The sequence below is a fragment of the Herbaspirillum sp. VT-16-41 genome, assembly GCF_001994935.1.
Lineage (GTDB): Bacteria > Pseudomonadota > Gammaproteobacteria > Burkholderiales > Burkholderiaceae_D > Herbaspirillum > Herbaspirillum frisingense.
In genome coordinates, this window is record NZ_MUXB01000101.1 from 56779 (window position 1) to 114449 (window position 57671).

Genomic DNA, 57671 nt, shown 5'->3' on the forward strand with positions numbered 1-57671 from the left:
CCTGCTGGGCGCCAAGGTGGTGCCGGTGGAATCCGGCTCCAAGACCCTGAAGGATGCCCTCAACGAAGCCATGCGTGACTGGGTCACCAATGTCGAGACCACCTTCTACATCATCGGCACCGTGGCCGGCCCGCATCCCTACCCGATGATGGTGCGCGACTTCCAGTCGGTGATCGGCAACGAGTGCATCCAGCAGATGCCCGAGATCGCCTCGCGCCAGCCGGACTACGTGGTGGCGGCCGTCGGTGGCGGCTCCAATGCCATGGGTATTTTCTATCCCTACATCGACTATGCCGATGTGAAGCTGGTCGGGGTGGAAGCCGCCGGCGACGGGCTTGATACCGGTCGCCATTCGGCCTCGCTGACCCTGGGCTCGCCCGGTGTGCTGCACGGCAACCGCACCTACCTGCTGCAGGATGCCAATGGCCAGATCATCGAGACCCACTCGGTCTCGGCCGGCCTGGATTATCCGGGCGTGGGGCCGGAACACGCATGGCTCAAGGACAGCGGTCGCGCCAGCTATGCCTGCATCACTGACGAAGAGGCGCTGCAGGCCTTCAACACCTGCTGCCGCATCGAAGGCATCATCCCGGCGCTGGAGTCCAGCCATGCCCTGGCCCATGCGGCCAAGCTGGCGGCGACCCTGCCCCGGGACCAGATCGTGCTGGTCAACCTGTCCGGCCGTGGGGACAAGGACATGCATACCGTGCAACAGCGCCAGGGCTGATCGCCGCCCCTGCCTGACGCGTGCCGGCTGCCCGACGGGTGGCCGGCTGGTTCGACAAAATACTTCACCATCATGTCCAGAATCCAGACTACCTTTTCCCAACTGGCCGAGCAGAAGCGCAAGGCCCTGATCACCTTCATCACCGCCGGCGACCCGGCCCCGGAGCTGACCGTGCCGCTGCTGCACGCGCTGGTGGCCGGCGGCGTCGACATCCTCGAACTGGGTGTGCCGTTCTCCGACCCCATGGCCGAAGGCCCGGTGATCCAGCGCGCCTGCGAGCGGGCCTTGAAGTTCGGCATCAGCACCCATGATGTGCTGGGCTATGTGCGCGAATTCCGCAAGACCAATACCCATACCCCCATCGTATTGATGGGTTATGCCAACCCCATCGAACGCTTCGGTGTGGATGCCTTCATCGCCGCTGCCAGCGAGGCCGGCGTGGACGGCACCATCGTGGTGGACTATCCGCCCGAGGAATGTGAAGAATTCGCCCAGAAGATGCAGGCCAACGGCATGGACCCGATCTTCCTGCTGGCCCCGACCTCGTCGGAAGAGCGCATCCGCCAGGTGGCGGCCGTGAGCAGCGGCTTCTGCTATTACGTCTCGCTCAAGGGCGTGACCGGTGCCGGCCATATCGACACCGCCGAAGTGGCCGAACGTATCGCCGCCATCCGCCAGCACGTCAAGCTGCCCATCGCGGTGGGCTTCGGCATCCGCGACGGTGCCACCGCCCGCACCGTGGGCAGCGTGGCCGACGCGGTCGTGATCGGCAGCCGCATCATCGCCGAGCTGGAAAATACCCCGCGGGAGAAGGCCTGCGAGGCGGTGCAGACCTTCGTCACCGGCATTCGCCAGGCGCTCGATGCCTGAGCCTGGCCGGCAGGAGTAATCGGACAGAAGGCCTCCGGGTGCACCGAACTGCGCCCGGAGGCTTTGTTTTTTGATAAGGCGCAAGCCGCCTATCCTTCATTTCTTGCTGGATGGAAAGCATGACCGTGCTTTACGTCCCGCCCCGGTCGGCTCTGGTACAATGCGCGCCACCGGAAAAATCTATGAGGTATCTATGAGCTGGCTCGAGAAGTTACTGCCACCCCAGATTCAACGCGGCTCCACCAGCCGCAAGGCCATCCCGGAAGGTTTGTGGGTCAAATGCCCCTCCTGCGAGGCCGTGCTGTACCGTACCGACCTGGAGTCCAACCTCCACGTCTGCCCCAAATGCAGTCACCACATGCGCATCCGCGCCCGCGCTCGTCTCGATGCCCTGCTCGACGAAGGCGGCCGCTATGAGATCGGCCAGGAAGCCCTGCCGGTCGACACCCTGAAGTTCAAGGACAGCAAGAAGTACCCCGACCGTCTCAAGGACGCCATGGAATCCACCGGCGAAACCGATGCCATGGTGGTCATGGGCGGCGCCATCATGACCCTGCCGGTTGTCGTGGCCTGCTTCGAATTCGAATTCATGGGCGGTTCCATGGGCTCGGTGGTGGGTGAGCGCTTCGCCCGCGGCGCCCAGGCGGCGCTGGAACAGAAGGTCCCCTTCATCTGCATCACCGCCACCGGCGGCGCCCGCATGCAGGAAGGCCTGCTGTCGCTGATGCAGATGGCCAAGACCACCTCCATGCTGACCAAGCTGTCGGAAAAGAAGCTGCCCTTCATCAGCGTGCTGACCGACCCGACCATGGGCGGTGTCTCGGCATCCTTCGCCTTCATGGGCGATGTGGTGATGGCCGAACCCAAGGCCCTGATCGGCTTCGCCGGCCCCCGCGTGATCGAGAACACGGTGCGCGAGAAACTGCCGGAAGGCTTCCAGCGTGCCGAATTCCTGGTCACCAAGGGCGCCATCGACATGATCGTCGACCGCCGCAAGATGCGCGAGGAAATCGCCCGTCTGCTGGCCCTGCTGCAAAACCAGGCCGCCGAAACGGTTTCCTGATAAGCGGATATACTTCAGGCCCGGATTTGCAGAAGTGCAAATCCGGGCCTTGTTTTTTCATGCATGTTTCGAATGTCTGACTACCGTTCGGCCTGAGTAGGCCCGGTCAGGGCCGTATCGAAGGCGCTCCCGCGCTTGCCGAAGGATTAGGCCGGAGCGCCTTCGATACGCGGCAATGCCGCTACTCAGGACGAACGGACACTTGTGTCATCCTCATTCGGAACAGCTGTCCAGTAATCCGTATTTCGTTTTTGTGCTGTAGCTTCACCGACCGAGACGCGCCATGACTTCCCAAGCTTCCCCGAGCCCTGCCACCCCCGCCACCTTGAGCGAATGGCTGGCGCTGCTGGAACAACGCCACTTCAAGCAGATCGACATGGGCCTGGAGCGGGTCATGCAGGTCAAGCAGAAGCTGGACATCCGGTTCGACTGCCCGGTCATCATGGTGGCCGGTACCAACGGCAAGGGCTCCACCTGCGCCATGCTGGAATCGATCCTGCTGCGCGCCGGCTATCGCGTGGGCCTGTACATGAAGCCGCACTTCCTGCACTTCAACGAACGCGCCCGCATCAGCGGCGACATGGCCAGCGATGCGCAACTGATCGCGGCCTTCGAGGCGGTGGAGGCGCAGCGCGGTGACATCTCCCTGACCTATTTCGAATTCACCACCCTGGCCATCATGAAGCTGCTGGCCGATGCCGGGCAGGACGTGGTGATCCTGGAGGTCGGCCTGGGTGGCCGCCTGGATGCGGTCAACGTGATCGATGCCGATGTGTCCATCGTCACCAGCATCGACATCGACCATACCGAATACCTGGGCGAGACCCGCGAAGAAATCGGCTTCGAGAAAGCCGGCATCTTCCGTCCCGGCAAGGTCGCCGTGTGCGGCGACCCGCTGCCACCCAAGTCCCTGATCGCGCATGCCGAGAAGATCGGCGCCGACCTGTGGCTGATGGGCCGCGACTTCAACTACCAGGGCGACAAGCAGCAGTGGGCCTATGGCGGACGCGGCATGCGTCGCAATTCGCTGGCCTATCCCAGCCTGCGCGGCGCCAACCAGCTGTTGAACGCCTCGGCCGCCCTGGCCGCGCTGGAGGCCTTGCGCGAAGTCTTGCCCGTGGGTGCGCAGGAAGTACGCACCGGGCTGGCCACGGTGGAGCTGCCGGGACGATTCCAGGTCCTGCCGGGCCAGCCGCTGGTGATCCTGGACGTGGCGCACAACCCCCATGCGGCCGCCACACTGGCGCAGAACCTGGACAACATGGGCTTTCATCCCTACACCTATGCGGTGTTCGGCTCCATGCTGGACAAGGACATCGAAGGCGTCATCGGTCATCTGAAGGACAAGATCGACCACTGGTGCGTGACCGACCTGCCGCTGCCGCGCGCGGCCACTGCGCAACAGCTCAAGGACGCCCTGCTGGGTGCCGGCGTGGCGCCGGAATTCAGGCGGGACGCGGCGCGCAGCATCGAAACCTTCACTTCGCCGGCCGACGCCTATGCAAATGCATTAAGCAGAGCAGGGGAGAATGATAGAATTGTGGTTTTCGGGTCCTTCCTCACCGTGGCCGGCGTCATGCAGGCGCGCCGCCCCGGTCTGCACTGAACCCGTACCCGATTTCCGGAGCCGGCCGCCACGCCCGGCGGCGCCCCGACCTGATGGGTCGGGCAGGTTTTCCAAGATTTTCAGATCAATTCAAGACGACTCCGCATGGGCTTGTTCTCGTTTTTCCGCAAAAACAAGCAGGACTCTGCTTCCGACCAAGGTACTTTCCGTTCGCGTTCCGACGAGCAATCTTCCGTCATTCGCAGCCGCGGCAGCCGTAGCGCCGCCAATACCTCCGGCCGCGCCGCAGGGGGACGGGCCAAGGCCGGCAAGGATGCCGCCGCCGATCCCTTGTTGCCGGAAAAGAAACGTGCGCGCCGCCGCCTGATCGGTGCCGTCGCGCTGGCGCTGGCGGTGGTGATCGTGTTGCCGATGATCCTCGATTCCGAGCCCAAGCCGCTCAACGACGATATCGCCATCCAGATCCCATCCAAGGACCAGGCGGCCTCGGCCGGAACCTCGGCCCCGGTGCCAGCCTCTGCGGGCGATGCCAAGCAGGCCTCGCTGGACCAGAAGGAAGAGATCGTCGAGCCGGCCAGCATCGCGCCCGAACCCGCCACTGCCCCGGCCGCACAGCCGGCCAGCCCGCCGGTGGCGGCCGTGGCCCCCAAGGTGATCGACAAGCCCGCGCCCAAGGTCGAGGAAAAGAAGGCTATCGTGGTCGAGCACAAGGAAGAGCCGAAGAAGGAAGCCGCCAAGCCCAAGGCCCCGGCCCCAGCCTCCACCGCGCCGGCAGCAGCGCCCTCTGCCCATGACGATTCGGCCCGTGCGCTGGCGATCCTGGAAGGCAAGTCCGGTGCCGCTGCTGCGCCGGCAGAGAAGAAGCCGGCCGCCACCGGCGGCAAGTTCGTCATCCAGGTCGCCGCGCTGGCGACCCAGGACAAGGTCAATGAATTGCGCAACAAGCTCAACGCAGCAGGTATTCACTCCTACACGCAAAAGATCGCGACCCAGGCCGGCGAACGTACGCGCATCCGCGTCGGTCCCTTCGGCAGCCGCGATGAAGCCGAACGCATGGGAAGCCGAATCAAGAAGCTGGGCTTGAATGCTACTATTGTTCCTGCTTGAAATTGGCTGCAGATAGCCGCATATTGTTGTCATCGTGACGATATTTGACTACCTGGTGCTGCTGATCCTGGCGTGTTCCGTGATCATCGGCACCCTGCGCGGACTGGTGCGCGAGGTGTTGTCGCTGGCTGGCTGGATCGTGGCGCTGGTGGTGGCCAACATGTATGGCGAGGCGCTTTCGACGATGCTGCCGGACGTGGTGCCGGGCGAATTGACGCGACTCATCGTCGCCTTCGTGGCCTTGTTCATCGGGACGCGCCTGTTGATGGCGCTGGTGGCCAAGACATTGAGTGAGCTGGTCAAGGCCACGGGCCTGACCATGCTGGACAGGACATTGGGCAGTATTTTCGGCGTGGCGCGTGGCGTCCTGCTGGTGGTGGCGGTGGCATTGCTGTGCGGCACGACCTCGATTCCGCAACAGCCGTTCTGGAAAGAGGCCAGGTTCAGCCCCTGGGTTGAACAGGCTGCCCAGGCCGTACTGCCCTACCTGCCGGGAAAACTGGCCGAGCATGTGAATTTTTCACCCCCTGTCTGATGCCGCTGCCGCGGGCAGATCCCGTGGCAGGGTGCATTGGTCGTCGGTTGCAGTCGTGGTTCATTTTCGTTTTCGTTCTTCGTTAGGAGTCCACCATGTGTGGCATCGTCGGTATCGTCTCTCATAGCCCCGTCAACCAGATGCTGTATGACGCGCTGCTGCTGTTGCAGCACCGCGGCCAGGATGCAGCGGGCATCGCAACCAACCACAGCAACGGTTTCTCGATGCACAAGGCCAATGGCCTGGTGCGCGACGTGTTCCGTACCCGCAACATGCGCTCGCTGCCCGGCAACACCGGCATCGGCCAGGTGCGTTACCCGACCGCTGGCAGCTCTTCCTCGGAAGAAGAGGCGCAACCGTTCTACGTCAATGCCCCCTTCGGCATCATCCTGGCGCACAACGGCAACCTGACCAACGCGGAACAGTTGAAGATCGAGATGTTCAAGAACGATCGCCGCCACATCAACACCGATTCCGATACCGAAGTGCTCCTGAACGTGCTGGCCCACGAAATCCAGCAGGCCACCACCGGCTACTCGCTGGACCCGGCGGCGCTCTTCAAGGCCGTGGCCATGGTCCACAAGCGTGTGCGCGGCTCCTACGCCGTGGTGGCGCAGATCGCTGGTTATGGCCTCCTGGGCTTCCGCGATCCATACGGCATCCGTCCGATGTGCCTGGGCTTCAACGAAAGCGACAAGGGCATCGAATACATGATGGCCAGCGAATCGGTGGCCCTGGAAGGCATGGGCTTCCGCTTCCTGCGCGACGTCAACCCGGGTGAAGCGATCTTCATCGACAACGACGGCAAGCTGTACAACCAGCAATGTGCCGAGAACCCGTCGCTGAACCCCTGTGCCTTCGAATACGTCTACCTGGCCCGTCCGGACTCCATCATCGACGGCGCCTCGGTCTACGGCGCCCGCCTGAAGATGGGCGAGTTCCTGGCCGAGAAGATCCGCAAGCAGTTCAAGCACGGCGAGATCGACGTGGTCATGCCGATCCCCGATTCCTCGCGTCCGGCCGCCATGGAACTGGCACTGAAGCTGGGTATCGAGTACCGCGAAGGCTTCATCAAGAACCGCTACATCGGCCGTACCTTCATCATGCCGGGCCAGGCCCTGCGCAAGAAGTCGGTGCGCCAGAAGCTCAATGCCATCGGCAGCGAATTCAAGGGCAAGAACGTGCTGCTGGTGGATGACTCCATCGTGCGTGGCACCACCAGCCGCGAGATCGTGCAGATGGCGCGCGAGTCCGGCGCCAAGAACGTGATCTTCGCTTCGGCCGCGCCGCCGGTGAAGTTCCCCAACGTCTACGGTATCGACATGCCGACCCGCGATGAGCTGATCGCCTTCGGCCGCAGCGAAGAGGAAGTGTGCCGCGAGATCACCGCCGATGCCCTGGTCTACCAGGACGTGGAAGCCATGAAGCGCGCCATTGCCGATTCCAACCCGGCCCTGCGCAACTTCGAGGCATCCTGCTTCGACGGTCACTACATCACCGGCGACATCACCCAGGAATACCTGGACCGCATCGAATATGCCCGCAAGAATCCCAAGCCGGCACTGGAAGATGCAGTACGTTCGCAGCTGAACCTGAACCTGGCCCGCGTGGATTGATCCGCGCCTGACCAGAGGCTGGAACAGCACGCCGGTGGCCGCTTCTGCGGCGCCGGCGTTTTTCTTTCATGCGCAGCCGGTGGGAAACTGGCTTATCATTTTGCCTTTGGCCCGTGCTTGCCGCTGCCGGCCATCCTGCCCACCCTGCTCACCCTGCATTTCCGACTTCCGCGATGAACGATAAAAAGACCTACGGCTTCACCACCACCATCCTCCACAGCGACCGCCAGAAGGGTATCGAGCATGGCTCGCTGCACAAGCCCATCCACACTTCCGTGACCTTCGGCTATGAAGATGCGCGCCAGCTGGCCGAAGTCTTCCAGGGCAAGCAGCCGGGCTATCGCTACGGTCGCCAGGGCAACCCGACGGTGTCGGCGCTGGAAGAGAAGATCACCAAGATGGAAGACGGCAAGTCCACCATCTGCTTCGCCACCGGCATGGCCGCCATTGGCGCCATCGTCCAGGGTCTGCTGCGCGAGGGCGACCATGTGGTGTCCTCGGCTTTCCTGTTCGGCAATACCAATAGCCTGTGGATGACAGTCGGCGCGCAGGGCGCCATGGTATCCATGGTGGACGCCACCGATGTGAAGAATGTGGAAGCGGCCATCACGCCCAATACCCGCCTGGTGTTCGTCGAGACCATCGCCAATCCGCGCACCCAGGTGGCGGACCTGAAGCGCATCGGCGAGCTGTGCCGCGAGCGCGGCATCCTCTACGTGGTGGACAACACCATGACCTCGCCCTACCTGTTCCGTCCCAAGACGGTCGGCGCCGGCCTGGTGGTCAATTCGCTGACCAAGTCCATCGGTGGTCACGGCAATGCGCTGGGGGGAGCATTGACCGATACCGGCGAATACGACTGGACCCGCTATCCGCACATCGCCGACAACTACAAGAAGAACCCGGCGCCGCAATGGGGCATGGCGCAGATCCGTGCCAAGGCACTGCGCGACTTCGGCGCCACGCTGGGGCCGGAAGCGGCGCATCACATCGCCGTCGGCGCCGAGACCATGGCCCTGCGCCAGGAGCGCGAATGCAAGAACGCCCTGGCCGTGGCGCAGATGCTGGAAGCCGATGAGCGCGTGGCGGCCGTGTATTACCCGGGGCTGGAGTCCCATCCGCAGCATGCCTTGTCCAAGGCATTGTTCCGCTCCTTCGGCAGCCTGATGTCCTTCGAACTGAAGGACGGCATCGACTGCTTCGACTATCTCAACCGCATGCATCTGGCGGTGGCCGCCAGCAACCTGGGCGACACCCGCACCCTGGTGATCCCGGTGGCCCACACCATCTTCTACGAGATGGGCGCCGAGCGCCGTGCCAGCATGGGCATTGCCGAGTCGCTCATCCGCGTCTCGGTGGGCCTGGAAGATACCGAGGATCTGGTGGCCGACTTCCGTCAGGCACTGGAGGCCTGAGAGCCTAAAAGCCTGCTTAGGCCCCGATTTGGGCCAAAAGTGAAGAAATGAGAACGCCCGTCGCCTCGCAGGAGGGACGGGCGTTTTGCTTGCCGCAGGAATGTGAAGAAACGGAAATGAATCCTGCAAAACCTGCAGCCGCTCCAGGGCCGCAAGCGCGACCGGCCTTGGATTAAGGCACCAGATTGGCCACCGCTTCGCGATCGGCCCATTTGGTCTTGTAGGTCGGCTTGAAGCTCTGGAAGCGCTCGATCAGCGTGGCCGGATCGGCTTCATGCATCATCAGCCCGGACTGGTCGGAACTGACGAAACGCTGCGACACCAGATGGTCGACGAAGGCGATCAGGTTGTTGTAGAAGCCTTCCACGTTGTACAGGCAAATCGGCTTGTAGTGGAAGCCCAGCTGCGCCCAGGTCAGCACCTCGAACAGTTCTTCCAGCGTCCCCATGCCACCGGGCATGGCAACGAAACCGTCGGAAAGCTCGGCCATCATGGCCTTGCGCTCGTGCATGTCCTTGACGATGTGCAGACGGGTCAGGCCGTCGTGGCCCAGTTCCTTGTCCAGCAAGGCCTTGGGGATGACGCCGGTGGCTTCGCCCCCGAGTTTCATGACTTCGCTGGCGATGATGCCCATCAGGCCGACATTGCCGCCGCCATAGACCAGGGCGATGTTGTTCTTCACCATTTCCTGCGCCAGCTTGCGCGCCGCCTCGGCGTAGGCGGGCGATGCACCGGGGGAAGAGCCGCAATATACGCAAATCGATTTCATGTGTCCTCTGCAGTGTCCGTCGTGACGTCTTTACTTCGTTACAATGGCCGAGCTGTTTCCTGTGGGTGCCGGCATGTTGCTTTTGGTTGCCGATTTGTTTCCATCTGGCAGCCACTTTTCGGCAGCGCGGTATTCGTGTTATACCATGATAGTGCAGTGCAGCATAAGCTTATGTGGTGACCCGGGCATGACAGCCCGCTGGATGTGACCGAGGAAAAGGACATCATGTCGAACAAGATCGTCAGTCTGGCTCTGCAGGGTGGTGGCTCCCATGGCGCCTTTACCTGGGGCGTGCTGGACCGCCTGCTGGAAGACGGGCGGCTGGACATGGAAGGCATCAGTGGTGCCTCCGCCGGAGCCATGAATGCGGCGGTGCTGGCCCAGGGCTATGTGCAGGATGGCCGCGATGGCGCGCGGGCGGCGCTGGAGAGCTTCTGGACGGCGCTGTCCACCGGTGCGCCGCTGGACTACCTCAATGCCGAGGGCGCGCCGGTGGTGGCCAATCCCACGCCCATGCCGGGCATGCAGGCCTTGCTGGCGATGACCCGCTTCTTCTCGCCCACGCAACTCAATCCGCTGGACATCAACCCGCTGCGCGACATCCTGCTGGAGCAGGTGGACTTCGAGCGGCTGCGCCGGCAGCGCGAGTTGAAGCTCTTCATCGCCGCCACCCAGGTCAGCACCGGCATCCTGAAGATCTTCCGCAATGTCGACCTGTCGGTGGAGGTGCTGCTGGCCTCGGCCTGCCTGCCCTCGCTGCACCGGCCCATCGAGATCGATGGCGAGGCCTACTGGGATGGGGGTCTCACTGCCAATCCCCCGATCTTCCCCTTGCTGCATGCCTGCGCCGCGCGCGATGTGATGGTGGTGCTGCTGCACCCGAGCCGCCGCGCCGGGACGCCCACCAGCAGCCACGACATCGGCCAGCGTCTTTCGGAAATCAGCTTCAGCTCGGCCTTCTTCACCGAACTGAGCGGACTGGCCCTGGCCAAGCGCGAAGCCGAGAATTCCACCCTGGCCTTCGGTGCGCTGGAGCGGCGTCTGCGCCAGCTCAATATCCACATGATCGATGCCAACGAGCTGATGGAGCAATTGACCAACCTGTCCAAGCTCAATACCCAGGCCAGCTTCATCGGCAGCCTGTTCCAGCAGGGGCGGGAGCGCGCCTCCGAGTGGCTGGAGCAGAACTTTGCCGAGATCGGCCACCGTTCTACCTTCGACCTGGGGCGCTTCCTGCCCTGAACCGCCGGATCAAGGGCCTTCACGCACGATCGTTCACTTTTGTCTATACTTTGCTGCTTGATCTTTCGTAGTCCCGCCTTGCAGCACCGATAACAAAGAAAACGACATGCATCCGACCATCGCCAAGCACGCTTCACGTTCCGAATTCCTTACCGTACGCGGCCTGCGCTATCACATCCGTCACTGGGGCGACCCGCAGGCGCCCAAGATCTTCATGTTCCACGGCTGGATGGATATGTCGGCCTCGTTCCAGTTCATGGTCGACGCGCTGCAGCGCGAGTGGCACGTGATCGCGCCCGACTGGCGCGGCTTTGGCCTGAGCGAGCGCAGCCCGGCAGATTCCTACTGGTTCCCTGACTACCTGGCCGATCTGGAGGCCATCATCGACCACCATGCGCCGGGGGAAGCCATCAACCTGCTGGGCCACAGCATGGGCGGCAATGTGGTGACGCTCTATGCCGGCCTGCGCCCGGAGCGCATCGCCCGCCTGATCAATCTGGAAGGCCTGGGCCTGCCCACGGCCAAGCCCGAGCAGGCGCCGGGAAGGTTTGTGCAATGGCTGGACGAGATCAAGAACCCGCCACTGCTGCGCGGCTATGACACGCTGGAAGAAGTGGCCATGCGCCTGCAGAAGAACAATGCGCGCCTGTCCGACGAGCGTGCCGCTTTCCTGGCACAACACTGGGCGCAGCAGGATGGCAGCGGACTGTGGCAGATCCTGGGTGATCCGGCGCACAAGCAGGTCAGCCCCATCCTGTATCGGGTGGACGAGATGATGGCCTGCTGGCGCCGCATCACCGCGCCGGTGCTATGGATCGAAGCGACCGACAGCGACATCGGCCGCTTCTTCGGCCCGGCCTCGCTCAAGCGCGAGGAAATCGACCGTCGCATCGCCTGCATCCCGCGCATCCAGGTCGAGATGATCGACCAGGCCGGCCACATGCTGCACCACGACCAGCCCGAGCGGCTGGCGCAACTGATCGAGACCTTCCTGGCACGGCCGGCCTGAGCGGGGCAGGGAGGAAGGGCGTAGAATGAAGGTATTCCAATCACCCCGCATTCCCTGATCGGCGGCAGCCACAAGCGACCGGCCCGAGTCATCGCGCATTCCTATGTCTGAGCTCAAGTTCGACCTGCATTGCCACTCCAACGTCTCCGACGGCCTGTTGCCGCCGGAGGAGGTGGCCGCGCGTGCCAAGGCCAACGGCGTGGGCGTGTGGGCGCTGACCGATCACGACGAGGTCGGTGGCGTGGCGCGTGCCCGCGCGGCGGCGCAGGCCCTGGGCCTGCAACATGTGGGCGGGGTGGAAATTTCAGTCACCTGGGCCGGGCAGACTGTGCACATCGTCGGCCTGCGCATCGACGAGACCAACCGCGCGCTGGTCGAGGGACTGGCCGCCACCCGCAACGGCCGCGAGCGCCGCGCCCGCGAGATCGCCCAGGCGCTGGACCAGTACGGCATCTGCGGTGCCTATGAAGGCGCGCTCAAGCACGTGGGCAATCCCGACCTGATCTCGCGCACCCACTTCGCCCGCTATCTGGTCGAGTGCGGCCAGTGTGGCGATACCAAGGAAGTCTTCGCCAACTACCTCACCGAAGGCAAGCCGGGCTACGTGCCGCACCGCTGGGCCACGCTGGAAGAGGCGGTGCGCTGGATACGCGGGGCCGGCGGGGTGGCAGTGATCGCCCATCCGGGCCGCTACAAGTACAGCCAGACCCAGTTCGGCGCGCTGTTCGATGAATTCAAGCAGTTCGGCGGTGCCGCCATCGAGGTCAATACCGGCAGCCATACCCCCGAGCAGTATCAGGAATACGCCCAGGTGGCGCGCAGCTATGGCTTCCTGGCGTCGATGGGCTCGGACTTCCATGGCCCCGGCGAGTCGCGTGTGGACCTGGGCGGCCTGCCGGCCTTGCCGACGGGCGTCAAGCCGGTGTGGCACGACTGGGGACTGTAAGTCGGAGCTGCAAGCCGGGGCTGCAGGCCGGCGAAAACTGCTCCCATGGCCGAGCTTGCCCTTGATTTCCGGGGCCGGACTCCTATCTAATAACCACTTTCCCGATAGGAGTTTTCCCCATGAAACGCATCTTGTTGTTTATTGCGACCAATATCGCCGTGCTGGTCGTGATGAGCGTCATCTTGTCGCTGTTGGGCGTGGACCGCTTCCTGACCCGGTCCGGCCTGAACCTGCCGATGCTGCTGGTGTTCTCGCTGGTGGTCGGCTTCACGGGCTCCATCATTTCCTTGCTGATGAGCAAGAGCATGGCCAAGTGGTCCACCGGCGCCAGGGTGATCGAGACGCCCATGAACGGCACCGAGGCCTGGCTGCTGCAGACCGTCGGCAAGCTGGCCCAGCGCGCCGGGATCGGCATGCCGGAAGTGGCAGTCTATGACGGTGAGCCCAATGCCTTCGCCACCGGCGCGTTCAAGGACTCGGCCCTGGTGGCGGTGTCCACCGGGCTGCTGCAGGGCATGACGCAGGACGAGGTGGAAGCCGTGCTCGGCCACGAGGTGGCACACATCGCCAATGGCGACATGGTCACCATGACGCTGATCCAGGGTGTGGTGAATACCTTCGTAGTGTTCCTGTCGCGCGTGGTGGGTTACTTCGTCGATTCGGCCCTGCGCCGCAATAACGACGAATCCGGTCCCGGCATCGGCTATACCGTGACGGTGCTGGTCTGCCAGATCGTCTTTGGCATCGGTGCTTCGATGATCGTGGCCTGGTTTTCGCGCCACCGCGAGTTCCGTGCCGACGCCGGCGCGGCCCGACTGTTGGGTACGCCGCAGCCGATGATCAATGCGCTGGCGCGGCTGGGCGGTTTCTCGCCAGAAGGCCTGCCGCAGAACATGGCGGCCCTGGGCATCAGCGACAAGCCCGGCTTCATGGAACTGTTCTCGACGCACCCGCCGCTGGAACAGCGTATCGCCGCCCTGCGCGGCCAGCGTTAAGCCCGGCGGGCGGCGACAACGGCGGTGGCAACACCGCCGTTGTGCTTTTTACGAATTGAAATCGATTTGGTATTGGAAATGGAAACGGAAACCGCATCATGAGCCAGTTTTTCGAGATTCACCCCGACAACCCGCAGCTACGGCTGATCAAGCAGGCCGCGCAGATCATCCACAAGGGCGGCCTGGTGGCCCTGCCGACCGACTCCTGTTATGCACTGGTCTGCCAGCTCGACAACAAGGATGCGGTGGAGCGTGTACGTCGCATCCGCGGCGTGGACGACAAGCACCACCTGACCCTGCTGTGCCGCGACCTCTCCGAGATCGCCCAGTACGCCAAGGTCGACAACCGCCAGTACCGGCTGCTCAAGGCCGCCACGCCGGGTGCCTATACCTTCATCCTGGAAGCTACCAAGGAAGTGCCGCGCCGCCTGTCGCATCCCTCGCGCAAGACCATCGGCCTGCGCGTGCCGGAAAACCGCATCGCCCACATGCTGCTGGAAGAACTGGGCCAGCCGCTGCTGGGCACCACCCTGATCCTGCCGGACGAAGACCTGCCGCTGACCAGCGCCGACGATATCCGCAGCCATCTGGAAAAGCAGATCGACCTGGTCATCGACAGCGGCGCCTGCAGTCTGGAGCCGACCACCGTCATCGACCTCACCGACGATGAACAGCCGGTGCTGGTGCGCCAGGGCAGGGGAGATGCCGGCATCTTCGGTCTGCAAGCCGCCTGAGCCGGCGATTTCTTGCTTCAACAGCCCGCCGGGCTTGAATTCCCAAGCGCCATGTTGCCCCTCTGATAAAATCCCCGCCCATGAACGATCTCATCCAGACTGTCGCGGTCTACGCGCTGCCCGTGCTCTTCGCCATCACCCTGCACGAGGCGGCGCATGCCTATGCCGCCAAGTTCTTCGGCGACAATACCGCCTATTCCATGGGGCGCATGAGCCTGAACCCGCTCAAGCACATCGATCCCTTCGGCACCATCCTCATTCCCATCCTGCTGTACTTCGCCACCAGCGGTGCCTTCCTGTTCGGCTATGCCAAGCCGGTGCCGATCAACTTCGGCCACCTGCGCAAGCCCAAGCGCGACATGGCCTGGGTCTCGCTGGCCGGTCCGGCTGCCAATTTCCTCATGGCACTGCTGTGGATGATTGCCATCTACGCCCTGGCGCTGGGGGGCGTGCAAGAAGAGTTCTTCACCCTCATGGCCAAGGCCGGTGTATTGACCAACCTGGTGATGTTCGCCTTCAACCTGTTCCCGATCCCGCCGCTGGATGGCGGTCGCATCCTCACCAGCCTGTTGCCCAACAAGTACGCCTATAAATTCGCCCAGATCGAGCCCTATGGCTTCTTCATCGTCATGGCGCTGGTGCTGCTCAAGGTGATCTATACCTGGTGGATGGCACCGGTGATGTACGGCGCCGGTCTGGTGCTGCAGTTGATTACCTATCCGATCACCTTGCTGTTCAACTGACTGAAGCGGCCAACGTGATGATCCGCATGATTTTCCCTCCTTACCACCTAGCCTACTGCCATGTATCCTGATCGCGTCGTCTCCGGCATGCGCCCCACCGGCGCGCTGCACCTGGGCCACTATCATGGCGCCCTGAAGAACTGGGTCAAGCTGCAATCCGAATTGCCCTGCCTGTTCTTCGTGGCCGACTGGCATGCACTGACCACCCATTACGACGATCCCTCGGTGATCGAGACCAGCACCTGGGAGATGGTCATCGACTGGCTGGCGGCCGGTGTCGATCCGGCCCAGGCGACGCTGTTCATCCAGTCGCGCGTGCCGGAACATGCGGAGCTGCACCTGCTGCTGTCCATGGCCACCCCGCTGGGCTGGCTGGAGCGCGTGCCCACCTACAAGGACCAGCAGGAGAAGCTGGCCGATCGCGACCTGGCGACCTATGGTTTCCTCGGCTATCCGCTGCTGCAGGCGGCCGATGTGCTGATCTACCGCGCCAGCCAGGTGCCGGTGGGCGAGGACCAGGTGCCGCACATCGAGATCATGCGCGAGATCGCGCGCCGCTTTAACCATCTGTACGGCAAGGAAAAGGGATTCGAGGAAAAGGCCCTGGCCGCGACCCGCAAACTGGGCAGCAAGCGCGCCAGGCTGTATCTGGAGCTGCGTACGCAATTCCAGGAAAAGGGCGACGACGAGGCGCTGGAGCAGGCCAAGGCCATGCTGGACGATGCCCAGAACCTGTCGATGATCGATCGTGAACGTCTGTTCGGCTATCTCGAAGGCAGCCGCAAACTGATCCTGACCGAGCCGCAGGCCATGCTGACCGAGGCCTCGCGCCTGCCGGGTCTGGATGGCGCCAAGATGTCCAAGAGCTATGGCAATGCCATCGCTCTGCGTGAAGACAAGGAGTCGGTCACCAAGAAGGTCAAGACCATGCCGACCGACCCGCAGCGGGTGCGCCGCAGCGACCCGGGCGATCCGGAGAAATGCCCGGTATGGCAATTCCACCAGGTCTATTCCCCGGCGGAAGTGAAGGATTGGGCGGCCAAGGGTTGCCGATCGGCCGGCATTGGTTGCCTGGAATGCAAGCAACCGGTGATCGATGCCATCCTGCAGGAGCAGCAACCGATGCTGGAGCGCGCGCAGCCTTATCTGGACGACCCCTCGCTGGTGCGCGCCATCGTTGCCGATGGCTGCGAAAAGGCCCGCAAGCTGGCCCAGGACACCATGCGTGACGTACGCGAGGCGATGGGGCTGGGCTATTGAGCTCCGGCAAGTCCGACCGGTGAGGGCGAAAACCTGCGTTCTTCCCGTATTTTTACGCCGGCCTTCATCTGAAGCACCGGCAAAATTGACCTGTTGAGGCGTCTATCCGCTACAATCAGGCCTTTATTTTGACCATTACCTAAAGCACGCACACCATGATCAAGGGTAGCATTGTTGCAATCGTCACTCCCATGCATCCGGACGGCAGCCTCGATTACGATGGCCTGCGCAAGCTGATCGACTGGCATATCGCCGAGGGAACTGACAGCATCGTCATCGTCGGTACCACCGGCGAATCGCCCACCGTCTCGATGGAAGAGCACTGCGAACTGATCAAGGTCGCGGTCGAGCACACGGCCAAGCGCATCCCCATCATCGCCGGCACCGGTGGCAATTCCACCGCCGAAGCGATCGAACTGACCGCCTTCGCCAAGAAGGTCGGTGCCGATGCCTCGCTGCAGGTGGTGCCGTACTACAACCGTCCGACCCAGGAAGGCATGTACCTGCACTTCAAGACCATCGCCGAAGCGGTGGATCTGCCGGTGATCCTGTACAACGTGCCCGGCCGTACTGTCGCCGACATGAGCAACGAGACCATCCTGCGCCTGGCGCAGGTCAAGGGCATCGTCGGCGTGAAGGATGCCACCGGCAACATCGCCCGCGGCACCGACCTGATCCGCCTGGCGCCCAAGAGCTTCGCGGTCTACTCGGGCGACGACGCCACCGCCATCGCGCTGATGCTGTACGGCGGCGCCGGCAATATCTCGGTCACCGCCAACGTCGCCCCGCGCGACATGCATGAACTGTGCGTGGCCGCCATGAGCGGCAACATCGCCCGTGCCGTGGAACTGAACAACAAGCTGCTGCCCCTGCACAACAAGCTCTTCGTCGAACCCAACCCGGTGCCGCTGAAGTGGGCCATGCAGGAAATGGGCCTCATTCCCTCCGGCATGCGTCTGCCGCTGGCGCCGCTGGGAGCGGCTTACCACGACACCGTGCGCGCGGCCCTGCGCGAGTCCGGTGTATTAAAATAATCGGCTTGGCCGCTTTGGCGCAGGTCTCCTGAAATCCGATTCCGCTTTCAATAGTAACGATATGACTAATAGCAAGAACGTTCGTCCGGTATCCCGCTCCGCGTACACAATTACCCAACGCAGTATCGTCATCGCACTGGCGCTGGCCGGACTGGCAGGATGTTCCTCCATCGGCAACATGCTCGAAGGGGACCGTATCGATTACAAGAGCGCGGAAAAGGCCCGTGGCCCGCGTCTGGAAGTGCCGCCCGACCTGACCCAGCTGCAGCGCGACAACCGTTATGCCATCCCCGAGGCCAACAAGGGCGTGGCGACCGCATCCGGCTACCAGCTGGAGCAGCAGAACAAGCCGACCACCGAAGTCACCTCCGTGGCACCGACTGCCAAGGGCGACGAAATCCGCATCGAACGCGACGGTTCGCAGCGCTGGCTGGTGGTCAAGCAGAGCCCGGAACAACTGTGGTCGCAGATCAAGGACTTCTGGCAGGACAACGGTTTCCTGATCAACGTCGAATCGCCCGATACCGGCGTCATGGAAACCGACTGGGCCGAGAACCGCGCCAAGATTCCCCAGGACTTCATCCGCAACACGCTGGGCAAGGTGTTCGATTCGCTGTATTCCACCGGCGAGCGTGACAAGTTCCGCACCCGTCTGGAACGTGGCCCGAACGGCACCACCGAGATCTTCATCAGCCATCGTGGCGCCGAGGAAGTGCTGACCGGTTCGGCCAAGGAAACCTCGGTGTGGACCGCACGTCCCTCCGATCCGGGCCTGGAAGCCGAATTCCTGTCGCGCCTGATGGTGCGCCTGGGTGCTGAAGAGACCAAGGCCAAGGCCGCCGTGGCCAATGCTCCGTCGCTGCAGGCACGTTCGCGTCTGCAGAAGGGTGTGGCGGGCACCAGCGTGCAAGTCGATGAAGGCTTCGACCGCGCATGGCGCCGCGTCGGCCTGGCGCTGGATCGCGTCGGCTTCACCGTGGAAGACCGCGATCGCAGCCAGGGCATCTATTTTGTCCGTTACGTCGACCAGAACCAGGACGCCAAGGACAAGAAGGATGACGGTTTCTTCTCGCGCATCTTCAGCTCCAAGGACAAGGACAAGAAGGCCGCCAAGTACCGCATCGTGGTCAAGGGCGCCGGTTCCGACAGCAGCAATATCACCGTCCAGAACGGCGAGGGTGGTCCGGATACCTCGGGTATTTCCGACAAGATCCTGGGCCTGCTCAACGAGCAACTGAAGTAATCAGGACCCGGGGCTCAGATGAAGTTCGCGAGCCTCGGTAGCGGCAGCGAAGGCAATGCGCTGCTGATCTCGGCCGCAGCCGGCGACCAGCGTCCCTCCTCGGGGACCACGGTCATGCTGGACTGCGGCTTTACTTTGCGCGAAGCCGAAAAGCGCATTCTGCGCCTGGGGCTGGACCCCTCCGACGTCGCCGCCATCGTCGTCACGCACGAGCACTCGGATCACGTCAGTGGCGTGTTCAAGTTCGCGCGACGCTATCGCATTCCGGTCTGGCTCAGTTATGGCACCTGGCAGGCGGTGGCCGAGCAGGCTGCCGATGTCGATGTGCGCTTCTGTGCCGATGGTCAGAAGATCGCCATCGGCGATCTTGAATTGTCCCCCTACACCGTTCCGCATGATGCCCGGGAGCCCATCCAGTATGTGGCCGGCGACGGTGACCGGCGCCTGGGCGTATTGACCGATGCCGGTCAGCCGACCGCGCACCTGGTGCAGGCGCTGGGCGCTTGCGATTCGCTGCTGCTGGAATGCAATCACGACCGCGAGATGCTGGATCGCTCGCCCTATCCCGCCTTCCTCAAGCGCCGCATCGGCGGCGATTACGGCCACCTGGCCAATGACGCCAGTGCCGACATCCTGCGCCTGCTCGACAAGAGCCGGCTCAAGCGCGTCATCGGCGCGCATCTCAGTCAGCAGAACAACACGCCGGAACTGGCGCGCGCGGCGATCGAAAGCGTCCTCGGGCCGACCTTCGGTGGCATCGGCATCGCCTGCCAGGCAGAAGGCTTCGCCTGGCTGGACGTCTGATCAAACGCGAGCCGGTCAGCGTTCTGTCAGATCTTCCTGCGGCGCGGCAGAAACAATTTGTTTCTCTTTCCTGCGGCCTGCTGCTCATTGGCTGCGCATTCATTCCTTGTTGGTCGCATTGACGCGCATGTCCATCGGGCGGCAGCAAGAGATTGCCAAAGCCTGCTGGATACGCTGTCAGTGCTTTGTCAGTCCGATGGGCAATCAGCGTGCTGCAATGGCTTGTAGCGCGTTCTGATGCGTTCTGGAGGGATTGGCGAGGGGGGGGGGCAGGAGGACAGATGTCCGCCGCCTGAACTGGCCTGGAGGTGTCGAAGAGTGCGGGGAAAATCTGGACGAAAAAAAACCGGTCTTGCGACCGGTTTTTCTGACAATAATCCGAAGATTACTTGGCAGGAGCGGCTTCAGCCGGCTTTGCGTCAGCGGCCGGAGCAGCGTCAGCAGGCTTGGCAGCGTCAGCAGCCGGAGCAGCGGCGTCAGCAGCCGGGGCAGCAGCAGGAGCGGCATCAGCCGGCTTTGCGTCAGCAGCAGGAGCTGCAGCGGCAGGAGCTTCAGCAGCGGGAGCAGCAGCAGGTGCAGGAGCTTCTTCCTTCTTGCCGCAAGCAGCCAGGGCAACAGCCAACAACGAAGCGATCAACAGAGTCTTTTTCATGAATATTCCTTCAATATTTAAAAATTGTGCGATGAATAATTACCGGTAATTATCGCTCTACTGGGAGGCTTTCGCCGCAGGCTAAGACCTTGCGGTCGGGCTTCGGTTCTTGCTTCTTTTTACTGCCGAAACATCTCCGGACAACGAAAACTTCTCAGCCCGTCATTATAGCTATTTTTTTCCGAAATCACACCGGCGCCTATCTTTTTCGTAAGAATTTGTAAGTTCTTACATCTAAAACCATGCGCCCGGAAGGCCTTTGCTGGAGCCGGTTCCAGAGTTTTCCTAAAGTGATTTCTAGGTCGCTTCCACTTAAAGTTGAAGCATTCTCAAACAAATTCGATCCAGCCACTTTCATACCACTGGTGGAGCGCTTCCAGCAGGTCTTCCGAGGCCAGCGCGAGATCGGTTTTTTCGAGTGCGCGGGAGTCCGCGAGACGAGCAAGAATCGTCTTGTCCTGACGTCCGACCTGGAATGACTCGCCATTGATGAACACGTGCGAGCCGCGATACAGCATGCGCGTCTTGCGATGCAATACCAGACCACGTTTCTTGGCCCCCTGGAAAAAGCGAGCAAAGGAGATTTCCTCGCCGCGTGGCTCGAAGAAAACGCTGGGTTTCGGCTCCGACAGATGTTCGCCCAGGAAGATGGTGATGTCGTCGTCGGTGAAGCGGATCTTGTTGAGTTCGTCGCGGATGCGCGTGATCATGTCCGTCTGCAATTCGGCCGGGCGGGCGCTGGTCTTGAGATCCGGATCGGCATAGCGGCCGGGCAGATCGATGGTATCCATCATGAATTCCAGGAAGGATTCGCCCAGTTCCTGGTAGGCCGGTGCGCGGAAACCCACCGAATAGGTCATGCATTCACCCACGGCCACGCCGTCATGGGCGTAATGCGGCGGCAGATAGAGCATGTCGCCGGGTTCCAGGATGAATTCTTCTTCCGGCTGGAAGTGGCTCAGGATCTTCAGTGGCACGCCTTCTTCCAGCGTCAGGTCGTCCTGGGCGCTGATGCGCCAGCGGCGCTGGCCATGGGCCTGCAGCAGGAACACGTCGTAGGAATCGAAGTGCGGACCGACACCGCCGCCGTCGGTGGCGTAGCTGATCATCAGGTCATCCAGGCGCGCATCGGGTACGAAGCGGAACTGGCGCAGCAAGGCATCGGCCGCGGGGTGATGCAGGTTCACGCCCTGTACCAGCAGGGTCCAGGCCTTTTGCTTCAAGGGCGGGAGCTTGCTGAACGGGCCGTGCTGCATGTCCCAGCCATCTTCGCGATGGGTGATCAGACGCGACTCGACGTCCTCGCGCCGGGCCAGGTCGAACAGTTCCTGGCGCGGCAGGGGCGCGGAAAAACCGGGAATGGCATTGCGGATCAGCAGTGGCTTCTTGTGCCAGTAGTCACGCAGGAATTGGGCGGGCGTGATGCCGCCGAGCAGATCGAGTTTTTTCATGCCCGCCATTATAGGCGTCGGGGCGCGGCCGTACGGCATCGGCGGTGGTGAAGTTTGATGCAGGTATAATTCCCGGGTCGAGAAACCGTTTGAAAGAGTCCTTGCCTCGCGGGAATGGCAAGGGGATGGTTCTTAGGCCCCAACCCGGGTGGCAGGTGTCCCGCGCGACCAGACCGCAATACCTGCCGCTCCCGCACCACTATCGATACAAAGGACCCTTACGATGAAGATCGCAAAGAATACCGTCGTTTCCGTCAACTACAAGCTGTCGGATGCCCAGAACAACCTGATCGAGCAGAGCAGCGAGCCGATGGTCTACCTGCACGGCGGTTACCAGAACACCCTGCCCAAGATCGAAGAAGCACTGGACGGCAAGGAAACCGGTTACAGCACCACCATCCAGGTCGAACCGGAAGATGCCTTCGGCGAATACGACTCCGAGCTGGTCAAGATCGAACCCGTCGAGCGTCTGCCGCAGCCGCTGGAAGTGGGCATGCAGTTCGAAGGTTCGCCCGACGACGACAGCGAAGAATCGGTCATCTTCACCGTCACCGAAGTGGCCGACGGCAAGGCCGTGCTGGATGGCAACCACCCGCTGGCCGGCATCGCCCTGCGCTTCGAGTTGAACGTGACCGAAGTGCGCGCCGCCTCCGAAGAAGAAGTCGCCCACGGCCACGTGCATGGCGCCCATGGTCATCATCACCACCATGATGAAGATGACGGCGAAGCCGGCGATCATTTCCGTAGCCAGCCGCTGAACTGATTGCTGAACGGATGGCTGCAGGGTGATCCAGGCAGCCGACGCTGAGGCAGCAGATCAAGCAAGAAGACAAAACGCCCGCAGAATTATTCTGCGGGCGTTTGTTTTTTCTGAATCAAAAGGAAGGGGAGGCCCTTCTAGCGCCGCTCTCCATCGGCATCCGCGACGGCGAACAACTGGGGCAGGTGATCGTCCACCACAACCTTGAGCCAACGCTCCCCCACGCCCACATTGCCGAGGTTGCCCGTCCACAGGATGTGCGCCGGGGCCTTGGCCTTGGGCGCCTGCGCATGCACCACCAATACGCGGCCGGGGAACTTGCCGGCCAGTTCGGAGAACAGGCGGCGCGTCTCCGCAAAGCCGTCGCGCTGGGTGCGGAAGAAGGAGCGTCGCGGTGGCGGGCCAAAGGGGTTGCCGTCGCTGAAGAAGACGATGGCCGCGCTCTTCTTCAATGCCGCAAAGGCGAACAGGTGCTGCAGCCAGTTGCGGTTGGCGATCAGCCTGTCCTCGAACTCGTTGTTGCGGCCGCCGTCGAGCAGGAAATGATTGTTGCCGGCCGGCAGATTGACGGTGGCGAAGAGCACGTTGCCGACTTCCCAGCGGGTGTTTTCGGCATAGCTGCGGAACTTGGGCGTGAGCGACTGGCGCAACATCGGCAGGCGGGTGGCCCCCAGCGAGAATTCGCCGGCATAGAAGATGTCGCGCATGCGCGCCAGTCGTTCGATGGCATCCGAGCGGTTTTCGCGGTCGCGGCAGGTGATCCAGTCGCTGCCGGCCAGCGACAGGAAGATACCGTTCTGCGCCTGCGACAGCATCTCGTGACGCTGGCTGTAGAGATTGTCGTCGCAGCTTTCCGAGGGTGACTTGATGCCGTTGACCACCACGAAGGCCAGGTTGTCGGCATCGGTCTCGGCAATCTCGCGCCGCAGTTTTTCCTCGCCGGCACTGCCAGCCAGGGCGTGATTGATGACGCCGAACGAGAAATCCTGCGGCGCCGCCCAGCCGCGACCGGCCACCAGGGCGGTGGCCACGGTCAGCAGGGTGTACAGCAGGATGCGTGGGACCGGGCGGCTCGTCATGCAGTCTCTCTGCGGTGGTAGGGGGCTGACCGGAGGCAGCCTCTTATTGAGCCCGGCTCAGGGCCTTGAGCTGATACAGCGCCTCCAGCGCCTGGCGCGGCGTGAGGGCATCGGGGTCGATGCCGTCCAGCGATTGCAGCAGGGCCTGGGCCAGCGGATCAGGTTCGACCACCTCAAGGGCGTTGCGTTCAGCCAGGGCATCCTGTTGCTTCACGTCCGACTCCGATTCCATGAAGGCCGGCGCACTGAACAGGTCAAACTGCGGCGTCGGTTGCATGGATTGGCTTTCCAGCGCCGACAGGTGCTTGCGGGCCGCGCGGATCACCGGTGCCGGCACGCCGGCCAGCTGCGCCACCTGCAGGCCGTAGCTCTGCGAGGCCGGGCCGCTTTGTACCGCGTGCAGGAAGACGATGCTGTCCTTGTGCTCCACCGCCGAGAGGTGGACGTTGGCCGCCGTGGGATGGATGTCCGGCAACTGCGTCAGTTCGAAATAGTGGGTGGCGAAGAGCGTAAAGCTGCGCGTCACGTCGATGAGGTGCTTGGCGATGGCCCACGCCAGCGCCAGGCCGTCGAAGGTGGAGGTGCCGCGCCCGACCTCGTCCATCAGCACCAGCGAATGCTCGGTGGCGTTGTTGAGGATGGAGGCAGATTCGGTCATCTCCACCATGAAGGTCGAGCGCCCGCCGGCCAGATCGTCGGCTGCACCGATACGGGTGAAGATGCGGTCGATGGGGCCGATCACGGCACCGCTGGCCGGCACGAAGCTGCCCACGTAGGCCAGCAGCGTGATCAGCGCCACCTGGCGCATGAAGGTCGATTTACCGCCCATGTTGGGGCCGGTGATCAGCAGCAGCTTGCGCTCGGCCGCCAGCTGGCAGTCGTTGGCGATGAAGCGTTCGATCTGGTTTTCCACCACCGGGTGGCGGCCCTGCTCGATCTGGATGCAGGGTTCGTCCACCAGCTGCGGCGCGCACCAGTTGTTGCGCACGGCGTGGTCGGCGAGGGCCACCAGGGTGTCGAGCTGTGCCAGCGCGTGGGCGATGGACTGCAGGCGCAGGATGTGCTCGCCCATGTCGTTGAGAAGCTGTTCATAGAGGAACTTCTCGCGCGACAGCGAGCGTTCCTGCGCCGACAGCGCCTTGTCCTCGAAGGCCTTGAGCTCGGGGATGATGTAGCGCTCGGCGTTCTTCAGCGTCTGACGGCGGCGGTAGTCTTCCGGCACCTTGTCGGTCTGGCCGTGGGTGACTTCGATGTAGAAGCCATGCACCTTGTTGTATTCCACCCGCAGGTTGGCGATGCCGGTGCGTTCGCGCTCGCGGGCCTCCAGTTCCAGCAGGTACTGGCCGGCGTTTTCGGACAGGCCGCGCAGTTCATCGAGTTCCGCATCGAAGCCGCGTGCGATCACGCCGCCATCGCGCACCATGGCAGCCGGTTCCAGCATGATGGCGCGTTCCAGCAGGTCCAGGCATTCCACCGGCGTGGCCAGGTCTTCATGCAGCTGGCCCAGGAGTGGCGCATCGGCGTCACGTCCGCACATTTCCACATAGGCGCGCAGCGAGCCCAGTTGCTGCAGGCCGGCGCGCAGGCCGGCCAGGTCGCGCGGACGGGCCGACAGCAGGGCGATGCGGGTGGTGATGCGTTCGATGTCGGGTACGGCCGCCAAGGTGGCCGACAGGCCCGAGCAGGCGTCCGTGCGCATCAGGGCATTGATGGCCGCATGGCGCGCCCGCGCCACGCGCTGGTCGCGCAGCGCGTGATGCAGCCAGTGGCGCAGCAGGCGCGAGCCCATGGCGGTGCGGCAGTGATCCAGCGTGGAGAACAGGGTGGGCGCCAGCGCATTGGCATCCTGCGCGCGGATGGTTTCGGTCAGTTCGAGGTTGCGGCGGGTGGCGGCGTCCAGGCCGATGAATTCGTTCTCGGACTCGACCGTCAGCGTGCGCACGTGCTGCAGGCCGCGCCCCTGGGTGGATTGCGCATAGCGCAGCAGCGCGCCGGCCGCGCAGATCGCCGGCCCCAGGCCATCGGCGCCAAAGCCGTGCAGGGTGGCCACGTTCAACTGTTCCAGCAGGGCCTTTTCTCCGCTGGGCTGGTCGAAATGCCAATCCGGCACCGTCACGGCGCGGTTGGGCAGCAGCGGCTCGCACAGTTCCAGCTGGCCATCGGCCACTAGCACCTCGGCCGCCGAGATGCGTTCCAGTTCCTGCTTCACGCGGCCGTCCAGCAGGGTGGTCTCGACCGTGAATTCCATCATCTTCAGCGCGCCGCTGGCCATGGACAGCCAGGCCAGGCCCACCTGCATCTGCTTGCGTGACTTGGAGGGCAGCAATTGCATGGCCAGCAGGCAGCGTTCGGCCTTTTCGGGCAGCAGGTCAGAGTCGGTCAGGGTGCCGGGCGTGACCACCCGTACCACCTTGCGCTCCACCGGCCCCTTGCTGGTGGCGGGATCGCCGATTTGCTCGCAGATCGCCACCGACTCGCCCAGCTTGATCAGCCGCGCCAGGTATTGCTCCACCGAGTGGAAGGGCACACCGGCCATCTTGATCGGATTGCCGTTGGAGGAGCCGCGCTGGGTCAGGGTCACGCCCATCAGGCGCGAGGCCTTCTCGGCGTCGTCGAAGAACAGTTCGTAGAAATCGCCCATGCGGTAGAACACCAGCGTGTTGGGGTGATCTGCCTTGATGCGCAGGTACTGCTGCATCATCGGCGTGTGGGCGGCGAGGTCTTTGGTCATTGGTCACTCATGGCGATGCGAGGATCGCGTCTTGCAAGTTCGGGAAGGCGCTTGCCGTGCGGGCAGGTCCGGATCGGGCGGGATCGACGGGCCGGGGCTGACGGCAGGGAGTCCATCAGGCGGCCTGGCAGGCAGGTCGCCAGAAATCAAAAATGCGGACCGTGGTCCGCATGCTTGAGCCGGGATTGTACGCGCTTGGCCGGGTGCAGCCAAGCATGCGGGCGGGCAGTGACCGGATTGGCCGGTGGGTTCAGTCGAAGGAAATGACGATCTTGCCCGCATGTTCGCCCCGTTGCATGCGGGCAAAGCCTTCCGCCGCCCGCGCCAGCGGGAAGCTGGAGTCGATCAGGGGCTCGATGCGGTGCATGGTCATCATCCGGATCATGGCCTCCAGTGCGGCACGCGAGCCCACCACCACGCCCTGCATGCGGATCATGGGGCCGATCAGCTGGCGGATGTTGAGCGGTGTTTCCATGCCGCCGACGAAGCCGATGACACCCACAAAGCCATTGAAGCGCACCGCCGTGAGCGATTCGCCCAGGCTGCTGCCGGTGGTCTCGACCACGATATCCACGCCGCGCCCCGCGGTGGCGGCGCGCACGGCCTGGCCCCAGGCCGGGGTCTGGCGGTAGTTGATGACGGTGTCCACGCCCATGTCGCGCATCAATTGCGCCTTCTCGTCCGTCGAGGTCAGGCCGATCACCCGTGCGCCGGCGGCGCGGGCGAACTGGGCCGCGAACAGGGCCACTCCACCGGTGCCTTGTACCAGCACCGTCTGACCGGCCTGCAGGCCGCCTTGCTGCAAACAGGACCAGGCGGTCAGGGCGGCGATGGGCAGGGTGCTGGCCTGGGCGTCAGAGAGGTAGTCCGGCGCGGCCACGGCGTCTTCGGCCGGCACCACCACGTAGTCCTGCAGCACGCCGGTCAGCGGTCCGCCCAGGCTGCCGCTGCTGCGTTGCTCGGGCGTGAGCGCACCATCGCGCCAGCCCTGGAGATAGACCGGGATGACGCGATCACCAGGCTTGAAACGGGTGACATCCTCGCCCACGGCTTCGACCACGCCACAGGCATCCGAACAGGGGGTGTAGGGCAATGGTAGGGAAGGCATGTAGCCGCCGCAGAGGATGGCGAGGTCGCGATAGTTCAGGCTGGCGGCCTTGACCTTGACCAGGATCTCGCCGCGGCGGGCTGTCGGGGTGGGCAGATCGACCAGGCTGAGACGGTCGATGGCGAAGGCGTCGGCTTGCAGGGCTCTCATGCGCACGGTCTCCTCGGGAGGTGAAGCAATGGGATGGCGCAGTCTAGCAAAATCGCTGCCGGCGTGTCGGAGCGCAAAAAAACAGGCGGCCACCGAAGTGGCCGCCTGCCCAGTCCGCAGGGGGTGGACGGACTGTGGGGGGAGGGGGGGCGGGTCTCGTCAGTGCGCAGACGAGGTATCAGCCACGCGGCTGGGTTTGGGCGCCAGCCACACTGCCAGGGCGGCCAGCGAGAAGGACACCGCCGCCATCATGAAGATGTGATTGGTGGCCAGCATCACCGCCTGGTTCTGTACCGTCTGTGCCAGCGAGGCGGTGGCCTGATCGGGGCTCATCCCCGCAGCCACCATGCTGTTGACGGCTTCGCCACCGCGATCGACCAGGCCGGACAGTTCGGCATGGAAGAAGGTCGCATCGTTCTCCCAGCTGGTGTTGACGATGGAGGTGGCGATGGCGCCGGCCATGGTGCGGCAGAAACTCATCAAGCCGGCGGCCGAAGCGGTTTCTTCCTCATTGACGCTGGACAGCGCCAGACCGGTCAGCGGCACGAAGAACAGCGGCAGTCCGATGCCCTGCAGGAACAGCGGCCAACCGATCTGGAAGAAGGACATGTCGGTCGTGTTGAAGGCGCGCAGGAAGGTGATGAAACCCAGCCAGGTCACACCGATGCACACCAGCTTGCGGGCATCGATGGTGGTCGACATCTTGGCCACCATGGGTGCGGTCATCACCGCCAGGATGCCGGTCAGCGCCGAGATGAGGCCAGACCAGGTGGCGGTATAGCCCATGTAGCCCTGCAGCCAGAGCGGCGTCAGCACCACCGAGCCGAAGAAGGCGCCAAAGGCCAGGCAGATGGTGGTCACGCTGGCCGTGAAGCCGCGATGACGGAATACCCGCAGGTCGACGATGGGGTTGCGTTCGGTCAGTTCCCAGATCAGGAATGCGATGAAAAACACCACCGCCGTCACCGCCAGCAGCACGATTTCAGTCGAAGCGAACCAGTCCTTTTCCTTGCCTTCATCCAGCATCAGCTGCAGCGCCGCGACCCACACCACCATCAGGATCAGGCCCACGCGATCGATCGGCAGCTTGAACGTCCTGGTTTCGAAGCGCTTGAGCATGCGCCAGCCGAGATAGCCGCAGATCAGGGCCACCGGCACGTTGATCCAGAAGATGTAGGGCCAGCTGTACTGGTCGCACAGCACGCCGCCCAGGATCGGGCCGGCAATCGGCGCCACCAGCGTGGTCATGGCCCACAGGCCTACCGCAGCGGGCGCCTTTTCCTTGGGGAAGATGCGCAGCAGCAGGGTCTGCGAGAGCGGCATCAGGGGACCACCGGCCAGGCCCTGCATCACGCGGAAGGCGATCAGCATGCCCAGCGAATTGGCCAGGCCGCACAGGGCCGAGAACAGCCCGAACATGACCATCGACAGGATGAAGACGCGCACCGTGCCGAAGCGGTTGGCCAGCCAGCCGGTCAGCGGCACCGTGATGGCTTCGGCCACCGCGTAGGAGGTGATGACGTAGGTACCCTGGCTGGTGGAGGCGCCAAGCGCCCCGGCGATGGTCGATACCGAGACGTTGGCGATGGTGGTATCGAGTACGGCGATGAAGTTGGCCGCCGCCAGCAGGATGCCGGCGCCGACCAGCTGGGCGCCGCTCAGTGGCGCTTCGAACAGCGCCGGCTGGGCGGTGGGAGGAGGTGTGGGCGGAGATGCGGGCGGCGAGCCGGCATCTGCGCTGAGTGTGGATGACATGGGAAACCTCGTCTTCTCGTGAGGCCCGCCTTACAGCGCGGCAGCCTTGGTCTCGGTGTTCTGCGCGGTCTTGGGCTGGAGGTCGCCGGCCTGGATCTGGCCACGGGTATCGATCTCCACCACCATCGACAGGCCCACCGACAGCGGGCGCTGCGCCAGTTCCTTGGGGTCCAGCGAGATGCGCACCGGCAGGCGCTGGACCACCTTGATCCAGTTGCCTGTGGCGTTCTGCGCCGGGATCACGGCAAAGGCCGAGCCGGTACCGCCGGAGAGGCCCGTGACCACGCCGTGGTATTCCACCGAGCCGCCGTAGAGGTCAGCCTTCATGGTCACCGGCTGGCCGATGCGCACCTTGGTCAACTGGCCTTCCTTGAAGTTGGCGTCCACGTGCATCTGCTGCAGCGGCACCACCGACAGCAGGGTGGCGCCACTCTGCACGCGCTGGCCGACCTGCACCTGGCGGCGGGCGATCACGCCGTCGACGGGGGCGCGCAGGACGGTACGTTCCAGATCCAGGCGGGCCTGGTCGAGCTTGGCGCGGGCCAGTACCACTTCGGGGTTGTCTTCCACGGTGGTGTTGGCAGTCAGCACCGTGCTGGCCTTCTGCGCACCCTGGGTGGCCTTGATGTTGGCGCGTGATTGCACTTCGGCCGCGTCGGCTGCCTTCAGGTTGGCCTGGGCGGTCAGCAGGGCGGTGCGGGCGTTGCTCAATTCCTCGCCCGAGACCGAGCCCGACTTGGCCAGCGCTTCGCGGCGCTGCAGGTCGATCTCGGCACGCTTGAGATCGGCCTGGGCCGACAGCAACTGCGCACCGGCGCGCTTCTGCTCGGCTTCGCGGGCCAGCACCTGGGCTGCCAGGCCGGCGTCATTGGCGAAGAAGCCCTTGACCTTGCGCTCGGTGCGGTCCAGGTCGGCAGCGGCCTGATCCACTGCCAGCCGGGCGTCGGCGTCATCGATGCGCACCAGTACCTGGCCCTTCTTGACGGCCTGGGTATCGACCACATCCACGGCCGACACGATGCCGTTGACGGCCGGGGTGACGGTGGCGATCTCGGTGGCGGTGTAGGCGTTGTCGGTCTCGACATAGCGCGAGCCGATCAGATACCAGTAGGCGCCGTAGCCGACGGCCGCGATGGCGACCACGCCTCCGAAGATGGAGAAGAGCTTCTTGCGCTTTTGCGCGGCCGCGGCCTGGGCGGCGGCTTCATTGCGTTGCTTGGCGTCGTCGGCCAGGGTCTGGGTCGCTTGGGAATCGCTGTGGGACATGATGATCAACCTTTCGCTTGCGTATTTGGCATATCGTTGTGGGGCGCGTCGGCGCTGTTCTGGCGGCTGCTGTCGTCGGTGGCGCGGTAGCCACCGCCCAGGGCGCGCACCAGCGCGACATCCAGGGTGAACATGCGCGAGCGCAGATCGGAGAGCTGGCGCAGGTTGCTGATGAGCGTGTCCTGCGCATTGAGTACGTCGAGGTAGTTGGCCAGGCCGCCGTTGTAACGGTTGCTGACGATGCGATAGGCCTCCTCGGCCGCATCGGCGGCGGCTTGCACGTCGGCCAGGCGTCCGGCCAGGGCTTTTTCGCTCACGCCGACATCGGCCACGTCCTGCAGCGCCTGGGTGACGGCCTGGTCGTAGTTGGCCACGGCTTCGTCATAGCTGGCGCTGGCGGAGCGGAACTGCCCGCGCAGGCGACCGCCGTTGAAGATCGGCAGCGAGATCGCCGGGCCGACGCTGCCGATGTCCGAACCGCTGCGCGTGAGCATATCGATGCCCAGCGACTGGAAACCGAAGTAGGCCGTCAGGTTGACGTTGGGATAGAAGGCCGCGCGCGCCACCTTGATCTGCTTGCCGGCGGCTTCTGCACGCAGACGTGCGGCCACGATGTCGGGCCGGCGGCCCAGCAGTTCTACCGGCAGTTGCGCCGGCAGGGCGAAGGGCTTGGACAGGTCGATCTGCGGGCGGACCAGTTGCAGGCCACGATCCGGCCCGGCGCCCAGCAGCGCGGCCAGCTTGTTGCGCTGCAGGCCGATGGATTCGTCGGTGGCCTTCAGGTCGGCCTGGGCGATGGCGCGACGCGCTTCCATCTGTTTGACCGAACCACGCGTTTCCAGGCCGTTGCCGAAGCGCTGGTTGAACAGGTCCAGGCTCTCCACCCGCACCTTCAGGGCGGCTTCGTTGGTATCGCGCTGGGCGTAGAGCTGGGCCAGGTCGGCATAGGCCGAGGCAATCGAGGTGGCCAGCGTGATACGGGCCTGGGCGGCATCGGCGCGGCTGGCTTCCAGTTCCGAGGTGGCCGAGGCCAGTGCTGCGCGGTTCTTGCCCCAGAAGTCGATCTCGTAGCTGAAGTCCAGGGTGGCGCGGGTTTCGTTGTTGTAACCCTTGGGGACGAAATCGGGCGGCACGCCATTGTTATAGGACTGCTTCATCCGGTCCAGCGAGGCATTGGCGCTGATCTGCGGATACAGCGCCGCACCCTGCTGCTGGGCCGCGCCTTCGGCCTTCATCAGCCGCGCCTTGGCCACAGCCATGGAGGGCGCGCCTTGCAGGCCTTCGGCGATGAGCGCATCCAGTTGCGCGTCGCCATAGACCTTCCACCACTGGTCGTTGGGCCAGGCGGCCTGCACTGCGGTGGCCGCCAGCGTCTGGCTTGCTTGGTACTGCGCGATGGATTTGGGTTCGGCGCGTGGGCCGAGATCGGTGAAGGAGGCGCAGCCTGCCATGAGCGTTGCCGTCAGCACGGCGGCCGAGGCCGTCACGGCCCGTCGCCAGGGCTGAGGACGTCGCGGCGACGGCGAACGCTGACCGTGGAGAGATGAATTGTTATTCATGTTCGTGGAGTGTGGAGTGAACAACTGAAGCAGAAATGCCTGGTTTTAAAACTGTACAGTTCAGTATAGTATTTGGTTTTGTGAATAGTCAAGACTCATTGCGAGAAATTACTCGTCTTTGTGCGGCAAAGCCGCAACAGCGAATTTGGACGGGCAATTGATGTGAATCTGGCGGCTTTGGATGGCTTCTCCGCCTATAATTCGACATTGGCCGCAGCAAGCACCGCGATGCCGGCCGGCACCACAGGAAAATTCATGCGCAAGAAAAGTGAAGAACGCCGCCAGGCAATGATTGACATCGCTGCCGAGGTGTTCAACGAAATCGGTTTCGAAGCAGCCTCGATGGCGGAAATCTCGGCCCGGGTCGGCGGTTCCAAGGCCACGCTCTACAACTATTTCAACTCCAAGGAAGAAATCTTCGTGGAGGTGATGATGAAACAGGTGGGGTGCCAGTTCGAAGAACTGTTCATGGCCCTACGCAACGAAGACGATCTGAAAACCGGTTTATTGCGTCTGGCGACGCATTATTTGAGTGTGGTGTTCCGGCCGGAGGTGATTGCCGTCAAACGGTTGGCCTCGTATTACGCCGGCAAGTCCGATCTGGGCCCCATGCTCTACGAGCGCGGCCCCCGTCGTGGCTGGACCCGCATCGCCGAGTTCCTGAAGGTCAAGATGGACGAGGGCAAGCTGCATGGCGGCGATCCCTGGATCGCGGCCATGCAGTTCCGGGGCTTGATGGAGGCGGAATGGATGGAGATGCGCGTGCTCAACGTGGTCACCGAAATCACGCCGCAACAGCAGCGCGAATCGGCCGAGCGGGCGGTCCAGGCATTCATCTACCTGTACCAGCCACGCTGAGGCGGGTAGCTCAGAAGCTCAATGCGGCCGCGTGCTGGTAGGCGATCGTCATGCCCATCGGTGTGGCGATCCAGGCCTGTTCCCGGTGGGAGGCTTCCGAGATATCGTTGGCCGTCATCCTGGCAAAGCGCTTCTTGATATCGAGCAGCAGGGCCAGTTCCTCTTCATCGAAGCAGTTCCGGTCCGACGCCAGCAGCGGCAGGACCTGCGTTCCCTCGATGACGCCCACCTTCACTTCCACCTGGCGAATCAGGCCACGTTGTTCCAGCAGCGAGAACAGCAGCCGGAACGCCGAAGGCACCGGCCCATACGGCAGGCGTTCATAGGCCAGTCCGGACAGGCTGCGTCCCCGTTGCTTGTAGAGAAAAAGATAAAGAAAAGGCAGACGCAAAAAAGCCCGGCTCACCGCAACGGCAAGCCGGGCCACATGATGGCGGCCTGATGTGAAGCGATTAGCGCTGATGCACCTTCACCCCCGCCGAATAGGTCGCGGCAATGGCGCGGTCGTCCCCCAGGATGGCCAGGGCGAACAATTGTTCTTCCAGGCTGTCGGTGGTCGCACTGCGGCGCGCCAGCAAGGGCGTGGCCTGCGGATCAAGGACGATGAAGTCGGCATCACAGCCCGGCATGAAGCTGCCGATGGTCCCCTCCAGTTGCAGGGCGCGTGCGCCGCCCAGGGTGGCGAGGTAGAACATGCGCTGCGCCGGCAGATAGGTGCCGCCCATGCGCGCCACCTTGTACAGCTCGTTCATGGTCTGCAGCATCGAGAAGCTGGTGCCGCCACCGACATCGGTGGCCAGCGACAGCGGTACCCGTGCCGCGTCGGCGCGGGCAAAGTCGAACAGGCCACTGCCCAGGAACAGGTTGGACGTCGGGCACAAGGTCGCAGCCGACTGCGTGGCCGCCATGCGCGCGCGGTCCTGGTCGTCCAGCCAGATGCAGTGCGCATACAGGGCGCGCTGGCGCATGAGGCCGTAGCCGTCATAGACGTCCAGGTAGCTGCGCGCGTCCGGGTAGAGCTCCTTGACCCACTTCACTTCGTCGGTGTTCTCGGCCACATGGGTCTGGATATACGTATCCGGATACTGCGCCGCCAGTTCACCGGCCAGCTTCATCTGCGCATGCGTGGACGTCGGTGCGAAACGCACGGTGATGGCGTAATGCTGGCGTCCCTTGTTGTGCCAGCGCTGGATCAGCGCCTCGCTCTCGCGTACGCCGCTCTCGGCCGTGTCACGCAGGAAATCGGGGGCATTGCGATCCATCAGGCATTTGCCGGCCACCATGCGCAGGTTGCGCGCATGGCTGGCGGTGAAGAAGGCATCCACCGACTGCGGATGCACGGTGCAATACACCGCCGCACTGGTGGTGCCATTGCGCAGCAGTTCGCTCAGGAAGAAGTCGGCCACTTCGGCCGCATGCTCAGGCTGCTGGAAGCGACGTTCGGCGGGGAAGGTGTAGTTTTCCAGCCAGGGCAGCAGTCCCGGGGCGGGTGAACCGATGATGTCGGTCTGCGGGTAGTGGACGTGGGTATCGATGAAGCCGGGGCAGAGGATCTTGCCGCGCAGGTCCTCGATGGCGTTGCCAGGCGGCAGGCTGGCGGCCAGCGCGGCGTAGTCGCCGGCGGCCTGGATCTTGCCGTCCTGGACCAGCAGCAGGCCGTCGTTGTGCCAGTGCGTGGCGTGTTCGTCGAAGGCGGGATCGTTGCTGAAGAACAGCAGGCTGGCGCGGTAGGCTTGCAGGGATGGGCTCATGGTATTTCCTCGTTGCAGGCGGCCTGGCGCTCATTGGGCGCAGACCGTCGATTCAATATTCATCATACTGGAAGGCACAGACGTGAAGATGCTTTCCGTACAGGGATAGGGTGGAATCGATGGGGAAATCCGATCGTGTCTGGCGCCTGGAGCAGGACCGGTGACGTGGATTTCCGGAGGGTGACGGCAGGGTGTTCCTTCAGCCTCTGCCGTCCAGAGCGTGTGTGACCAGGGAAGAGGGATAGCGTTGCGCGGCCGGCTGGCGGGACCGCAATTCCCACAACTGCATCAGTTGGGCCACCACCGCGATGGCGATGCTGGCCGGTTCCTTGCCATAGATGCCGGGAATGCCGATGGGGCAGGTGATGCGTTCCAGCTGCTGCGCGCTGAAGCCGCGTTCGGCCAGGCGATGTTCGAACTGCCGGCGCTTGGTGATCGACCCGATCAGGCCGAACCAGGCCGCATCCCCGCGTTTCAGGATGCGTTCGGTCAACTGCTGGTCGAGGGCGTGGCTGTGGGTCATCACAAGATAGTACGCACCCGGCTCGGCCATGTCCACCGCGGCATTGGGCACGTCGGTGGCTTCGGTGGTGATCTGCGCCGGCAAGCCGGGCGGGAACATGTCTTCCCGCTCATCCACCCACAGCACCCGGCAGGGTAGCGTGGACAAGACCTTGACGATGGCGGCACCCACATGACCGGCGCCGAACAGCACCACCTGCGGCTGGTGCGCACGGCACAGGTCCAGCAACCAGCGGCGGCCCTGTTGGTCGCGCACCAGTTGCGTCTGGCTTGCTGTACGCGCCATGTCCTGCAGCGTGTGCTGCGGGCCATCAGGTTGCAGCAGTTGCATGGGCTCGGCATGGTCCAGTGGCAAGGCCCGCCACCGGTCATTTCCACGGGTCCATGATTGCTCCAGTGCCTGCCACAGCCGCAATGCCTCGGCATCGCTGGCTATCCGTTCGAAACAGAGAAACACCACGCCACCACAGCATTGTCCCAGGCTGGGACCCAGTGCGATGCGCTCCAGCCGCCGCTGCCCATCCAGCTGGTCAGGATTGGCCAGCAGCATGGCGCGTGCGATCTGCGCGGCGCGCCATTCGAGGTGGCCGCCGCCAATGGTGTCGAACTGCGCATCGGCGGTGTAGAGCATGCGCGCCCCCGATTCACGCGGTGTCGACCCCTGGCTCTGCGCCACCGTCACCAGTACGGCCGGTGTGCTGCTCTGCTGCATGCGGCGCAAGGCGGCTAGCCATGTCGTCATGATCGCTCTCCGAGGGTCTGGCTTATTGCACCGCTGCGGCCGCGCGGACCGCATCGACCGCATCGAGGATGGCCTCGCTGGTGGCCGGTGCGTGCAATGGCGGGTTGATGCGATGCCCACCCACTGCCGAGACCGCATCGCGAATGGCCAGGAACACCGAGAACGGCAGCAGCAGCGGCGGCTCGCCCACTGCCTTGGAGCGGTGGATGGTGTCGGAGACATTGCTGTTGCGATACAGCTCGGTGCGGAAGGCTTCCGGGCAATCCGAGATGGCCGGGATCTTGTAGGTCGAGGGGGCGTGCGTCATCAGCTTGCCGTCCTTGTTCCACCATAGTTCCTCGGTGGTCAGCCAGCCCATGCCCTGGATGAAGCCACCCTCGACCTGGCCGATGTCCAGCGCCGGGTTCAGGCTTTCTCCGGCGTCGTACAGCAGGTCGGCCTGCAGCAGTTTCCACTCCCCGGTCAGGGTATCGATCACCACTTCCGACACCGCCGCCGCATAGGCGAAGTAGAAGAAGGGATGGCCGTGCATGCGCTTGGCGTCCCAATGCACCTTGGGCGTGGAATAGAAGCCATCGGACCACAGCTGCACCCGTTGCAGGTAAGCCTTCATCACCAGTTCGACGAAGGCGATCGATTGCTCGCCGGCCATCACCAGGCCATCGGCAAAGCGGATGGCCGATGCGTCCACGCCGAAATGCCGGGCCGCCACCTGGGCCAGCCGTTCGCGGATCTGCAGGGCCGCATCCTGCGCGGCCTTGCCGTTGAGGTCGCTGCCGGTGGAGGCGGCGGTGGCCGAGGTGTTGGCGATCTTGCTGGTGTCGGTCGCGGTGCAGCGCACCTGCTCCAGCGGCACGCCCAGCGCATTGGCGACCACCTGCGCCACCTTGGTATTGAGCCCTTGCCCCATCTCCGTGCCGCCGTGGTTCACCAGCACCGAGCCATCGGTATAGACGTGCACCAGCGAACCGGCCTGGTTCAGGTGCGGCACGTTGAAGGAAATGCCGAACTTCACCGGCGTCAGTGCCAGGCCTTTCTTCAGCACCGTATTGCCGGCATTGAAGTCGGCAATCGCCCGGCGCCGCTCCTGGTAGCGGCTGCTCTTTTCCAGCTGGTCCACCAGGCCGTGGATGACGTTGTCTTCCACCTTCTGGCCATAGTGGGTGACGTTGCGCGCCGCCGGCCCTTCTTCATCGCTGGGGCCGTAGAAATTGGTGCGGCGGATCTCCAGCGGATCACGCCCCAGGTTGCGGGCGATCTCGTCGATGATGTACTCGATGGCCAGCGCCCCCTGCGGTCCGCCGAAACCGCGGAAGGCGGTATTGGACTGGGTGTTGGTCTTGCCGCACATGGCGTGGATTTCCACGTCCGAAAGGTAGTAGGCATTATCGAAGTGGCACACCGCCCGCGTGGCCACCGGGCCGGACAGGTCGGCCGAAAAACCGGCGCGCGAGATCATGTCGATCTTGGCTGCCAGGATGCGCCCGCTGTCGTCATAGCCGATCTCGTAGTCGTAGGCGAAGCAGTGCCGCTTGCCGGTGACCATCATGTCGTCATCCCGGTCGGCGCGCAGCTTGACCGGACGACGCAGGCGCGCCGCCGCCACGGCAGCGGCGCAGGCCCACAGCGCCGATTGCGATTCCTTGCCACCGAAGCCACCGCCCATGCGCCGGCATTCCACCAGCACATCGTGCGAGGCCAGTTTCAACACGGTGGCGATATGGTGCTGCATCTCGCTGGGGTGCTGGGTCGAGCAGTACACGTGCATGCTGCGCCCCTCCTTGGGGATGGCATAGGAAATCTGCCCCTCCAGATAGAACTGCTCCTGTCCGCCCACATCGAACTGGCCGCGCAGCTTGTGCGGTGCCAGCGCCAGGGCCACCGCCGGTTCCCCGCGCGACAGGTGCATCGGCGGCAGTACATAGGATTGCGCGGCATGGGCGGCGCGTGGCGTCAGGACCGGCGGCAGTTCTTCGTAATCGACCACCGCCAGGCGCGCGGCGCGGCGCGCATGGTCGTGACTGTCGGCCACCACGATGAACATCGGCTGACCCACGTATTGCACCAGCCCATCGGCTAGCACCGGATCGTCGTGGATGATGGCCCCGCATTCGTTCTCGCCCGGAATGTCCGTTGCGGTGAAGACTGCGACCACACCGGTGGCCGCCTTGACCTTGTCCAGGTCGATGGCGCGCACTCTGGCATGGGCCTTCTGCGACAGGCCCAGGGCCGCATGCAGGGTCCCCTGCAGTTCCACGATGTCGTCGGTGTAGGTGGCTTCGCCGGTCACGTGCAGCAGGGCCGATTCATGCGGATGCGGCTTGCCCACGGTGGCCCAGTCTTGCGGCGGTTGTACCAGGGTATTGAGGAATTGTTCGCTTTGCTTGTTCATGCTGTTCTCCTGCGGATTCTGTCGATAGGCTGTACGCGATGCACTCACGCCGCGAAGGCGCGCACATCCTGGCGCGCCAGCGGCGCCTCGCTGCGGGTTTCCAGCCAATAGCGATAGAGCAGGTTCTGCGCGGTGCGCAGGCGATAGGCGGCGCTGGCGCGCATGTCCGACAGCGGGGCGTAATCCTGGGCCAGCGCGGCCATGGCAGCGCGCACCTGTGCCTCGTCCCACACCTTGCCTTGCAACAGTGCCTCCGCCTGTGCGGCGCGTTTGGGCGTGGCGGCCATGCCGCCGAAGGCGATGCGCGCTTCGGTCACGATGTCACCGTCCATGCGCAGGGCAAAGGCAGCACAGACCGCCGAGATATCCTGGTCGAAGCGCTTGGAGAGCTTGTACACGCGGAAACGCACATCCTTGCCGGGCAGCGGAATACGTACGGCCTGCACCACCTCGTTGGCTTGCAGGGCCGACTTCTGATAGGCCAGATAGAAGTCTTCCAGCGGCATGACACGCTGACCGTCCACGCCGGCCAGCACGATCTGTGCACCCAGCGCGATCAGCCAGGGCATGGAGTCGCCGATGGGCGAGCCATTGGCGACATTGCCGCCCAGGGTGCCGGCGTTGCGCACCGGCATGGAGGCAAAGCGCTGCCATAGTTCGGACAGCTCTTGCGGATAGTGACGGGCCGCTTCGGCATAGGCATCTTCCAGCGAGACGCCGGCCCCGATCTCCAGCATGCCATCCTGCACGGACATGGCGCGCAGTTCTTCCACGCGACCGATGTAGAGGATGTCACCCAGCTCGCGCATCTGCTTGGTCACCCACAGCCCCACATCTGTGGAACCGGCCAGGATGCGCGCCTTGGGCAGCTCGGCGCGCAACTGCAGCAGCTGCGCCAGCGTGCGCGGGGCGTGGAAGGTCTGGCCGCCATGGGTCACGGCCAGCGGCGCGTCGCGGTCGATGGCGCGTAGCGCGGTCTTGACGGCATCACGGTCGAAATCCACCTTGGGCAGTTCGCCCATGCGGCGTGCCGCATCGATGATGGGGCGATAGCCGGTGCAGCGGCACAGGTTGCCGGAAAGGGCGTCATCGATCTCGCGCTTGGACGGCGTGACGCCGTCCTGGTCGTGCCTCAGGTACAGGCCCCACAGCGACATCACGAAACCCGGCGTGCAGAAGCCGCACTGCGAGCCATGACATTCCACCATGGCCTGCTGCACCGGGTGCAGGCAGCCATCGGCCTGCTTCAGGTCTTCCACGGTGAACAGCGCCCGGCCGTCCAGGGTGGGCAGGAACTGGATGCAGGAGTTGACCGTCTTGAGCTCCAGCTGATCATTGCGCAGCTCGCCCACCACCACGGTGCAGGCTCCGCAATCGCCTTCGGCACAGCCTTCCTTGGTGCCGGTGCAATGCAGGTCTTCGCGCAGATGCTGCAGAACGGTGCGGGTCGTGGGTTGGCCTGCTACTTCGTGGGTCTGGCCGCGAAAGTAGAACTGGATGGGGCGGATGGTCTCTGGCATTTGGCTTTACTCAATATGGATTGTCTACAAAACAGACTGCTTTATGGCGCGCTCCAGGGCGTATCGTGGGGCGTGCTTCTTATTGTTGGATCTGCTTTCAGGCGGCATGTCCGCTCGGGGCGGCAGCCGGCCTGTGGTGTCTCCCGTGGCCAGATGGCATTCAAGAAACGTGCCGGGGTCGTCAAAAGAGGAAACGGATTGTCCGCAGCCTATTGTTGCGGACGATTGTCGGGTTCCCTCTTGTCACGATCCCGAAGAGGCAGCCCCTGTCGTTGCGGGCCGCCTCTTCGATGGTTCAGATTACTTCATGACGCTGCATGCGCTCATTCGCCACCGAGGTAGATGATCTTGAACAGGAAGATCGCAGCGATGATCCAGATTACCACCGACACGTCCCGGGCGCGACCGGTGAGCAGCTTCAGGCCGGCATAGCTGATGAAGCCCAGTGCCAGGCCATTGGCGATCGAATAGGTGAAGGGCATCACCAGCGCCGTGATCACGGCCGGCACGCATTCGGTGGTGTCGTCCCAGTCGATGTGCACCAGTTCGCGCAGCATCAGGCAGGCCACGAAGAACAGCGCCGGTGCCGTCGCATAGGCCGGCACCACGCCAGCCAGCGGTGCGATGAACAGGCACAGCAGGAACAGCACCGCGATGGCCACGGCGGTGAGGCCGGTACGGCCGCCGGCCTGCACGCCGGCGGCGCTCTCGATGTAGGCGGTGGTGGACGAAGTGCCCAGCAGGGAGCCGGCGACGATGGCGGTGCTGTCGGCCATCAGGGCCTTGTTCAGGCGTGCCATCTTGCCGTCCTTCATCAGCCCGGCGCGGGTGGCCACGCCCATCAGGGTGCCGGTGGCGTCGAACAGTTCCACCAGGAAGAACACCAGCACCACGTTGATCAGGCCCATGGAAATGGCGCCCTTGATATCCAGTTGCAGGAAGGTCGGGGCAATCGAGGGCGGTGCGGCGAAGATGCCCGAGAAATGGTTGCCGCCGAAGACGAACGACAGCACCGTCACCAGCAGGATGCCGATCAGCAGCGCCCCGCGCACCTTCAGGCGGTCCAGCGCCACGATCACCAGGAAGCCGATGACGGCCATCACCGGCGCCGGCTGGTGCAGGTCACCGAGGGTCACGAAGGTGGCCGGATTGGCGGCGACGATGCCGGCGCTCTTGAGCGAAATGATCGCCAGGAACAGCCCGATGCCGGCCGGGATGGCCGTGCGCAAGGAGCGCGGAATGCTCTGGATGATCAACTCGCGCACACGCAGCACGCTCACCAGCAGGAACAGGCAGCCCGAGATCAGCACCGCGCCCAGCGCGGCCTGCCACGGGAAGCCCATGCCCTTGACCACGGCATAGGCGAAGTAGGCATTGAGCCCCATGCCGGGTGCCAGGCCGATGGGGTAGTTGGCGTACAGGCCCATGATGAGCGTGCCCACGGCAGCGGCCACGCAGGTGGCGACGAACACCGAGTCCTTGGGCATGCCGGCGTCCCCCAGGATGGAGGGATTGACGAAGATGATGTAGGCCATCGTCAGGAAGGTGGTGAGCCCGGCCAGCAGCTCGGTGCGCACGGTGGTGCCGTTTTCTTCCAGGCGGAAGAATCTGTTCAGGGCGTTCATTGTGGGTTGTCTCCGTTGGGTCCTTTTTTATGCGCCGGAAAACCCGCCTGCAGCGGTGGCAGGCAGAAGGTGGGCGTTGCTGTTGTCTTGGCAGCGTTCGTAATGTCGTTGAATTTCATGATGCGCGATGTAAGGGCCGGGGCATAGCCATTATTGGGCTGGGGTTATAACGGTCGGATTGGCGGAAAACCCGCCTGGCAGGCGGATTTTGTTGCATTGCATTGTCGGCATACGGGTAAGCAATCAATCGCCGCAAATTGCCGCCAGGACCGAGATTTTGCCACTGTTGTCGGATTGCATCCGGGAACGCCCGCTTTTCGACGTTCGCCTCAGGCGGTGCGGGCTGGACTGCGCGCCCGGTTCCAGTAGTCCGGCTGGGCATAGACTTCCTTGAGGTAATCGATGAAAAAGCGCGTCTTGGCCGGCAGGTGCCGCTGCTGCGGGTAGACCGCCATGATGTCGTAGTGGGGCAGGGCGTAGTCATCCAGCACCGTCACCAGCGCGCCTGACGCCAGTTGCGCCTGGATTTCCCAGGTGGAGCGCCAGGCCAGTCCCAGCCCTTCGCTGGCCCAGCGGTGCAGCAGTTCGCCATCGTTGCAATCCAGCTTGCCCTGCACCTTGATGATGACCGGTTTGCCATTCTGCTGGAAATACCAGCCGCGCTGCTGGCCTCCCTGCAGATTGAAGGCCAGGCAGTTATGGCGCGCCAGGTCGTCCAGCGTGCGCGGGATGCCGTGGCGATGCAGGTAATCCGGCGCCGCGCAGACCACGCGGCGGTTGCTGGCCAGGCGCACGGCCACGAAACTGGGTTCGATGGCGCCGCCGATGCGGATGCCCAGGTCATAGCCCTCGCGCACCAGATCCACCACGCGATCGGTCAGGTTGAAGGAGATCTGCACCTCCGGGTGGGCCGCCAGGAAGGTCGGGGCATGCGGCGCCACATGCAGGCGGCCATAGGCGGCGGGCGTGGAGACCACCAGATGACCGGTAGCCTTGTGACGCCCTTCGGCAACGCTCTTTTCGGCCGTATCCATCTGCTCCAGCAGCTTGCGGCAGTGATCCAGGAAGACGCTGCCCTGCTCGGTCAGCGTCAGGTGGCGCGTGGTCCGGTGCATGAGCTTGGTCCCCAGGCGCTTTTCCAGGGCATCGATGCGCCGCCCCATCATCACCGGCGTGACCTGTTCTTCCAGCGCGGCGGCGGCCAGGCTGCCCTTGTCCACTACCGAAACGAAGGCTTCGATCTGCTTGAGTTTGTCCATCAATTCCTCCCGGCTGCAGTGTAATTCAATACTTTTTCTATGTTTCCATACTTTTGGTAAGTAATCAGTGGATTCTGATGATACTTATCATCCGGATTTGTAATGACTAGCATGGCCTCCAGAGATCAACACCATCCCAACGGACATCTGGAGAACGAGCATGGCAAAGATGAGAGCAGTCGACGCGGCAGTGCATGTACTGGTCAAGGAGGGCTGCCTGCAGGCCTTTGGCGTGCCGGGCGCGGCCATCAACCCCTTCTATTCGGCCCTCAAAAAGCACGGCGGCATCGGACACATCCTGGCGCGCCATGTGGAGGGCGCCTCCCACATGGCCGAGGGCTATACCCGCGCCAGGGCCGGCAACATCGGCCTGTGCATCGGTACCTCGGGGCCCGCCGGCACCGACATGATCACCGGCCTCTATTCGGCCCAGGCCGATTCCATTCCCATCCTGTGCGTCACCGGCCAGGCCCCGCGTGCACGGCTCTACAAGGAAGACTTCCAGGCCGTGGACATCGAATCCATCGCCAAGCCCGTCACCAAGTGGGCCGTGACCGTGCGCGAGCCGGCCCTCGTGCCACGCGTGTTCCAGCAGGCTTTCCACCTGATGCGCTCGGGCCGCCCGGGGCCGGTGCTGATCGACCTGCCCTTCGATGTGCAGATGGCCGAGATCGATTTCGACCCGGATACCTATGCGCCGCTGCCGGTCTATCGTCCCGCCGCCACCCGCGCCCAGATCGAGAAGGCCCTGGAGATGCTCAACGCCGCCGAACGTCCGCTGCTGACCATCGGCGGCGGCGTGGTCAATGCCGACGCTGCCGGGCTGGCAGTGGAGTTTGCCGAACTGACCGGCGTGCCGGTCATCCCCACGCTCATGGCCTGGGGCGCCATTCCCGACGATCACCCGCAGATGGCCGGCATGGTCGGCCTGCAGACCAGCCACCGCTATGGCAATGCCACGCTGCTGGCCTCGGACTTCGTGCTGGGTATCGGCAACCGCTGGGCCAACCGCCATACCGGCTCCATCGATGTCTTCACCAAGGGCCGCAAGTTCGTCCACGTCGACATCGAGCCGACCCAGATCGGCCGCGTCTTTGGTCCCGACTATGGCATCGTCAGCGATGCCGGCGCGGCACTGAAGCTGTTCGTCGAGGTGGCACGCGAGCTCAAGGGGGCGGGCCGCCTGCCGGACCGCTCCGCCTGGCTGACGGAGTGCCAGCAGCGCAAGAAGACCCTGCAGCGGCGCACCCATTTCAACGAGGTACCGGTCAAGCCGCAGCGCGTCTATGAAGAAATGAACCGCGCCTTCGACCGCGATACCTGCTACGTCGCCACCATCGGCCTGTCGCAGATCGCCGCCGCGCAATTCCTGCATGTCTACAAGGACCGCCACTGGATCAACTGCGGCCAGGCCGGTCCGCTGGGCTGGACCATCCCCGCCGCGCTGGGCGTGGTGGCTGCCGATCCGCAGAAGAAGGTGGTGGCCATCTCGGGCGACTACGACTTCCAGTTCATGATCGAAGAACTCGCCGTGGGCGCGCAATTCAAGCTGCCCTACCTGCACGTGCTGGTCAACAACTCCTACCTCGGCCTGATCCGCCAGGCCCAGCGCGGCTTCGAGATGGACTACTGCGTGCAGCTGGCCTTCGAGAACATCAACGCCCCCGAACTGCAGGGCTATGGCGTGGACCATGTGGCCGTCGTCGAGGGTCTGGGCTGCAAGGCCATCCGCGTGACCGACCCCAATGGCATCCAGGACGCACTGGCCCAGGCGCAGCGCTGGATGGCCGAGTATCGCGTGCCGGTGGTGGTGGAAATCATCCTGGAGCGCGTCACCAACATCGCCATGGGCACCGAGATCGATGCCATCAATGAATTCGAAGCCCTGGCCGAGCGCGCCGAGGATGCGCCCACCGCCATCAGCCTGCTGGACTAAGAGGAGACACCATGACCCGACTTGCTGCCAATCTCACCATGCTGTTTGCTGAACAGCCTTTCCTGGAACGCTTCAAGGCTGCGGCCGATGCCGGTTTCAAGGGCGTGGAATTCCTGTTCCCGTATGCCTTCACGCCACAGCAGATCGCCGACCAGCTGCGCACCCATCGCTTGCAACTGGTATTGCACAACCTGCCAGCCGGCAACTGGGATGCGGGCGAGCGGGGTATTGCCTGCCACCCGGACCGGGTGGCCGAGTTCCGCGCCGGTGTCGATGAGGCGATCCGCTATGCCAAGACGCTGGATGTGCAGCAGCTGAACTGCCTGGTCGGCATCCTGCCACCGGGTGTCGCGCGCGAGGCCGCCCGCGAGGTGCTGGTGGGCAATCTCAAGTACGCCGCCAGCAAGCTCAAGGAGCAGGGCATCCGCCTGCTGATCGAACCGATCAACCATTTCGACATCCCCTGCTTCTTCCTCAACACCACGCGCCAGGCGGTAGAGCTGATCCTGGCCACCGGCTCGGACAATCTCTTCGTCCAGTACGACATCTATCACATGCAGCGCATGGAGGGCGAACTGGCCAACACCCTCAAGGCCAACCTTTCCCTAATCGGCCACGTGCAACTGGCCGACAACCCCGGGCGCGGCGAGCCCGGCAGCGGCGAAATCAATTACCGCTACCTGTTCGGCTGGCTGCAGGAGATCGGCTATCGCGGCTGGATCGGCTGCGAATACAAACCGCAGGCCGGCACCGTCGCCGGCCTGGGCTGGATGGCGCAACACGGCTTGCAGCACGCGTGAGGGCGTGAGTGCGTGAGCGCGTGAATGCGCAAGTGCGCGCAAGCAGGATTTCATCTTTTCTTGAGGAGACACAGCATGGCAAAAGTCGGATTCATCGGCCTGGGTATCATGGGCGCACCCATGGCGGACAAGCTGCAACAAGGCGGCCACAAGCTCTACCTGCATGACCAGAAAAACCCGCCGGCGGGATTGCTGGAAGGCGGTGCCACCGTCTGCACCTCGGGCGCGGAAGTGGCCAAGCGCGCCGACATCGTCATCGTCATGGTGCCGGATACGCCGCACGTCCAGGCTGTGCTGTTCGGCGAAAAGGGCGTGGCCGAAGGCCTCTCGCCCGGCAAGATCGTGGTCGACATGAGTTCCATCTCGCCCATCGCCACCAAGGAGTTCGCGCAGAAGATCAACGCCCTGGGTTGCCAGTACCTGGATGCACCGGTCTCGGGTGGCGAAGTCGGCGCCAAGGCCGCCTCGCTGACCATCATGGTCGGCGGATCGGAATCGGCCTTCAATGACGTCAAGCCCCTGTTCGAACTGATGGGCAAGAACATCACCCTGGTCGGCGGCAACGGTGACGGCCAGACCACCAAGGTCGCCAACCAGATCATCGTGGCCCTGAACATCCAGGCCGTGGCCGAGGCACTGCTGTTCGCTTCCAGGGCAGGTGCCGATCCGGCCCGGGTGCGGCAGGCACTGATGGGCGGTTTCGCCGCCTCGCGCATCCTGGAGGTGCATGGCGAGCGCATGGTCAAGCGCAGCTTCAATCCGGGCTTCCGCATCGAATTACACCAGAAGGATCTGAACCTCGCCCTGCAAGGTGCCAAGGCGCTGGGCATCAGCCTGCCCAACACCGCCACCGCGCAGGAGCTGATGAATGCCTGCGCCGCCCATGGCCTGAGCGGACTGGATCACTCGGCGCTGTGTCGCGCCGTGGAGATCATGTCCAATCATGAGATCGCCCAGGCCTGAGCAGTTGACGCTGCCAGCATGAGGTGCGGCCGGGGATGATGATGGTCCTGGCATACCTCATCCCGTTCGGACTGAGTAGCCGCGCAAGCGGCGTATCGAAGGCGCGCAGACGTGAGAGCGCCTTCGATACGATCCTTCGGATCTACTCAGTCCGAACGGCTTTTTAGTGATCAAAACAATTTAAAGAGGATGTTCATGCGCCGCCAACGCCAGGCCAAAATCGTCGCCACCCTCGGCCCCGCCAGTGCCACGCCGGAAATGATCCGCGCCCTCTTCGAGGCGGGTGCCGACGTATTCCGTTTCAATTTCAGTCACGGCAGCCACGCCGACCATCACGCCCGCTACCAGATCGTGCGCCAGGTTGAGCAGGAAGTGGGCCGTCCCATCGCCGTGCTGGCCGATCTGCAAGGCCCCAAGCTGCGCATCGGCCAGTTCGCCCAAGGCCGTGTGAGTGTCGAGGCCGGGCAGGCCTTCGTGCTGGACCACGACGCGACCCTTGGTGATGCTCACCGGGTATGCCTGCCGCATCCGGAATTGTTCGAGGTCATCGGCCCCGGGCAAAGCCTGTTGATCGACGATGGCAAGGTGCGGCTGCAGGTCGACTCCAGCGATGGCGCCCGTATTCTCACCCGCGTGGTCAACAGCGGCATGCTGTCCGACCGCAAGGGTGTCAATGTGCCGGATGCAGTGTTGCCGATCCCCGCACTGACCGCCAAGGACCGGCGCGACCTCGATTTCGCATTGGACATGGGCGCGGACTGGATCGCACTATCCTTCGTACAACGTCCTGAAGATGTGAAGGAAGCCCGCACCCTGGTTGCAGGCCGCGCGGCCATTCTTTCCAAGCTGGAAAAGCCTGCTGCGCTGGACCGGCTGGAAGAGATTGTCGACGTCTCGGACGCCATCATGGTGGCGCGCGGCGACCTCGGTGTGGAGCTGCCCCCGGAATGCGTGCCGGGCACGCAAAAGCGCATCCTGCGTGCCTGCCGCCAGCAGGGCAAGCCGGTCGTGATCGCCACCCAGATGCTGGAATCCATGATCGGCGCCCCGGTCCCCACGCGTGCTGAAGTTTCGGATGTGGCCAGTGCCATCTACGACGGCTCGGACGCGGTGATGCTCTCGGCCGAATCGGCCCATGGCGACTACCCGGTGCAGGCGGTGACGATGATGGATCGGGTGATCACCGAAGTGGAGAGAGACCCGCTCTACCGCACGCTGATGCAGGCCCAGTACGCGGCCCCGCAGCGCAACCGCCCGGACGCCATCTGCGCCGCCCTGCGCGACGTCACCGGCATCCTCGGCGCCAGCGCCACGGTGACCTACACCAGCTCCGGCCATACCAGCCTGCGCGCCGCCCGCGAACGCCCGTCCGCGCCCATCCTCTGCATTACCCCGCAACTGACGACAGCCCGACGGCTGGCGCTGGTATGGGGCGTGCATTCCACCATCAGCGAACAGATGCACGACGAAAGCCAGCTGGTCGCTGCTGCCTGCCAGGCAGCGGTGCGGGAGGGATTTGCGCGCAAGGGGGACCAGATCGCCATCACCGCCGGCATGCCCTTCGGGCAGCCGGGGAGTACCAATCTGTTGCGGGTGGCGGAGGTGTGGGGATAGGCCAGATAACCATCATGATGGCCGGAGAAGCCGTTCAGTATCATGCTGAACGGTTTTTTTCATGGGTGCGCTGGCGCCAGCTTGAACACCCCCACCACCTCCTGCAACTGCACGGCCTGGTCGCGCATGGACTGGGCGGCGGCGGCGGCCTGTTCCACCAGGGCCGCGTTCTGTTGGGTCGATTCGTCCATCTGCGTGATAGCCCGGTTGATTTCTTCCAGGCCCGTGCTCTGCTCCTGGCTGGCCCGGCTGATCTCGGCGATGATGGTGTTGACCCTTTGCACGCTGGCCACCACATCCTCCATGGTGCTGCCGGCCTGCTGCACCAGGGTACTGCCGTTTTCGATCTTGCCCACCGAGTCATGGATCAGGGTCTTGATCTCGCGGGCGGCGCTGGCGCTGCGCTGGGCCAGCGAGCGCACCTCCGAGGCCACCACCGCAAAGCCGCGTCCCTGTTCGCCGGCACGCGCGGCTTCCACGGCGGCATTGAGCGCGAGGATATTGGTCTGGAAGGCGATGCCGTCGATGACCGCGATGATGTCCACGATCTGCCGTGAGGACGCATTGATGTCAGCCATCGTATCGACCACCTGATGCACCACGCTCCCGCCCTGTACCGCGATGCCGGAGGCGGTGCTGGCCAGTTGCGTGGCCTGGCGGGCGTTGTTGGCGTTCTGTCTGACGGTGGTGGTCAGCTCTTCCATGGCCGAGGCGGTTTCCTCCAGCGAGCCGGCCTGTTGCTCGGTACGGGCCGAGAGATCCAGGTTGCCGCTGGCGATTTCACCGGCGGCATGGTGGATCGTATTGCTGCCCTGGTGCACGCGACCAACGATGTTGCGCAAGTTCTCATTCATCAGTTTCAGGGCCGCCATCAGCTCGCCGGTCTCGTCGCGTGAGGTGACTTCCACCTGCGTGGACAGGTCGCCCTCGGCGACCCGCCGTGCCACGCTCACGGCATGCCCGAGCGGACGCGAGATGCTGCGCGAGACCAGCCATGCGACTGCGGTAGCCAGCAGCAGAGCGACCACGGCCAGGCTGTTGATGAGTAGACTGGCACTGGCAGAATCCCGGGTGGCTGTTTCGCCGGCCGCATCCATCAGACCACCCTGGTAGTCGAACATGGCATCGAGCGCAATGAAGTACTTGATCTGCACCGGCATGAATTGCTGCGGCAGGAAGGCACGGGCTTCATCGGTGCGACCCGCCATGGCCAGGGCCATGAGCTGGTCGCGCGCGGGAACGTAGGCCTGGCGTGCCGCGATAGCGGCTTCCACGTATCGCCTGTCTTCCTCGGTGCGTGCCACTTGCTGAAGCCTGGTCAGGTACTCGTTCATCTTGCGGTCGGCCGCCGTGGCATCGGCGGCCAGGGCCTTGATGCGCTCGGGGTCGCTGGTGAGCATGATGTCGCGGATATCCAGGGCGATCTTGTTGACCTGGATCTGTACCGTGTTGGCCATGACCGTCTTGGGATAGCGGTCCTTGACGATGAGGCCGATGCCATCGGCCAGTCGTCCCAGTTGCAGGTTGCCGAGTATGGCGATGGCCAGCAGGAGCACCATGACTGCGCCAAAACCCAGCGCCAGGCGGGCGCCGATCTTCATGTCCGAGATACGCATGTTCGACTCCGGAGTGAGGGTGGGTTAGTGGGCGGATGAGCGGGCCGCTTCAGCCAGTTGCAGCGACAGGGCGTTATGCCGCTCCAGCACCACCCCCAGATCGATGCTGGTGAACTGCCCCTCGCGCACGATCACGCGACCGTTGATGATGCTGTAGTCCACATTGGCCGGGGTGCAGAACACCAGCGCGGCCACCGGATCATGCAGCGCCCCGGCAAAGGCCAGCTGGCGCGTGTCGAACAGCACCAGATCGGCTGACATGCCGGGTTTGAGCGCGCCGATGTCATCCCGATTCAATACCTTCGCACCCCCCAGGGTGGCGATCTCCAGCGCCTGCCGTGCCGTCATGGCGTCCGGGCCGAATCCTACCCGCTGCAGCAGCATCGCCTGACGCACTTCGCCCAGCATGTGGGCGCTATCGTTGGAGGCACTGCCATCCACCCCCAGTCCGACCGGCACGCCTGCGTCCAGCATCTTGCGGATGGGGGCGATGCCAGAGGCCAGGCGCATGTTGGAACAGGGGCAATGCGCCACGCCGGTGCCGGTGCGGGCAAAGAGATCGATACCGTGATCATCCAGTTGCACGCAGTGAGCGTGCCAGACGTCGTGGCCGACCCAGCCGCAGTCCTCGGCGTATTCGGCCGGGGTCATGTTGAATTTTTCGCGGCTGTAGGCGATGTCGTTGACGTTCTCGGCCAGGTGGGTGTGCAGGGAGACGTCGTAGTGGCGGGCCAGGTCGGCGGCTTCGCGCATCAGGTCGCGCGAGACCGAGAAGGGCGAGCAGGGGGCGACCACGATGCGCTGCATGGCGTGACGCGCCGGGTCGTGATAGGTCTCGATGAGGCGGCGACTGTCCTTGAGGATGGCCTCTTCGTCTTCCACCACCCGGTCCGGTGGCAGGCCGCCCTTGGATTGGCCTACGCTCATGGCGCCTCGGGCGCCGTGGAAGCGCATGCCGATCTGGGTCGCGGCTTCCAGGCTGTCGTCCAGGCGGGTCTGGTTGGGGTAGATGTAGAGGTGGTCGCTGCTGGTGGTGCAGCCGGAGAGGATCAGCTCGGCCATGGCGGTGAGCGTGGAGACCTGGATCATCTCGGGGGTGAGGCCGGCCCAGATCGGGTAGAGGTTGGTGAGCCAGTTGAACAGTTCGCCATTCTGCGCGGCGGGGATGACGCGCGTGAGGCTCTGGTACATGTGGTGGTGGGTATTGATCAGGCCGGGGATGACGACATGGTGGGTGGCGTCGATGATTTCATCGGCCTGCTGCGGCAGGTCGGCACTCTTGCCGACCTGTTCGATCACGTTGTCGCGGATGTAGATGGCGCCTTGCGGGATTTCTTCGCGGGTGTCGTTCATGGTGACGAGCACGCGGGCGTTCCTGATCAGCAGGGTCTTGCTGTTTGGCTTGTGTTGCATGTTGCTGGACTCCTTCTTGGGTTCCTTGTTTCTGTTGGATTGGCTTGCTTGCGGGTCGACGCAGGTGACAGGGGGAGTCCCTTTCTGGCCCTATTAACGCTGCGGCGCGTGGGGTTGCTGGGTAGATTGAATCCTGCCTGACACGGGTTGTTGGTTTATCGAGTCCACTGTAAAGACGTCCAGCCTATACCGGGGCAAGGCTCCTGAACATGCATGTTACTGCACTCGAATGCTTCACCAACTTGTCGTATGTGGACAGGTGAAAGTCATGGTGTTTCAAACTGCTACGATAGGTTTGGGCGGTCCTGCTGAGTACACTGGCGAGCTTGTTCGTCATCAAGCTGTCTGGAAATCCAGAAGCTGGAAGGTACTCCCGACAATGGCAAAGACAAGAAAAATCCCCTACTACAAGATAGCGAAGGCACGACTGCCGTTCAGCAAGCCCAGGTGGAAATGCCATGCCGGATTCGAAGGGTGTATCGCAATCAACACTCCTCAGACCGTCTCGTACGAACGCTTTGCTCCTGGCGAGGTAGCACCGTCTTCCAAGTCAATACCAACATCCTCCGGGTCCACGGCCGGGGATGTTGCTGCCGTGCGATCAGAGACCGAACATCAGAAGTCGACCGCATTCGGAAAGAAACAGGAACCGAAGGAATTTCGCGGCCAGCAGTTCGTGGAACTTGAGGCTGAAGATTGCGAGAAGCTCCCTGAATTCGACCTCCAGGACATTCCTGATGCGATGGATCGTATGAGGTGGCCCATGGCCGCCAAGCTCGCCAGGAAGTGGTTCAAAGGTCCTGCTCACGTATGGGACAATGACCTCGACTCTGTTCAACCTCTTGAGGACAAGCTCGTCACCCTGGATTGGGCACTGCGATACGGCAGCGTCAAAAAGCGTTTGAATAATCTCCTTCAAATGACTGGTTCAAAAAACGCGCAGGCTGTTCTCAAAAGAAAGCTTCTACGCCATGCGTCCGATACCTTCCAACGCGCCGCCAGTGCCAAGCCGAATCTCGATCTGGATACGACTGATTTCGTCGTCGACTTACGACAGTTTCATCTGGATTGGCACTTCCAAAAAATGGAAGTTTCCATACTGGACACCACAGAAGGCGTTCTTGTGCTCACGGATCTTTCTGGCGCATTGGGAAATTTTGTTCTCTATGCCGCCATAGGAAGAGCCCATCTCAACGGGGCAAGATATTTCAAATACGATACCGATCCGCAGCAGTTTTGCATGGATGCCTCAGCCTCCGTCACCCATGTCTATATCTACATCAAGGACAATTATTCTTTCAACGACAAAGATCCTTCCAGGAGTCAATATCTTGGACACTGGAATAAGCGCGACATGATTACGTCCTACTACCTCGCCGGTAATGACATCGCCGGGCAACTGAAACCAAGCCTTCGGCGCCAGAACAAAAATCACAACGCGCCAAAGGAAAACTTTCGTTTGAGGTCTGATTACCTCCCAGGCCAACACATCGTCGATAAGCCCGTCGATACAAGACGTAGCCTGTTCAGCAAATTCCAGGCAAAAGACGTCTATTGGCCCGTCTACAACAGGTCCTATAACGAATGGCGGAAGGCGCGCAACAGAGGAGAGGATTTTATGATTTACAGCAAACCTCAACTCTACAAACTGGAGACGCCCATCATCATCGACCTTGGTACGATATGCCGACCCTACGACACTACTTCAAAAAAACCGTAAAGAACGCTCTAGTGCTTGCCGCAGCGTGCTTTGCGGTCTTCTTGTCGGCGTTGTTGCTTGCCTGGCTCTTGCCATCCAACGGTCCTGACCTGCGCCCATTCCTCCTCCTGATGTACGCAAAAGAGACAGGCATTGGCGTGGCAATTTTCACAGCCGTCTTTTTTCTATTCAAGGCCTACAAAGTCTGTAAAACGGAAAGGTCCTTTCCCCAGGAACTATTCAAGATGACGCCAGCCATCATCGTTCTCTGCGTTGTCTTTCTAGTCTCATCAACCTATCTGTTCAACTTTTTCCACCAGCCCGACTGCACGCAACACGACTACACCGCAAAGTTTGACGGTGGAATAAAAAGAATTGGCAGCAAGACCTACCACATTCGCATCTGTGGCGCGGGTCTCATCGACAGTCATTTCCTTGGAGAGGGACTCGATAAGGTCCTTCTCTCGGTCACGGATGAACAAGGCGCAATTTTGGCAAAGAGGCACTACACGATCTTCGTGGACGACTCCCTGGGGTTGGCATCCTTGCAGATCAGTGAAGACAAGCTCCTCTATTTCGATGCGGACAGCAAGCAAGGCGAGATTGCAATTCCGCCCACCATCCAAGACTGGATAGGGGCGAGGATTCCGGTGTTCAATTGAACACGCACACATCATGGGCGTCGCATGCTTCCCGCCCGCGCGGTCGCCACATAAATATATAAATAATTAATGCTTCGCCCTGAAGCTGCGCAGGAAATCCAGCAGGATCTGTCCCGATACCTCCGCATCATCGGCCGTCATGGTCTCCAGCGGGTTGTGGCTGATGCCGCCGTTGCCGCAGCGGGTGAAGAGCATGCAGACGTCGGTCAGGCGGGCGATGGCCATTGCGTCGTGGCCGGCGCCGGAGGCCAGTTCGAAGGGCGGGACGCCGGCGCGTTCGGTGGCAGCGGCCAGTTGTTCCATCAGCCAGGGGGCGCAGGGGGCGGCCGGGGCGCTCAGGGTTTCTTCCAGCTTGATGTCGATGCTGCGCCGTGCGCCGATGTCTTCGATTTTGGCGAGGATGTCCTTGACCGCGGCCAGGCGGATGTCGTCACGGGCGGCGCGGATGTCCAGCGAGAGCTGGCAGGCGCCCGGGATGACGTTGGTGGAGCCGCGGGGTACCTGCAGCTGGCCGACCGTGCCGACCAGCGCAGCATGCTGGTCCTGTGAGCAGCGCTGTTCCACATAGAGGATGATCTCGGCGGCGGCGGCGGCGGCGTCCTTGCGCATGTCCATCGGCGTAGTACCGGCGTGGCTGGCCACGCCTTTCAGGTCGACCAGGTAGCGTGAGCTGCCGGCAATGGAGGTGACGATGCCGACCGGCAGGTCGCGGTTCAGCAGGACCGGGCCCTGTTCGATGTGGACTTCGACATAGCCCAGGATATCGGCGGCGTCGCGGGCGATCTGCGGGATGGCGGTGACGTCGTGGCCAGCCTGGGTGATGACCTCGCGCATGCTGATGCCGTCCTTGTCCTGCAGGTCGAGCAGCTTCATGTCGAACTGGCCGGTGACGGCATTGCTGCCCAGGAAGGTGCTCTTGAAGCGTACGCCTTCCTCTTCCGAGAAGCCGATGACTTCGAAATGGAAGGGCAGGGTCTCGCCCCGTTCATGCAGGTGCCTGACCACGGCGATGGGCAGCAGGATGCCTTCGCGGCCGTCGTACTTGCCGCCGTTGCGCACCGTGTCGTAGTGCGAGCCGGTCATCAGGGTCTTGGCCTGCGGGTCGCTGGAGAGGTAGCGGCCGACCACGTTGCCCACCGCATCGATGTGGACGTGCATGCCGGCTTCGCGCATCCATTGGGCGATCTGGTCGGCGGTGCGACGGTGGGTGTCGGTCAGGTAGGTGCAGGTGAGGGCGCCTTCGTCTTCGGACAGGGCGCCGATTTCCTCGGCCCATTGCATGACGGTGGCACCCAGTTGCGGGCGATGGCCCAGCAGGTCGTTCAGGCGCATCTCGGCAATGCGGCCGATCTGGCGCAGGGCTTCGCGCAGTTCGTCTTCGACCTGGTTGCGCAGGCGACGGGCGAAGGTGGCAATGATCTGCTGACGCGTCAGGCCAGCCCCGGTCGGGCCTTTCACCGCCAGGATGAAGGGGAAGCCGAAGCGGGCGTTGTAATCGGTGTTGAGCTGTTGCAGGCGGGCAAATTCCTCCGGGCTGCACTGGTTCAGGCCGGCGCGGGCCTGCTCGCCGGTGGATTCGGCGGTCAGTTCGCCGGCGATGGCGGCGCGGCCGGCCAGTTCCGGGTGGGCGCGGATCAGGCCCAGTTGTTCGGCGCGGCTGGCGTCGGTGACGACTTTCTGCAGGGCCAGTTTCAGGGCGGTGATGTTGCGGAAGGGACGCTGCAGCGCGGCGCGCTCGGGAATCCAGGGCGAATGCTCGTAGATGCCGTGCAGGGCGGCGATGAAGGCGGAGGCATCGGCCTCGTTCAATTGTTGCAGTGTCGTCGTCATGTGCTGGCCGGTCGGTCTGCGCCGGCTCCCTCGCTGGTTCGTTGCTGTTGCGATCAATACCGGCGCCCACGATCTGAAAATCAGTATTGTCGGCGCCGATTGTTGTCTGTGATTGTGGGTTGCCGCTGCCGTCCGGGGAGGGCAGCGGGCGCGCCCGGCGGGCATCCGGGCGCAGGTGAGACTTTAAAACATCTTGGCCCGGATGGCATCAACGGTTTCATCTGGCGCGTATCGGTTTTGGCATATCTGTCGATGGCAAGACCGCGCCTGCGCTCAGTGATCCGAGCTTTGTGCCGCCGCTACCGCATAGCGGGCCACGTCTTCCTCGCTGCCGCGGCCGTTGAAGAACAGGTTCAGCCCGACTGCCATGGCCGAGGCCAGCAGGATGCCGCTGTGGAAGATGGTGCCCAGCAGGTGCGGCATCTTGTCGAAGAAGGTGGGGGCGACGATGGGGATCATGCCCACGCCGATGCTGATGGCGACGATGAAGAGGTTGTTGCGATTGCCGTGGAAATCGACCTTGGAGAGGATCTTGATCCCGGTCGCCGCCACCATGCCGAACATCACGATGCCGGCGCCGCCCAACACGAATTGCGGGATCGAGGCGGCCACGTGCGCCATCTTGGGGAAGAGGCCAAAGGCGATCAGGATCACCCCGGCGGCCACGCAGACGAAGCGGCTGCGGATGCCGGTCACGCCTACCAGACCGACGTTCTGCGAGAACGAGGTATAGGGGAAGGTGTTGAAGAGGCCCCCGATCACCGTGCCCAGGCCATCCACGCGCAGGCCGCTGGCGAGCGCGCGGTCGTCGATCCGGCGGCCCACGATGTCGCCCAGGGCCATGAACATGCCGGTCGATTCGATCATGGTCACGATCATCACCAGGCACATGCTGATGATGGAAGCCAGGTCGAACTGCGGCAGCCCATAGTGGAAGGGCTGGATGAAGGCAAACCAGTCGGCCGCGTCCAGGCCGTCGAAGCTGATCTTGCCCAGTGCAAAGGCGATCACGAAGCCCACCACCATCCCCAGCAATACCGAGATGTTGGAGATGAATCCCCGCGTGTATTTGGTGATCAGCAGGATGGCCACCAGCACCACCGCTGCAATCGACAGCGACAATGGCGAGCCATAGTCGGGATTGGGCACCTTGACGAAGACGCCGTCGACCAGCTTGCCGATCACCGGTTGTCCACCCGCCGCCCAGTTGATGCCCACGCCCATCAGCGAGACCCCGATCACCGTGATCACGGTACCCGTCACCACCGGTGGAAAGTAGCGCATGAGCTTGCTCATGTAGGGCGAGGCCAGGATGCAGAACAGGCCCGAGGCAATCACCGCGCCATAGATGTGCAGGATGTTGAGCTGGGGATTGTTGGCCATGGCCACCATCGGTCCCACGGCGGCGAAGGTCACGCCCATCATGACCGGCATGCGGATGCCGAACTTCCAGATACCGGCACTCTGGATGATGGTGACCACGCCACAGCAGAACAGGTCGGCACTGATCAGGTAGGCGATCTCGGACTTGGGCAGGTTCAGGGCACCGCCGATGATGAGCGGCACGGCAATCGCACCGGCATACATCACCAGCACGTGCTGCATGCCGAGCGCGAAGAGCTTGAATACGGGTAGGCGTTCATCCACTGGATGGCTGGGGGCTTGCATGGGCTGTCTCCTGGTATTTTTTATGGAGGAACCTGACATGTGACCTTGCCCCGGCTGTCTGGAACGGGGCCTGCCTTGTCGCTTGAATGTGGTTCCGGCTCAGTGCCGTGTTCTGCCTTCCTGTGCGCTCTGGAGGTGGATACCGGCCTGATGCTGGCGATACTAAAGCAATCCGGCAGGGGCGATATAGTGGCCCCGGCATACCGCTACACGTCCGGGCGATATATGGACGGGTGTCATTTCCCTTTGCTGGCCGGCGTCCTGGCGGGTTGCCGCCGTGTCCGCCATGTCCCTCATGCCCGCCCCTGGGCCAGCAGCTTGGCGGCCGCGCTGACCTGGGCGCGCAGCCACTTGTGCTCGGTGGCCTGGTGCACGCGCTCGTGCCAGAGCTGGTAGAAGCGCAGCGGCGGGAACTTGATGGGCACCGTATAGCTTTTCAGGGCCAGCAGCTTTTCGTAGAAGCTGGCGAACTGCTGGCCGGCCGTCAGCACCAGGTCGGTCTGCGCCACCATGTAGGGCAGCATGCGGAAGTGGGCCGACTCCACCACCACGTTGCGATGCAGGTTCTGCTTTTCCAGGAAGTTGTCGATGGTGCCGTGATAGCCGGGCAG

48 protein-coding genes (2 of these 48 only partly in view) are annotated in these 57671 nt (G+C 63.4%); 26 read left to right on the forward strand and 22 right to left on the reverse strand.

All coding sequences use genetic code 11. The features are described 5' to 3' along the window. From trpB to BTM36_RS11240, 8 genes are all read left to right on the forward strand, one after another. Nucleotides 1-727: the 3' portion of a tryptophan synthase subunit beta gene (gene trpB / locus BTM36_RS11205; RefSeq protein WP_006462716.1), read on the forward strand. 533 nt of this gene lie to the left of the window's left edge; 727 of the gene's 1260 nt are visible here — the last part of the coding sequence; its start codon lies off the left edge, out of view; it ends in the stop codon at nt 725-727. A gap of 72 nt (nt 728-799) precedes the next feature. Then, nucleotides 800-1597, forward strand: coding sequence for a tryptophan synthase subunit alpha (trpA, locus tag BTM36_RS11210; protein WP_077236335.1), 798 nt, complete (start codon nt 800-802; stop codon nt 1595-1597). A 193-nt stretch (nt 1598-1790) separates the two neighbouring features. Next, a complete protein-coding gene (accD, locus tag BTM36_RS11215) occupies nt 1791-2660 on the forward strand; it encodes an acetyl-CoA carboxylase, carboxyltransferase subunit beta (protein ID WP_077236336.1) in 870 nt (289 codons plus the stop codon). A 283-nt stretch (nt 2661-2943) separates the two neighbouring features. Continuing rightward, complete coding sequence (folC, locus tag BTM36_RS11220) at nt 2944-4266, forward strand: bifunctional tetrahydrofolate synthase/dihydrofolate synthase (RefSeq protein WP_039874898.1); 1323 nt, start codon at nt 2944-2946, stop codon at nt 4264-4266. Between the two features lie 105 nt (nt 4267-4371). Then, nucleotides 4372-5334, forward strand: coding sequence for an SPOR domain-containing protein (locus tag BTM36_RS11225; protein ID WP_077236337.1), 963 nt, complete (start codon nt 4372-4374; stop codon nt 5332-5334). A gap of 34 nt (nt 5335-5368) precedes the next feature. Beyond that, nucleotides 5369-5869 carry a CvpA family protein gene (locus tag BTM36_RS11230; RefSeq protein WP_077236338.1) on the forward strand — a complete coding sequence of 167 codons (501 nt, stop codon included), beginning with the start codon at nt 5369-5371 and terminating at the stop codon, nt 5867-5869. Nucleotides 5870-5964: 95 nt separating this feature from the next. Continuing rightward, nucleotides 5965-7485 carry an amidophosphoribosyltransferase gene (purF, locus tag BTM36_RS11235; protein ID WP_006462710.1) on the forward strand — a complete coding sequence of 507 codons (1521 nt, stop codon included), beginning with the start codon at nt 5965-5967 and terminating at the stop codon, nt 7483-7485. A 173-nt stretch (nt 7486-7658) separates the two neighbouring features. After that, entirely contained in the window at nt 7659-8900 is a 1242-nt protein-coding gene (locus BTM36_RS11240; protein ID WP_077236339.1) for a cystathionine gamma-synthase family protein, read from the forward strand. 172 nt (nt 8901-9072) lie between these two features. Here the strand turns inward: BTM36_RS11240 and BTM36_RS11245 are convergent, their stop codons facing one another. Further along, nucleotides 9073-9669 (reverse strand): TIGR00730 family Rossman fold protein, encoded by a 597-nt coding sequence (locus BTM36_RS11245; RefSeq protein WP_077236340.1) that lies wholly within the window; start codon nt 9667-9669, stop codon nt 9073-9075. Nucleotides 9670-9894: 225 nt separating this feature from the next. Here BTM36_RS11245 and BTM36_RS11250 point away from each other — a divergent pair, with 225 nt between their 5' ends. From BTM36_RS11250 to BTM36_RS11295, 10 genes are all read left to right on the forward strand, one after another. Further along, nucleotides 9895-10911: a patatin-like phospholipase family protein gene (locus BTM36_RS11250; RefSeq protein WP_077236341.1), complete on the forward strand. Its 1017-nt coding sequence runs from the start codon at nt 9895-9897 to the stop codon at nt 10909-10911. Between the two features lie 106 nt (nt 10912-11017). Then, nucleotides 11018-11920, forward strand: a complete 903-nt coding sequence (locus BTM36_RS11255; protein WP_077236342.1) for an alpha/beta fold hydrolase — start codon at nt 11018-11020, stop codon at nt 11918-11920. Nucleotides 11921-12023: 103 nt separating this feature from the next. Next, nucleotides 12024-12866 (forward strand): 3',5'-nucleoside bisphosphate phosphatase, encoded by an 843-nt coding sequence (locus BTM36_RS11260; RefSeq protein ID WP_077236343.1) that lies wholly within the window; start codon nt 12024-12026, stop codon nt 12864-12866. Between the two features lie 119 nt (nt 12867-12985). Further along, nucleotides 12986-13861 (forward strand): protease HtpX, encoded by an 876-nt coding sequence (htpX, locus tag BTM36_RS11265; protein WP_006462704.1) that lies wholly within the window; start codon nt 12986-12988, stop codon nt 13859-13861. A 98-nt stretch (nt 13862-13959) separates the two neighbouring features. Then, the gene (locus BTM36_RS11270; RefSeq protein ID WP_077236344.1) at nt 13960-14595 is read left to right on the forward strand and encodes an L-threonylcarbamoyladenylate synthase; all 636 of its coding nucleotides are present in this window, start codon (nt 13960-13962) and stop codon (nt 14593-14595) included. 80 nt (nt 14596-14675) lie between these two features. Continuing rightward, nucleotides 14676-15338 carry a site-2 protease family protein gene (locus BTM36_RS11275; protein ID WP_077236345.1) on the forward strand — a complete coding sequence of 221 codons (663 nt, stop codon included), beginning with the start codon at nt 14676-14678 and terminating at the stop codon, nt 15336-15338. Nucleotides 15339-15398: 60 nt separating this feature from the next. Then, a complete protein-coding gene (locus BTM36_RS11280; protein WP_077236346.1) occupies nt 15399-16598 on the forward strand; it encodes a tryptophan--tRNA ligase in 1200 nt (399 codons plus the stop codon). A 155-nt stretch (nt 16599-16753) separates the two neighbouring features. Then, a complete protein-coding gene (gene dapA / locus BTM36_RS11285) occupies nt 16754-17632 on the forward strand; it encodes a 4-hydroxy-tetrahydrodipicolinate synthase (protein WP_006462700.1) in 879 nt (292 codons plus the stop codon). A 61-nt stretch (nt 17633-17693) separates the two neighbouring features. After that, nucleotides 17694-18875 carry an outer membrane protein assembly factor BamC gene (gene bamC / locus BTM36_RS11290; RefSeq protein WP_168189778.1) on the forward strand — a complete coding sequence of 394 codons (1182 nt, stop codon included), beginning with the start codon at nt 17694-17696 and terminating at the stop codon, nt 18873-18875. Between the two features lie 18 nt (nt 18876-18893). Further along, entirely contained in the window at nt 18894-19679 is a 786-nt protein-coding gene (locus BTM36_RS11295; RefSeq protein ID WP_006462698.1) for an MBL fold metallo-hydrolase, read from the forward strand. Between the two features lie 385 nt (nt 19680-20064). Here BTM36_RS11295 and BTM36_RS28975 read toward each other — a convergent pair whose 3' ends face one another. Continuing rightward, the gene (locus BTM36_RS28975; RefSeq protein ID WP_039874891.1) at nt 20065-20331 is read right to left on the reverse strand and encodes a hypothetical protein; all 267 of its coding nucleotides are present in this window, start codon (nt 20329-20331) and stop codon (nt 20065-20067) included. A 329-nt stretch (nt 20332-20660) separates the two neighbouring features. Next, complete coding sequence (locus tag BTM36_RS11305; protein WP_174616839.1) at nt 20661-21782, reverse strand: cupin domain-containing protein; 1122 nt, start codon at nt 21780-21782, stop codon at nt 20661-20663. A gap of 223 nt (nt 21783-22005) precedes the next feature. On the opposite strand from BTM36_RS11305, the gene BTM36_RS11310 reads away from it, so the two are divergent. Then, entirely contained in the window at nt 22006-22545 is a 540-nt protein-coding gene (locus tag BTM36_RS11310) for a peptidylprolyl isomerase (protein ID WP_006462695.1), read from the forward strand. Between the two features lie 134 nt (nt 22546-22679). Here the strand turns inward: BTM36_RS11310 and BTM36_RS11315 are convergent, their stop codons facing one another. The 6 genes from BTM36_RS11315 to BTM36_RS11340 all read right to left on the reverse strand — a co-directional run bounded on the left by BTM36_RS11315 (nt 22680) and on the right by BTM36_RS11340 (nt 32190). After that, nucleotides 22680-23621 (reverse strand): hypothetical protein, encoded by a 942-nt coding sequence (locus tag BTM36_RS11315; RefSeq protein ID WP_077236349.1) that lies wholly within the window; start codon nt 23619-23621, stop codon nt 22680-22682. Between the two features lie 43 nt (nt 23622-23664). Continuing rightward, nucleotides 23665-26352 (reverse strand): DNA mismatch repair protein MutS, encoded by a 2688-nt coding sequence (mutS, locus tag BTM36_RS11320; protein ID WP_077236350.1) that lies wholly within the window; start codon nt 26350-26352, stop codon nt 23665-23667. A gap of 250 nt (nt 26353-26602) precedes the next feature. Then, nucleotides 26603-27610, reverse strand: a complete 1008-nt coding sequence (locus tag BTM36_RS11325) for an NAD(P)-dependent alcohol dehydrogenase (RefSeq protein ID WP_077236351.1) — start codon at nt 27608-27610, stop codon at nt 26603-26605. Nucleotides 27611-27769: 159 nt separating this feature from the next. Beyond that, on the reverse strand, nt 27770-29365 hold the full coding sequence (locus BTM36_RS11330) for a DHA2 family efflux MFS transporter permease subunit (RefSeq protein WP_174616840.1): 1596 nt from the start codon (nt 29363-29365) through the stop codon (nt 27770-27772). 30 nt (nt 29366-29395) lie between these two features. Beyond that, nucleotides 29396-30631, reverse strand: a complete 1236-nt coding sequence (locus BTM36_RS11335; RefSeq protein ID WP_174616841.1) for an HlyD family efflux transporter periplasmic adaptor subunit — start codon at nt 30629-30631, stop codon at nt 29396-29398. A 5-nt stretch (nt 30632-30636) separates the two neighbouring features. Then, nucleotides 30637-32190 carry an efflux transporter outer membrane subunit gene (locus tag BTM36_RS11340; RefSeq protein ID WP_139347131.1) on the reverse strand — a complete coding sequence of 518 codons (1554 nt, stop codon included), beginning with the start codon at nt 32188-32190 and terminating at the stop codon, nt 30637-30639. 255 nt (nt 32191-32445) lie between these two features. On the opposite strand from BTM36_RS11340, the gene BTM36_RS11345 reads away from it, so the two are divergent. Continuing rightward, nucleotides 32446-33048: a TetR/AcrR family transcriptional regulator gene (locus BTM36_RS11345; RefSeq protein WP_077236353.1), complete on the forward strand. Its 603-nt coding sequence runs from the start codon at nt 32446-32448 to the stop codon at nt 33046-33048. Between the two features lie 10 nt (nt 33049-33058). Here the strand turns inward: BTM36_RS11345 and BTM36_RS11350 are convergent, their stop codons facing one another. The 8 genes from BTM36_RS11350 to BTM36_RS11380 all read right to left on the reverse strand — a co-directional run bounded on the left by BTM36_RS11350 (nt 33059) and on the right by BTM36_RS11380 (nt 42859). Next, complete coding sequence (locus BTM36_RS11350; protein WP_254426979.1) at nt 33059-33439, reverse strand: Panacea domain-containing protein; 381 nt, start codon at nt 33437-33439, stop codon at nt 33059-33061. Between the two features lie 61 nt (nt 33440-33500). Further along, complete coding sequence (gene guaD, locus BTM36_RS11355; RefSeq protein ID WP_077236354.1) at nt 33501-34799, reverse strand: guanine deaminase; 1299 nt, start codon at nt 34797-34799, stop codon at nt 33501-33503. 199 nt (nt 34800-34998) lie between these two features. Continuing rightward, nucleotides 34999-36063 carry a xanthine dehydrogenase accessory protein XdhC gene (gene xdhC, locus BTM36_RS11360; protein WP_077236355.1) on the reverse strand — a complete coding sequence of 355 codons (1065 nt, stop codon included), beginning with the start codon at nt 36061-36063 and terminating at the stop codon, nt 34999-35001. Nucleotides 36064-36085: 22 nt separating this feature from the next. Further along, nucleotides 36086-38455, reverse strand: a complete 2370-nt coding sequence (gene xdhB / locus BTM36_RS11365; protein WP_077236356.1) for a xanthine dehydrogenase molybdopterin binding subunit — start codon at nt 38453-38455, stop codon at nt 36086-36088. Between the two features lie 44 nt (nt 38456-38499). After that, nucleotides 38500-39975, reverse strand: a complete 1476-nt coding sequence (gene xdhA / locus BTM36_RS11370; protein ID WP_077236357.1) for a xanthine dehydrogenase small subunit — start codon at nt 39973-39975, stop codon at nt 38500-38502. Nucleotides 39976-40298: 323 nt separating this feature from the next. Then, nucleotides 40299-41600, reverse strand: a complete 1302-nt coding sequence (locus BTM36_RS11375) for an NCS2 family permease (RefSeq protein ID WP_077236358.1) — start codon at nt 41598-41600, stop codon at nt 40299-40301. Beyond that, complete coding sequence (locus tag BTM36_RS29260; RefSeq protein ID WP_256385241.1) at nt 41597-41719, reverse strand: hypothetical protein; 123 nt, start codon at nt 41717-41719, stop codon at nt 41597-41599. Before BTM36_RS29260 ends, BTM36_RS11375 begins: the two co-directional genes overlap by 4 nt. 210 nt (nt 41720-41929) lie before the next feature. Continuing rightward, on the reverse strand, nt 41930-42859 hold the full coding sequence (locus BTM36_RS11380) for a LysR family transcriptional regulator (RefSeq protein WP_077236359.1): 930 nt from the start codon (nt 42857-42859) through the stop codon (nt 41930-41932). 160 nt (nt 42860-43019) lie between these two features. Here BTM36_RS11380 and gcl point away from each other — a divergent pair, with 160 nt between their 5' ends. From gcl to pyk, 4 genes are all read left to right on the forward strand, one after another. Then, the gene (gene gcl / locus BTM36_RS11385; protein ID WP_077236360.1) at nt 43020-44795 is read left to right on the forward strand and encodes a glyoxylate carboligase; all 1776 of its coding nucleotides are present in this window, start codon (nt 43020-43022) and stop codon (nt 44793-44795) included. A gap of 11 nt (nt 44796-44806) precedes the next feature. Next, nucleotides 44807-45595: a hydroxypyruvate isomerase gene (gene hyi / locus BTM36_RS11390; protein WP_077236361.1), complete on the forward strand. Its 789-nt coding sequence runs from the start codon at nt 44807-44809 to the stop codon at nt 45593-45595. 75 nt (nt 45596-45670) lie between these two features. Beyond that, nucleotides 45671-46558, forward strand: coding sequence for a 2-hydroxy-3-oxopropionate reductase (locus BTM36_RS11395; RefSeq protein WP_077236362.1), 888 nt, complete (start codon nt 45671-45673; stop codon nt 46556-46558). 195 nt (nt 46559-46753) lie between these two features. Then, nucleotides 46754-48172, forward strand: coding sequence for a pyruvate kinase (pyk, locus tag BTM36_RS11400; RefSeq protein WP_077236465.1), 1419 nt, complete (start codon nt 46754-46756; stop codon nt 48170-48172). Nucleotides 48173-48231: 59 nt separating this feature from the next. On the opposite strand, the gene BTM36_RS29340 is transcribed toward pyk, so the two are convergent. Together BTM36_RS29340 and BTM36_RS11410 are read right to left on the reverse strand one after the other, a co-directional pair. Continuing rightward, nucleotides 48232-49788, reverse strand: coding sequence for a methyl-accepting chemotaxis protein (locus BTM36_RS29340; protein WP_077236363.1), 1557 nt, complete (start codon nt 49786-49788; stop codon nt 48232-48234). A gap of 24 nt (nt 49789-49812) precedes the next feature. Beyond that, complete coding sequence (locus BTM36_RS11410) at nt 49813-51201, reverse strand: 8-oxoguanine deaminase (RefSeq protein ID WP_077236364.1); 1389 nt, start codon at nt 51199-51201, stop codon at nt 49813-49815. A 268-nt stretch (nt 51202-51469) separates the two neighbouring features. Here BTM36_RS11410 and BTM36_RS11415 point away from each other — a divergent pair, with 268 nt between their 5' ends. Continuing rightward, nucleotides 51470-52921, forward strand: a complete 1452-nt coding sequence (locus tag BTM36_RS11415; RefSeq protein WP_254426980.1) for a DUF6402 family protein — start codon at nt 51470-51472, stop codon at nt 52919-52921. Between the two features lie 11 nt (nt 52922-52932). Beyond that, nucleotides 52933-53562, forward strand: a complete 630-nt coding sequence (locus BTM36_RS11420; RefSeq protein WP_077236366.1) for a hypothetical protein — start codon at nt 52933-52935, stop codon at nt 53560-53562. Nucleotides 53563-53628: 66 nt separating this feature from the next. Here the strand turns inward: BTM36_RS11420 and BTM36_RS11425 are convergent, their stop codons facing one another. From BTM36_RS11425 to BTM36_RS11435, 3 genes are all read right to left on the reverse strand, one after another. After that, nucleotides 53629-55392 carry an allantoate amidohydrolase gene (locus BTM36_RS11425; protein ID WP_077236367.1) on the reverse strand — a complete coding sequence of 588 codons (1764 nt, stop codon included), beginning with the start codon at nt 55390-55392 and terminating at the stop codon, nt 53629-53631. A 273-nt stretch (nt 55393-55665) separates the two neighbouring features. Then, nucleotides 55666-57060, reverse strand: a complete 1395-nt coding sequence (locus tag BTM36_RS11430; protein WP_006465210.1) for a nucleobase:cation symporter-2 family protein — start codon at nt 57058-57060, stop codon at nt 55666-55668. 293 nt (nt 57061-57353) lie between these two features. After that, nucleotides 57354-57671, reverse strand: partial view of a LysR substrate-binding domain-containing protein gene (locus tag BTM36_RS11435; protein ID WP_077236368.1) — the final stretch only. 627 nt of this gene lie beyond the right edge of the window; only the last 318 of its 945 coding nucleotides appear in the window; its start codon lies off the right edge, out of view; the stop codon is at nt 57354-57356.

Coding starts and splice junctions, on each gene's coding strand:
- trpA (WP_077236335.1), top strand. CDS start 800: ATGTCCAGAATCCAGACTACCTTTTCCCAACTGGCCGAGCAGAAGCGC.
- accD (WP_077236336.1), top strand. CDS start 1,791: ATGAGCTGGCTCGAGAAGTTACTGCCACCCCAGATTCAACGCGGCTCC.
- folC (WP_039874898.1), top strand. CDS start 2,944: ATGACTTCCCAAGCTTCCCCGAGCCCTGCCACCCCCGCCACCTTGAGC.
- BTM36_RS11225 (WP_077236337.1), top strand. CDS start 4,372: ATGGGCTTGTTCTCGTTTTTCCGCAAAAACAAGCAGGACTCTGCTTCC.
- purF (WP_006462710.1), top strand. CDS start 5,965: ATGTGTGGCATCGTCGGTATCGTCTCTCATAGCCCCGTCAACCAGATG.
- BTM36_RS11240 (WP_077236339.1), top strand. CDS start 7,659: ATGAACGATAAAAAGACCTACGGCTTCACCACCACCATCCTCCACAGC.
- BTM36_RS11245 (WP_077236340.1), bottom strand. CDS start 9,669: ATGAAATCGATTTGCGTATATTGCGGCTCTTCCCCCGGTGCATCGCCC.
- BTM36_RS11250 (WP_077236341.1), top strand. CDS start 9,895: ATGTCGAACAAGATCGTCAGTCTGGCTCTGCAGGGTGGTGGCTCCCAT.
- BTM36_RS11255 (WP_077236342.1), top strand. CDS start 11,018: ATGCATCCGACCATCGCCAAGCACGCTTCACGTTCCGAATTCCTTACC.
- BTM36_RS11260 (WP_077236343.1), top strand. CDS start 12,024: ATGTCTGAGCTCAAGTTCGACCTGCATTGCCACTCCAACGTCTCCGAC.
- htpX (WP_006462704.1), top strand. CDS start 12,986: ATGAAACGCATCTTGTTGTTTATTGCGACCAATATCGCCGTGCTGGTC.
- BTM36_RS11270 (WP_077236344.1), top strand. CDS start 13,960: ATGAGCCAGTTTTTCGAGATTCACCCCGACAACCCGCAGCTACGGCTG.
- BTM36_RS11275 (WP_077236345.1), top strand. CDS start 14,676: ATGAACGATCTCATCCAGACTGTCGCGGTCTACGCGCTGCCCGTGCTC.
- BTM36_RS11280 (WP_077236346.1), top strand. CDS start 15,399: ATGTATCCTGATCGCGTCGTCTCCGGCATGCGCCCCACCGGCGCGCTG.
- dapA (WP_006462700.1), top strand. CDS start 16,754: ATGATCAAGGGTAGCATTGTTGCAATCGTCACTCCCATGCATCCGGAC.
- bamC (WP_168189778.1), top strand. CDS start 17,694: ATGACTAATAGCAAGAACGTTCGTCCGGTATCCCGCTCCGCGTACACA.
- BTM36_RS11295 (WP_006462698.1), top strand. CDS start 18,894: ATGAAGTTCGCGAGCCTCGGTAGCGGCAGCGAAGGCAATGCGCTGCTG.
- BTM36_RS28975 (WP_039874891.1), bottom strand. CDS start 20,331: ATGAAAAAGACTCTGTTGATCGCTTCGTTGTTGGCTGTTGCCCTGGCT.
- BTM36_RS11305 (WP_174616839.1), bottom strand. CDS start 21,782: ATGAAAAAACTCGATCTGCTCGGCGGCATCACGCCCGCCCAATTCCTG.
- BTM36_RS11310 (WP_006462695.1), top strand. CDS start 22,006: ATGAAGATCGCAAAGAATACCGTCGTTTCCGTCAACTACAAGCTGTCG.
- BTM36_RS11315 (WP_077236349.1), bottom strand. CDS start 23,621: ATGACGAGCCGCCCGGTCCCACGCATCCTGCTGTACACCCTGCTGACC.
- mutS (WP_077236350.1), bottom strand. CDS start 26,352: ATGACCAAAGACCTCGCCGCCCACACGCCGATGATGCAGCAGTACCTG.
- BTM36_RS11325 (WP_077236351.1), bottom strand. CDS start 27,610: ATGAGAGCCCTGCAAGCCGACGCCTTCGCCATCGACCGTCTCAGCCTG.
- BTM36_RS11330 (WP_174616840.1), bottom strand. CDS start 29,365: ATGTCATCCACACTCAGCGCAGATGCCGGCTCGCCGCCCGCATCTCCG.
- BTM36_RS11335 (WP_174616841.1), bottom strand. CDS start 30,631: ATGTCCCACAGCGATTCCCAAGCGACCCAGACCCTGGCCGACGACGCC.
- BTM36_RS11340 (WP_139347131.1), bottom strand. CDS start 32,190: ATGAATAACAATTCATCTCTCCACGGTCAGCGTTCGCCGTCGCCGCGA.
- BTM36_RS11345 (WP_077236353.1), top strand. CDS start 32,446: ATGCGCAAGAAAAGTGAAGAACGCCGCCAGGCAATGATTGACATCGCT.
- guaD (WP_077236354.1), bottom strand. CDS start 34,799: ATGAGCCCATCCCTGCAAGCCTACCGCGCCAGCCTGCTGTTCTTCAGC.
- xdhC (WP_077236355.1), bottom strand. CDS start 36,063: ATGACGACATGGCTAGCCGCCTTGCGCCGCATGCAGCAGAGCAGCACA.
- xdhB (WP_077236356.1), bottom strand. CDS start 38,455: ATGAACAAGCAAAGCGAACAATTCCTCAATACCCTGGTACAACCGCCG.
- xdhA (WP_077236357.1), bottom strand. CDS start 39,975: ATGCCAGAGACCATCCGCCCCATCCAGTTCTACTTTCGCGGCCAGACC.
- BTM36_RS11375 (WP_077236358.1), bottom strand. CDS start 41,600: ATGAACGCCCTGAACAGATTCTTCCGCCTGGAAGAAAACGGCACCACC.
- BTM36_RS29260 (WP_256385241.1), bottom strand. CDS start 41,719: ATGAAATTCAACGACATTACGAACGCTGCCAAGACAACAGCAACGCCC.
- BTM36_RS11380 (WP_077236359.1), bottom strand. CDS start 42,859: ATGGACAAACTCAAGCAGATCGAAGCCTTCGTTTCGGTAGTGGACAAG.
- gcl (WP_077236360.1), top strand. CDS start 43,020: ATGGCAAAGATGAGAGCAGTCGACGCGGCAGTGCATGTACTGGTCAAG.
- hyi (WP_077236361.1), top strand. CDS start 44,807: ATGACCCGACTTGCTGCCAATCTCACCATGCTGTTTGCTGAACAGCCT.
- BTM36_RS11395 (WP_077236362.1), top strand. CDS start 45,671: ATGGCAAAAGTCGGATTCATCGGCCTGGGTATCATGGGCGCACCCATG.
- pyk (WP_077236465.1), top strand. CDS start 46,754: ATGCGCCGCCAACGCCAGGCCAAAATCGTCGCCACCCTCGGCCCCGCC.
- BTM36_RS29340 (WP_077236363.1), bottom strand. CDS start 49,788: ATGCGTATCTCGGACATGAAGATCGGCGCCCGCCTGGCGCTGGGTTTT.
- BTM36_RS11410 (WP_077236364.1), bottom strand. CDS start 51,201: ATGCAACACAAGCCAAACAGCAAGACCCTGCTGATCAGGAACGCCCGC.
- BTM36_RS11415 (WP_254426980.1), top strand. CDS start 51,470: ATGGTGTTTCAAACTGCTACGATAGGTTTGGGCGGTCCTGCTGAGTAC.
- BTM36_RS11425 (WP_077236367.1), bottom strand. CDS start 55,392: ATGACGACGACACTGCAACAATTGAACGAGGCCGATGCCTCCGCCTTC.
- BTM36_RS11430 (WP_006465210.1), bottom strand. CDS start 57,060: ATGCAAGCCCCCAGCCATCCAGTGGATGAACGCCTACCCGTATTCAAG.